Genomic DNA, 57,671 nt, shown 5'->3' on the forward strand with positions numbered 1-57,671 from the left:
GGCAAGTATTGAATGAATGTATAGAAGGTGCTTTCACAGAATTTACTCATCAAGATATCATGTTTGAAATGTCTATTAAAGCCTATGTTTATAGAATTGTTTCTTCATTAATAAGGTACTATAAAAACGACATAATAGGTCATGAGCAATTTACTAAGCTTGCCCATGACTTTATGGCCTTAAAACCTGTGTTAGATTATATCGATTGTCATTTTAATGAGAAAATATATACAAAGGATCTATGTCAATTAGTTACTATGAGTCCATCTCATTTCACAAGGTATTTCAAGAAAGTAACAGAGGAAACACCTATGGCATACATTAATCGGATTAGAATCAATGCAGCCATTAAACTACTTAGAGATACTCAAAAATCAATTGCTGTTGTAGCTGAATTGACTGGATTCTGTAATATTAACTATTTTGATAAGATGTTCAAAACTAAGGTTGGCTCTACACCTCTTGAATACAGAAACAAAAGTCGGGATAATCGATAAGTAATTATCCCTTTACCGCTCCTGACGTCATACCTGATAAAACTTGCTTTTGCAAGAAAAAGTATAATAATACAACCGGTAAAGAAGTTAGTAGTACATCTGCAAAGACTAAATGCCAATCGGATGCCTTTTGACCAAAGAAGAAATAAGCAGTCATAACCATCGTATATTTTTTAGGATTATTTAAGAAAAATATAGATGCATTAAAATCATTCCAAACCGCCATAAACGTTATAATAAGTACAGTAATTGTAATGGGCTTCAATAAAGGAAAAATAATCTTAAAAAATAACTTCAATGGACTGCATCCATCCATCACTGCTGATTCATCTAACTCCATAGGTATACTTTTATAAAAGCCTACGTATAAGAATGTGGCTATGGCAAAGTTTAATGTACTTAATACGAGAATAATGCCCATAAACCCACTCGTCAGTTGCAATTTCTGAGCTAAAAAATATATATTCACCATTGATGGGGGTATGATTAATGCTAAACTGATGATTTTATAAATATTTTGTACTAAAGCAGTTTTCCTTCTCTGAACAATAAATGCAGCCATCCCTGAGGTAATGATAACAATAGTTACTGTGATAACAGATATGAAAACACTATTAGTAAATGTTTTTAATAAGTTGATTTCCTTAATTAATTCAGTGTAGTTAGCTACTATAAGCCACTCCTTTGGCAACGTTAACCTCATCTCTGCAGCAGAAGCTGCATCTTTAAAAGAATTGATGACTAACATGTAAACTGGTAATAAAACTGAGAAACTCAAAAGAATACATATAATTTCGGATATGAAGTATTTTTTCTTTCTTGCCATCATAATTCTATTTCCTTCTTTCTAAGATATGAATGTACGCTTAATGAGATGATTGCAATGATAATACTTTGAATGAGAGTGGCAGCGCAAGCTTCACCATACCTACCAGATGCAAAAGATCTATAGATTAATGTTGCAAAAACTTCTGTAGATCTTCCAGGTCCTCCACCTGTTGTAGCCTGTATAATACCAAATACTTTCAATCCACCAATTAGACTGACCACTATGGCATTATTTAATGCAGGCATAATAAGAGGTAACGTAATATGTTTAAATTTCATAAATTCACTAGCACCATCTATATCAGCCGCTTCATAGTATTGCTTATCAATTGTTTGTAAGCCAGCTAAAAGAATGACCATGTTGAATCCTGTCCATTGCCATATTTCTACAAAGGATACTGAATAAATGGCAATACTTGGATCGGTTAACCACTCTCTTACGAGAAAATCTAATCCAATGAACCTTAAAGATTCATTGAGTAAACCTGTTATAGGATGAAATATAGCAGAAAAAATGAGACCTACCGCTACTGTATTCAAAATTGCAGGCATAAAAAAAACAGTTCTTAAATAATTGCGCGTTCTTAGTTTTTGATTTAAAAAAATTGCTAAAACCAAGCCGTTGATTACTTTAAAAAATGTTGTAATAAATGCAAATGTAAATGTATTCTTAATTGAATAGATTAAGCCACCATCTACAAATAGATTCTTAAAATTTTCTACCCCTGCCCACCGTGTAGTAAATATATCCCAATAAGTAAATGAATATGCTAGCATTTGTATACTAGGTAATATAAAAAACACTGTTAACAATAATACTCCCGGTATTAGCATGTATAAAGGGTACCGTCTTTTACTTAAATAATCCACTCCTATTCAAATCCTTTCATATGATAATTAAGTCAGGGAAATAAATTGGTTAGTTATAAAACTAACCAATCTCTTTCGTCATCTATTTCCAGTTAGGATCTCCACTTGCTTTTGCTGTCTTACCATACTCGATATCTGCAGCTGTAAAAATTTCTTCTACTTCCCTACCACCAGCAAAGTAATCTTGGATATAAATATCAAATGGAGGAGATGGATACTTAAATTGATTGCCATACCATATATTAACCTTACCTTCGTCTTGCCATTTTTTCATATCTGCAACGGCAGGCAGTAAGTCTGATGTTACTCCTTTACAAGTCCATAATCCAGGTTGATTATCAGCAAATAGTTGTTGAGTATCTTTAGAACCTAAGTATTCAATGACATTCATTCCAGCATCTTTATCACAACCAGCGGTCATCATAAATGCGAATGGAGCAAATTGACTACTACGTCCTTCATCTTCAAATGGAATGGCAAAAGCACCGATATCAGTTGCTTGATCTGGGAATTTCTTATTGATTTCATCCATGACCCATGTTCCTTGGAAAATCATAGCTACATCGCCATTAGCTAAAGCCTTCTGTTCCTCATCATAGGTTCCAGATAAAAAAGCTGGTTGAACATATCCTTTATCGATAATGCTCTTATCTTTTACTAACGCATCTTTCAAAAGTTCTAATTCAGAGAAATGAAGCTGATTACTGTTAAGCTTTTCATAGAGTTCCTTTTCAGGCGTAACAGCATATTCTCTAATAAATCCTTCATTCAGTACCATGGTTAGAGCCCACGTATCTTTTCCTGGGTAATAAAATGGAACTTTCCCTGCTTGTTTGATTTCTTCGCAAACAGCCATTAACTCTTCCCAGCTAGTAGGTACTTCAACACCTACTTCTTCAAAAACTTTCTTATTATAAAAAGTTCCAACAAGAACAGCTGGGTCAATTGGCATCCCTACAATCGTATCATCATAGGAGTAGAACTGTGATCCTAAAAGTGCTGAATCAAAATTTTCAACCCAATCACCACTGATATCTTGTATTTGTTGACGGCCACCAAGTTTCATCTCTACATCATAAGCACTTTGATATTCAAAAAAATCTGGGTACTCTCCTGCTGCAAACCTGGTCTTCATAATTTGATCACCCTGTTGGCTACCGGCTATCTTTTCAATTTCTAACTTAAACCCTAAACTCTCTGCATTATCTTCTATTTCAGCTTCTACAGCTTCCCACCCTTTTTTATACCATTCAGTGAACATTAGAACAGAAAATGTTTCAATTTCTTCTGGACTTTCATCCTTTTTATCCTCTTTAACACTAGAGTTTCTTTTTACTTCCGTGGTTGATGCATTTCCCTCTTCAGCTACTGTATCTCTCTGATCACATGCAACAAATGTCAACATCATTATTGTAATAAGAAACATACTAATAGCTTTTTTAAAATTCCACTTCATATATAACCCTCCTAAATTTATTTGAGCCTTAACTCTAAATAAATTTTATAAAAAATAGAATACTCAAAAAATATAAATTTTCAACTTAACACTACAATTTTTTAATCAGTAGTCCTACCTTGCTGGATATATGCCGTCGGTGTAAAACCTGTTTTCTTCTTGAATAAGCTCAAAAAGTAGGTGTAATTTCTAAAACCACTCTCCATAGCTGCTTCTTTTATGTTCATCTTATTTAATAATAAGGTCTTAGCTTTATTGAGTCGATAATGTTGCAAATACTCTGAGAATCCCACACCAACTTCATTCTTAAACAAGCGACTTAAATATACCGAACTAATATTGGTGTCTTTAGCAGCAGTATCTAGTGATATATCCTGTTTAAAATTCTCCTTGATATACTTAATTGTCTTTTTTACATGTCCTGAATATGCTGACATACTATCACAAGCAATCTCATTAGCAATATAGATGTATAAATCTAATAATCTCTCTTGTAGCTTTTCAACTATCTCTAAAGTGTTGATTTTACTCAACTTATTTTTAACATACTCTCTTGTTTCCTTTGTGAGATAAGATTCATTTCTTTTACAAACTCTTAGTAAAACCCCTACTAACTCGTTCACTAGTATTGTATAATCCTCTCTTAATAGCGTATAAGTTTTTAATTCTGAGAAGATTTCATCCATACATGCCCTCAATTCCTCTTCCTTACCTGATTCAACAAACTCTATCAGCCGCGTCTCCTCTTTCAAGGAGATTCCATATAATCCATCATGATCAGTTGATTTTATAGGATTCATGACATACTTATCTTCAGTATAAATCTGCTTCTCTAACTGCATAACTAACATGTCGTATTCTTTATTGATACTCAACAAATTATGATGAATGGACGAATAAGAAAATTTTGCTCCAATATTTAAATATTTTTTCATACAAAAGGCTATTTTTTGCATAAGACTATTGATACTTTTATAAACACTATTTTCACTCCATACTTCCCTTAGTGATAAGAGTACAGCATATTTTTTTGGCTCTACCTGACTAATAAATCCATTTTTATTCTCATCTAAAATATCTGTAACGATATTAAGTATAGAAAACTCTATTAGTGATTGGTCTCGAACTCCTTCACTACCGATAGTTGAACCTTCTGTTATAGAAAAAACAATAATAACCACTCTATTTAGCTGCATATAAAGCCCAAGAGCTTCAATATCTTGCTTAGCTTCTTCCAAATGCTTGTAACTGCCTGTTAGGATCTTATTCATTAATCTACTCTTCAATATATTCAAATCTGTTGCAATACTGCTTCTTAACACAATAGAACTTCGCTTTTTCGCATAAACTTCTCTAGCCTTACTCAGTGCATTAATTAATGTTAACTCATTCAATTGATGCTTTAGTAAATAATCTAACGCACCTTTTTTTAAAGATTCTTTTACATATTCAAAATCATCATAGTTACTTAACATAATTAACTCGCCCTTAAATTCTGCTTCAGCTAATTTGTTTTGTAGGGTTATTCCATCCATTTGTGGCATTCTAATATCTGATATAATGATATCTGGAGCTAGTCGTTTTAAGAGCCTCAATGCCTCATACCCATTACTAGCTTCTCCAATTAAAATAAACTCTTCAGCTTTTTGATTAAGAAGGCTTTTAATATGTGCCCTAATAAGATAATCATCATCAACAATCATAACATTTAATAACTTAGTCATTTTCTTCTTCCCCCTCAATTAAAGGCAATGTTATTTCTGCAATTGTATGACTAAAAGGCTGGCTTTCATATTTGATCCCAAAATCTTCTCCATAGTTTAACTTGATTCTAGTCATTACATTATAAATACCAATACTTTTCGAATCATCCTTTTCTCTATATAATGTCATGAGCTGTTGTTCCGTCATCCCCCTACCGTTATCCTGTACACTGATTTTTAACGTATCATTTTCTCGATAAATCTTAGTAATAACGACACCCTTATATTCTAAACACTGTAAACCATGCACTAATGAATTCTCTACAAGAGGTTGAATGATTAACTTCAATATCTTGAAGTTTTGTATTTCATCCTCCATATGAATTTTAAAATTGAATTGATCATGATATTTATAACTCTGTATATCTAGGTAACTTTGTAAGTAGCCTATTTCTTCATGTATGCTGATCAGATGACGCTGGTCCAAGTACATGTGCATGAGTGAAGATAAACCATCACTTACTTGTGTTATATTCTTAGCTCCTTGCATAACGGATAAAAACTTGATGGTGTTCAACGTATTCATTAAGAAATGTGGATTAATCTGAGATTGCAAAGCTTTAATTTCTGACTTGGTTTTTAAGCGCTCACTAATCTTTATCTGATTAATTAATCGTTGTACTCTTGCAGTTAATAAATTAAATTGATTGGCTAACTCACCTACTTCATCCTTGGATTGAATAGTTACAACTACATCCAGATTATCTTTATCTATTTGTGTCATGGCTTTATTGAGCTTTGAGATATTTTTTGTGAGGATATAAGAGATGATATAGATAATACAAACTCCAACAACACTAATCATTATGGAAAAGAGACTAGCCAGTTCTTTTCCTTCATTAAACTTTTGAAGTAAAATATCTTTTGGAATCAGATATATGGATGTCCAATTCACAAAGTCGAATTTTTCATAAAGTATGAGGTATTCTTGATTTCCTAATTCTACTGAAAAGTTTCCTTGTTGCTCCACGAGATTACTCTTAATTTTATCTATATCCTGCTCTTCTAAGATTCTATTTTCAGTGGTTTCCAATACATACTCATTATTCTTTTCATCGATAATCAAATAGGATCCCAATGACTCTAAATTATTATTGATCTCATTAATAAGACTATCGCATTTTATATCTGCAATAACATAACCCAGTTTACCTTTATAATTCGTAATTGGTCTGGCAATTGTTATCACTTTATTCTTATAACTCTTTGTATCGTTAAGGTAAATATCATAATTATGGGGATTAATAATAATTTTATTTGTATCGCTAACTGCAATATCTATGTACCATTCTTGACTCTTCAATTCATCTAGGGGCATTATCGTTCCTGTTGTATAGTATTCACCTTCATGATTAAACACCATCATCCCATGAATATAGGGTTTAAAAGCACTTAGATAACTTAATAGATTTCTAACTTCTTTTGTTTGATTAATATAACTTACGCCATCCAAATCAGTTTCGGTGTCCATGGCATTAATGATGGTATCTTGGTCCAAAGCGATAATGGTAGTAACAGAATAGACATCCTTTAATATATCTTCCAGTGAATTATTGGATTTAACTAAGATATCATTTGCATAGACGATTGCAACCTCTTCTGCATAGTTAGACGTGATTCTAGACCACAATATGATCATAAAGATAGAAAAAGATATAAAAACGGCTAAGGTGGCACACACATATTTCATCTTAATGCTCATTTTAACCTTCATTATGCTCCCTCCCCCTAAACCACCCCACTCTATATGGGTTATAAGTTCTATTATAATATAATGTGAATCATCTTTCCATAAACCCTAGTTAACGTCATAATATTCCAGATTAGCACTGGTGACTACCTTCTATAAGATAGTAAAATGCACGGATAAAGGATTTATCCGCGCATTTTGCATCTCATGAAAGATTCATAAGTATTATTTTAGCATATAATTTATTGTTGGTAACTCAATTTTTTTAACATTCAACTATAAATATTCTACCTACTTTATATTTTATAGATACTTACTAAATCAGATAATTCGTTTATAACCTGATCTAAATTTTGAATAGAGTCAGCGATTTCTTCAAGGGTTGCAGTTTGTTCCTCAGCTGATGCACTGATTTGTTCAGATGCTGCAGCTGATTCCTCAGATACTGCTGAAATATTCTGGATAGCTACCAAAGTATGATCCTTACTTTTTATTATTTCGTCAACATCTTCCTTAATCATCTCCATTTGTTGGTGAGATTGATTAATGGATTTGGTTATTTCATTGGAAGTCTTTCTAGTTTCTAATATGGACTTATCAACTTCTTTAATAATAGCTCTATTATTATCCATATAATCATTTGTATTATTGATAATAATCGTAATTTCATCAAGGATCTGTTGTATGTTATGAGTGGCTGAACTAGAATCTTCCGCCAGTTTTCTCACTTCTTCTGCGACAACTGCAAAGCCTCTACCATGTTCACCTGCTCTAGCAGCTTCTATGGCTGCATTTAATGCCAATAGATTTATTTGTTCGGATATAGAATTGATTGTATCTATTATTGTTAAGATTGAATTAGATTTATCAGCTAAGTCATCGACACTTTTTGCTACGGTGATAGTTGATTCAGTATTTTCTTTAAATCGTTTTTCAAGTTCTTGTATGGATAGAATCCCTATTTTATTTCTATCTTTTATGTGATATGTATTTTCTACTGTAATCTTAAGTTTGTCAGTAATATCTTGTATCTTCTTCGCAAGACCATCTGTTATTTCTAAACTAATACTACTTTCTTCTGCTAACTTATTTGTCCCTAATGCTATCTCTTGAATCGTTTTAGAAACCTCTTCACTTGAAATAGTTACTTCTTCTGTTGACTCTGATATGAGTTCTGAAGAACTATTAATCTGATTAACTGTATCAATGATTTTCACAGTCATGTTCTTCATACTTTCAATCATCTTATTAAAGTTGCTACTAAGTGTACCTATTTCATCCTTACTTTTAACTTCAATATGTACATTTAAATCACCATCACCTACTTTATTCATATTGTTTATTAGAAAGTTGATGGGCTTAATAACTTGTCTATTGATTAACATGAAAACGATAATGTAAATTAAAACAACTGTGATAATTAGAATAATGGAGCTTTGCGATATAATTTTATAATAAACACCTATAAAGTCTGATTCTGGATAAACCACTACAATAATTTTATCTCCAATATTTCTATATGTTGCATATGTATTAGCACCATTATATGTGTACTCAAATTTGCCCTCTTCATCATTGAAGAGATTCTGGCTCCATTCAAACTCTGTAATGTCATCACCTATTTTATTAGGATCCTTATGAGCTATTGTTATACCATTGTGATCAACTGCATAAGCATAACCAGATTGGCCTACCTGCACTTCTTCTATAAGCTGTTGTATCTCAATTCCAGCTACTAGTTGCTCAACTGCCTCTGGACGAATACCTATCTGTACAATTCCTTTCTGATCTTGTCTTGCCACACCTATGTATTGGAATAAAGTTTTATCTGTTCCTCTTTCTGTTGGCTCTTGAGCTAAGACAAAATTCTTATCATCAAGAATTTCAAGAAAAGGCTTAGTTTGTTCTGTGGTTTTAAAGTCAAAACCATAAAACTCTTCGATATTACCAGATACTAAAACACCATCACTATCAGTTACATGTATTTCGTCAACCTGAAGTTCTTTTGCTAAAGCTTTCATTCTATACGCTGATAAATAATAATCAGGATTTTCTTTAATTAAATTAGAAACTGATTTAGCAATGGCAATGTTCTGGTCATCTAAAGCTTTTTGTATCGTTACTATGACTTGCTCATTAGATTCTATGGTATTATCAAGGGTATTTAATTCGCTGTTCAACTGTGAATCAATCATATGCCTGATCAAATTGTCCTTAACACCAACAAAAATAAATGAAGCAATGGTCGTTATTGAAAAAATAACAATTACAATAACTGGTATCAAAAGCTTGTTTTTTAGTTTCATAGTCATTCCCCCTAGTAAATAAAAATGTCCCATCTATTTAATATATCGAACTTTTCCCATGAAACTTGATATAATATTCGGTTTTTTATCAAATTTTTATAATATAAGACAAATATATCGTTCTAAAGTTGTAGGTGATATAACCAAACAGATCATAGCTAATGGTAGTCTAAATTTTCTAAGAGAGTGTATTGGTTTGTTGAAGACTAAATTTATGAAGTGTAAGAATGATACTATATGGGAATGGTTAATAAGTGAATTATACAAGCAGCATATTACTATAACTTTGTAATGAGCTACCTGTATAAGCTAATTAGTTGATATCACGAACAATGGCAGTTAACTCTATATTAGATACTGTGACTTTAACGAAAGAGGGATTAACTATAGGAGCTGGTGGTGGAGTAATTGCGATACCTATTGGACCATCACCTACGGGTACAGTCTGAATGACCATATTATCTGATAAACGGATTACAGATACATTATCAGAGCTAAAATTAGCAACGTATGCAAATTGTCCGCTTGGAGTTATTGCTATACCAAATGGGAAAGATCCGACAATTATGGTCTGGACGACCATATTATCTGATAATCGTATTACTGATACAGTGTTGTCAAAAGAATTAGTTACGTACGCAAATTGACCATTGGGAGTTATTGCAAATTCAGTCGGAGCATCACCAACAGGTACAGTCTGAATGACCATATTATCTGATAAACGTATTACTGACACAGTATCGTCCAATCGATTTCCAACATAAGCGAACTGTCCATTAGGAGTTATTGCTATACCAAATGGAACAGTTCCCACAGCTATAGTTTGAACGACCATATTATCTGATAAACGTATTACTGATACAGTATGAGTAAAAGCATTAGTGACATATGCAAACTGGCCATTAGGAGTTATTGCTACTTCTATAGGGAACGTTCCAACAGGTATAGTCGCTACCACCATATTAGTGGATACTTGGATTACTGATACAGTGTCATCTGATCTATTTGTAACATATACAAACTGCCCATTTGGTGTTATTGCTAATCCAGAAGGGCCATTTCCAACAGATATAGATTGAATGACCATATTATCCGATAACTGAATAACTGATACATTGTTACCGTTTTGATTTATAACATATGCAAACTGCCCATTAGGAGTTATTGATATTCTACCAGGAGCATTACCAACAGGTACAGTATTAATGACCATATTATCCGATAACCGTATAACTGATACATTGTTATCGTTTTGATTTGTAACATATACAAAGGATTGAAATGACATAATAAAACACCTTTCATACTAAGATTTGCTTGTTACTACATTATATTCAATAATTTGTACAAGCGTTATTTATATATGGGGATCAGCAAAAACACATTAATTATATACATATAAGAAATATGTTATGAATTAAACGTCAATAAAAGTTCTGTTTAGAGAAGGGAGAAAGGTATGGGTCAGACAAATAATTTTGATAATAAAAAGAGACTCTTCAAATACAAAGTCTCTCTCATATAAATATTATCTTACCTACTATTTTTTAGCCTACCTGATGGTTTCTGAACCCGTAATAAGCAAAGGGTAATAAAATCAGTGAGATTATAATAGCGAATATCGGTATAAAAATGTAGGGAAGGACTGATATTCCAGGTAACTCATATAATATTGGTGTAATAAGTGCCCAACTGCCCATCATGTTGGATGGTATTAGACTTAATAGATTATGTAAAAATATATTGTTATCAGGCTTTGTTATAAAAATTGGCATGATCGTTATGATACTAATAATGATCATAACCCCAAAGGGTGATTTAAATTTTGCTGATAAGAATAATGTAATGGCTGATGAGAAAATGTTAGCAAACAGAATACTAATGGAAAGTAATAATGCCACCTGCCTCATTGTCAATGGGTATGCACACATGGGTACCGATAACTGAAATGGAGCATCTCCCCCGTCAAATCCATATATTATCATGCACTCAAAATAAGTAATCATTGTTAAAATTAAGCAGATTCCACATGTGACAGTAATCCCTGAAAAGAGCTTTGCATAAATTAATTTTTTCTTACCATGCTTTGAAGCCAATAATAATTGATCTGTTCCACTGGTATATTCTCCAGCAAAAATAGGGGCTAGAAGAATGGCTGAAACAAAGCATACAAGCATACCAGTGGTATACATGATAACAAGAAACCTATGATAACCATCTATATAATCAAATGTAAAAGGTTTTTTCACTTCTTCATCTAAAGTCAGAATCTTTGCTTTGGATCTTTCATTTAAAGTCATGCTATTTATAGACTCTACTAACTTACTATACCTTAATTTATAAAAATCATCAGCTTGTTCTATTGTTAAATTTTGGAGGGCACTCATATCGAATTTATGTAGTCGCGTATTATAAACTGACATTATTATCATTCGTATAGCACTGTATGGACGAGCGTAAGTTTGATATGCTTCAGTAACACTATACCGATCTTGAAGTGGTACTTTTTTATATGCTTCGGCAGTTTCCAGCAGCAAATCTGTATCAATTTCTCTTCCTGCTAGGTTACGTGCATAAGCCCTTTCCTTCACCATCCCTTCATAATGACTTTCAAAAGGTTCTCCATCAACATAGTAATCACCAAATAAAATAGCTGCACAACTAAAAATTGTAACAATCAGAGATAAAGTTAATGTAACAGTAACACTTTTTCTTTTAAATATTTTTTTATACTCATATCCTACTAAATCCAAAAAACTATTCATATGTATTCACCTCACTAAAACGATAAAGGTATAAATCCTCTAACGTCGCACTCGTACTTGTTGCTGTTTCACAAGGTCTTTCTTCACTAACAAGGCGTATATGTACATGACTATTCTCCTGCCTAATGTTAATAACTGGATAGACCGAGGTCATTCTATCTGCACTTTGACTATCGACCTTACATTCCCAAATTTTATGTTCAATGTCTCTAATAATTTCTGCTAGTGATCCTTTATCGATAATCTGTCCATCTTTCATAATTAAAATCTTATTAGCAATACTTTCAACATCCGACACAATATGAGTGGATAAGAGTACAATTCTATCCTTACCAAGTTGAGAGATTAGATTACGAAATCGTATCCGCTCTTTTGGATCAAGTCCAGATGTTGGCTCATCTAAAATTAAGATTTTAGGATTATTAAGTAAAGCTTGTGCAATGCCAAGACGTTGTTTCATTCCTCCTGAGTAAGTTTTGATCTTTTTCTTTGATGCATCTGATAATGATACTAGTTCTAGAAGTTCTACTGCTGATTTCTTTGCTCTTTGCTTTGTTAAGCCTTTTAGACTTGCCATATAGCATAAAAATTCCATGGCTGTAAATCCAGGATAACACCCAAAATCTTGTGGTAGATAACCAAGAGCATCTCTGTAATCTTCATGACTTACATCAATATTGTTAAATTTCACTTCACCACTTGTAGGTTTTAGAACACCACAAAGCATACGCATGAGTGTTGTTTTTCCTGCTCCATTAGCCCCTAAAAGTCCATAAACACCTTTAGTTAAAGATAATGAAATTCTATCTACAGCAATTTTATTCTTATATTGCTTCGTTAATCGGTCAATGTAAAGTTCCATTGTAGTTCCCCTGCTTTCTCTATAAATTTGACTGTTTGTTTTGCTATAATAATAATCAATATTAAAATTAACATACTCCAAAGCTTTAAATATCTACCTACAATAACTTCAAAATACCGCATAGTAAATAAGCTATTGATTACACTAACAAAGGAAGCCATTCCAGCACAAACATAGATGGTATCCCTCGAATGTATATGATTGAGAATCAGAAGTGACAGGGAGCATGTTAACAAAAAAGGTGTAACTAAATACATACCGAGAGGAATCATACTGATATCGGTCTTGTATAAAAACAATAATAACAATAGCCCCAATACAACAAGGTTATAACCCCCAACTATGCATAAACGCACGAGTACAACATCTGCATAAGTGTGTTTACAACTCATTTCTAGTTCTTCCATCTGATAAGACATACTGCGTACTATCTCTGTAACTGCAACAAGGGCTACAAAAGGAAGTAGTGAGGATACTATCCATATGATATTCAGTGTACCGTCTCCCTTGTAGTCATATAAACCTACCAGTCCTGCTATAAGAAAAATACATGCTACTATCCATACTCTTTTTCGAATAAAGCCTACCTGGCGCAATATAAAATCCATGTGAGTTGCTTTAGGATAATTGATAGACATTAAGAATTCTTTTTTTCTTGTTGTTCCAGGTGCCTCAAAGGCATCTTTTATATATGATTTCAATTTTCTATTCACAAAAATCCTCCTCACTCAAAAACAGCCTCAGCTTACTTAAGGCATTTTTTATTTTTCGATATACTGCAAAACGTGATAATTCTGTTATTTTACTTATTTCAATAACAGATAACTCATTTACAAATCGTAGTAAAATGATCTCTTGTAAGTCTTGTGGAAGTCTACTAATGGCTTCTCTAATGATTAGCTTTTCTTCGTAAATTGCCATATCACTTTTTGCAATGATATCATCTTCTAAAGGTAGTGATTCTTGCTTTTTATAGACATCTATACACAAGTTTCTTGAAATAGTATAGAGATATGCAAGGGTTTTGCCTCTGTTTATGTAGGTGTTTTGACTGAAAAACTTGAGGAAAGTTTCCTGTGTTAAATCTTCCGCAAGCTGTGCATTTTTAACTTTGAAATAACAGTACCTGTATATTTTTTCATATTGATCTTCGAGCTCTAAAGACACAAGAAATCCTCCTTTCAGTATGTATAACGATTAAGATATGTGAAATGTGCGGGTGAATATAAAAATTGTACCACTTTTATTCAACTTAGGGTATTCTTGCTTTTTAGAATAATATTTTATTTTTTTTGGAAATAAAAAATAGTGATGGAATGACTGGTTTTATCCATTCCATCACTACAAACACTATAGATCTAGCTCTAATGTTACATCCCCTAGCCGAATAACCTCAAAATTATTAGCTTTAAACTCTTCGTAGTTGAAAGCCTCTAACTCATCATATGCTAGCTTATGGAACTCATAGAAGTTCTCCCAATACTCCCATCCGCTGCCTAGGTTATTCTCAAGAAATGCACGTGCACACTCAATGCCCATTTGAGGAGCTACATAGAAAGCACCCATGGCAAGTACATTCACATTATTTCCAGTAATAGCTCTCTTGGCAGCTGCCACACTTTCAACAACTGTTGCATGAACATGTGGACATTTACTAGCTGCGATATGTATTCCTGTACCTGTACCACAAAAGAGCAAAGCTCTTTCAAACTCCCTTTCAGAGATTTTAGCACCTACTTTTAGACCTATACGGTGAAACATCTCTGGATCTTCTTCATCTTCAGTTAAAACTCCTATGTCTTTAACTTTCCAACCTCTTTTTTTTAAGTCCGCTACAACTGCTTCTTTTAAAGGAAATCCAGCAAAATCAGCACCTACTAATACATATTTATCTTTAACAGTTTTCATAATTTCTCCCCATTTACAATTAATTTTTTTATCTTACCACGGAATACTTTAATAGAATTCTCAGTAAAGTAGTTAATAACCATTACAGTAATCAAGACGCCACCCCAAATTAAAGGGATGTAAAAACTACTAATCTGCGGAAAACGATTTAAACCTGATGACAACATTTGTAAGACACAAATAGCAAGTACAACACCTGTTACTTTCCCTTTTCCACCAGCTGGATTAACCCCACCCAGTACAACAATTAAAACACATTGTAACGTATATACTGTCCCGTAATCTGCTCTAGCGGAATTATAATTAGCAAGCATTATTAAGCCTGCAAGTGCAGCAGAAATACTGGAGATCATATAGGTTTTTATAAGTACGCTCTTAGTCCTAATACCAGAGAACTTAGCCGCTGTAATATTTGTTCCTGTAAGATATAGTTTTTTCCCATAGGCCGTATTATTTATAAGAAAAGCTATTAGTAAAACTACTACAAGAAAAATTAATAATTGATTAGGTAAAATGCCAAATAGCTTATGGGTAATAGCTTCAGAGAATTCAAAGGGTATACCACTAATGGCTTTACCTTTTGTTAGAATTATACCAATACCTCTAAACAGCTCTAGAGAACCTAGGGTAGCTAAGATCGGTGGAATACGTATAACAGAAACTAGGAAGCCGTTAAGTGCTCCTGCTAAAGCACCCAGTACAATACTTATTAAAAATACCAAGGGTATGGCTATAGTAAGTAACTCACCATTCACTGTAATAAACTGTTTCAGTATTATCCCTGAAACAATGGCTACTAAATTCGCCACGCCTACAACGGATAAATCTATGCCGCCTGTAATCATGCATAACATAACGCCAAGAGCCATTAACCCAAATTCAGGAAACTGAGCCGCCATAGTTTGAAAATTAATTAATGTATAGAACTTATCAAACTTAAATATAGCCATGAATATCATCCAAACAATCATAAGAAAGATTAATCTAGTGATATATATATCTTTTCTCAGAAATGACTTTGTATTGTTATAATTCAACTTCATTTGCTGCCCCCCTTGGTACTTTGAATTTTTGAGGTTTATTGGCTTGTCTTACTCTGTAAGCACTAACCCCTGTTCCCAAAATAATAAGCATACCTAAAAAGAACCCTTGCCAAAAAGTTGGAACACCAAGAAGAATTAACGAATTCTGAACCAATACGATTAAAATTGTACCTAGCATACAACCTATAAGAGTTCCTGCACCACCAGTTATAGCCACACCACCTAAAACAACCCCTGCAATAATCATCATTTCCATTCCAAGCATATTAGTTGGGTGCATCTGTGTCATCATGCTAACACGTATAAGACCTGCTAAACTTGATATTATACCTACTAGAATATACAATGTAAATTTAATTCTCTTTACATTAAAACCAGCGCGCTCAGCGCTTGTTTCATTTCCCCCTATGGCATATATTCCTCTTCCATACATGGTATGATTAAGGATAAAGTATGTCAGGATAAGAACTATAATTAGTACCAATACTGCCACAGGCATACGAGCTGCTAAGCCTGATTCCTGATTCTTTACAACAAAAAGTGAAGCTGTTCCAAATGAAGACATCCCTTTGGGTATTACCGAAATCTGTACACTTTTTAGTACACCTTGCATGAAACCTTTAAATATACTAGCTACACCTAGAGTTACAATCAGTGGTTGCAACTTAAACTTGGAAATTAATAAGCCATTAATTGCACCTAAAAAACCTCCAAAGATCATACATAATAGGATTGGTAACCAAATACCACCTTGAAAGTTGATGTCCACTAAAATTCTTGTAGTGGCATACACGCTCAATGACGCTAGTGCTGGGAAAGATACATCTATTCCTCCTGAGACTAGAACCATAAATGCGCCTATTGCAAATAAGCCAGGTACAATCATCGCCGATATAAGGTCAACAATATTGTTACTGGTATAAAACTGTCCTGATCGTAATTGAACGACTAAACTGATTAAAAGAATAACCAGGAATATATAAAACTCATTATGCCATAATAGCTTTTTTATTTTTCTCTGCATTCCCTTTCTCCTTTCACATCATTCTGGTCGTAAGTTCTTGCACATTAGTTTCTGATGTTTTTAAAGAAGCAGCGATTTCACCGTTTTTCATTATTAATACGTCAGAACATAGAGAAAGAACTTCAGGAATATCATCAGAAATTATTAAGATAGCTAAACCTTTGTTGGCCAATTCTCTTAAAATATTATGTATATCATACTTCGACCCAATATCTACTCCTACTGATGGTCCATTGAGAATAAGAATATCCAAGTCAAGGGTAAGCCATTTCGCTAAAACTATACGTTGTTGATTTCCCCCTGACAATGTGTTACATGGATTGGTAGGGTCTGGTGTTGCAATGGATAACTCTTCAACCCATTTATCTATTTCTTTTAGTACCTTTTTCTTGTCAAGCAGATAATATTTATTTTTGAGATAGTCAATCTCAGAGATAATAATATTGTCTCCAATGCTTCTTTTCAAAAATAGTCCTTCTGTTAATCGATCTTCCGGTACATAACCGATTTTATTTCTCATAGCTATCATTGGACTATCAATTTCAACTTCTTCACCACCTACTTTTATAGTACCTGAGTCAATATGATTGATACCAAATAGGGATAAGGCAAGCTCTGTTCTCCCCGATCCCAGCAATCCAGTTATTCCTAATATTTGACCTTTCCTCAAAGAAAATGAGATATTTTTAAAATACCCCCTCTGAGAAAGGTTCTTTACTTCTAGGATTGGTTGATCATCTATGTATTGACAACTAAATGAGGTTGATTCAAAGTTCCTCCCGGTCATATAATAAGAGAACTTATCTTGGTTTAACTCTTCTCTCTCTCCAGTAAAAATTAGCTGCCCATTTCGTAATATAGTAAATCGTTCTGCGATTTCAAATACTTCATCTAATTTATGACTAACAAATAATATGGCTATACCTTGCTTTTTTAGGTTCAAAATAATATTAAAAAGTGCATTAACTTCTTTTCTAGTTAAAGCTGTGGTAGGCTCGTCCATAATAATCAACTTGGCATTAAACATTAAAGCACGAGAAATGGCTATAAGTTGTTTACTTGCCACTGGTAAATCTCCTACCTTTGCTTCCAAATCTACTTGGAAATCAATTTTCGCAATAGCTTCTTCGGCAATTTGCCGCATTTTCTTCTTATTCACCAATTTCCGTTTATTTGCTAATTCAGTATTAAAGGCTAGATTCTCTATAACTGAAAGATTGGGAAATATTGAAAAATCTTGATAAATGACCTGAACTCCATGACGAATGGCATCAATAGGTGTGATTTTTCTATAAGATTGTCCACTAAATTCAATATGACCATCATCAGGTGTATAGACCCCTGCTATTACTTTAATTAAAGTAGATTTACCGCTCCCATTCTCTCCTGCTAAACAATGGATTTCACCAGGTTTAATCTCTAAGGTAACATCCTTTAGGGCTTGAACGCCTGTAAATGACTTATTAATATCTACAGCTTTTAGCACACGATCCATAGTATAGTTCCTTTCTTATATAAAGTTACCTTAAATTGTAGTACAAAATGGTCTTTGACCAGTTCTATTGGAGCTAGGAAAGTACAATTCTATGTGAGAAAATATGAACTATCCTAGATCATAATAAAGGGTCATGCCTGTTCTTAAGACCAGGCATGACATGTCTTTCTTAGAAACCAAAGCTGTCCACATTATCTTTATTAATTACAATCCATCCTTGACCTTCCATAACAGTTTTACTATCTTGCTTAAATGTCATTTTATTATATCCTTCCACACCTAAATCAAGATTATCTGTTATCTCTTCACCACGAAGAATCTTAACAGCTAGAGAACACATGGCTTTTCCTGCTAAAGCAGGGTCCCATAATGTCAATGCATTTACAGCTCCACTTTTTAGTATTTCAGCATTTGCAGCAGGTAATCCTGTTCCAGCAGTAAATACTTTACCTGTAAGACCTAACTCATCAATGGCTCTTGCAACACCTGGTGAGTCAAAGGAAGAGGTTCCCATAATTCCTTTTAAATCAGGATACTTCTTAAGTAACTCTTTAGCTGTTTGATAAGCAACATCACCGTTATCTTCAGATTCAACTCTTGGTTCTTCTTCTAATAATTTCATATTAGGATAAGCCTCTAGCTGATGTTTAACACCACCATCAGCCCATTCATTATGTGATGCATTTGTAACATGACCAACCATAGTAGTATATAGACCTTCTTCCCCCATTGCTGCAGCTAAGTTATCCATGATAAATGCGCCATATTTGTCATTTGAAAAAGCTTCAATATCATAATCAACATTTTGTAAAGAAGCACCTTCGTGAGCAACAACAACAATACCTGCTTCACGAGCCTGCTTCAATACAGGTTCAAGACTTGATGGATCTACTGGAACAACACAAATTGCATCCACACCTGAAGCAATTAAGTCTGCAATTAGCTGGGACTGAAGCGTAGCATCAATTTCAGGAGTTCCCTTTTGATACACATTTAGACCTGTCGCTTTTTGATATTCCTTAACACCTTCATCCATTCGAACAAACCATGGATTTGTTGCATCTTTTGGTACAACAACAATCTCCCATTCTGATTCATCAGCTTTGCCTGCAGTCTTCTTTGAAGAAGAACAAGCCACAGCTGAGAGAACTAAGATTACAACTAAAAATAATGTCAATAATCTCTTCATCATTTTACTTCCTCCCTATTATTTTATTTAGGCTTACACCTATATTAAGTCCTAGAACAAACTTTCCTATGAAAACACACCCAGCTTTAGATTTCGGTCAATAACATAGCTAATAATTAAGTTTCACCAGATAACTGAAGGAGTACATTTGAAAGTTTATTAAGTGAAAGATATAAGTAAATTTAATAGTATGAACTTGTGGAAAAGAAATATGATTAGGGGTAGTCATAACCATTGAGTTGGGTTAAATAACCAGAGTTATTAAAACCTTTTAATTATTATTTAGATGGAGTTTCTAATAATTAGCTCTTGTTTGAGTATAAGATGTGGTAGATAATTAATTTCTTTCTTTAGTGCCTGATACACTATATCCCATGTTGCATGACCTATTTTATCTGGGTCTTGTAATATTGTAGTAAGAGTAGGTTCAGAATATGCTGACATTGAAATATCATCAAATCCTACAATGCCAAAATCCCTTGGAACGTTATACCCCTCTGATTTCAAAGCACCAATCATGCCTATAGCAACCAAATCAGAGGTTGTAATAAATACTTCGGGTAAGCGATTGTTTTTCCTACTTGTTAGAATGTCCTTCATAAGATCATAACCATTTTTCATCTTGTTTAATTGCAGTTTTTCTTCAATAAACATATATTCTTCTCTAATTTCTAGACCATTGTGTTTCATGCCTTCTATGTACCCATCATATCGATCTTTAAGGTTTGTTAAATCCATTTTTTCTGTAACAAAACCTATCTGGGTATAGCCTTTTTCTTTCAATACTTTAATTACTACCTTGAGCATAGACCTGTTATCAAACTCGACTACAGGATATTGATTATTTATAGATTTCCTATCACCAAGAATAATGGGTATACCTATTTCTTTTACTTCTGCTAATAGCTTTTCATCCTTATCACTACCACCAATTACTACAATAGCATCTACACTCTTATCAACCAAAACGTCAAGTTCAAGTTGTTCTCTTGATAAATCATACTGGAAGCTACAAAGCATTACTGTATAGCCTTCTTTATATGCCAAATCTGTAAAGCTTCTTGCTATTCGAGAGTAATACTCATTTGTTATATCTGGTACAATTAGACCTATCATTTTAGATTCACTTCGCCTTAGACCTCTTGCCATAGAGTTAGGAATGTAGTGCAACTCTTTTATAGCTTTCTGTACTCTTTTTTTTGTTTTAATAGAGATGGAGGCTGTACCGTTAATCACATGTGAAACAGTACCTATTGTCACACCAGCTCTTTTAGCCACATCGGACATAGTTGCTTTCTTTAACTTTTTTTCTTTATTCATAAGTCACCATAATTAAATCGTTTTAATTAAATAATATATAATTTTCCAGTATTTGTCAATAGGGATATATTTTCTTTATAGCTAAAAAAAGAAGAGTACCTATCCTAATGTGCTTTATCTTTATAAATAGCTCGCCAATCAAAAGTTAAAGATTCAAACATCAGCAATAATTACGTTTAAAAATTTCTTAATCATATCAACACAAGCACTTGTCATGAATAAAACATCCCCCTCATAGACTTATTATAGGTTACTTATGAGGGGGACGTTATGAATTTTAGATTAATTAATGGATTGTTTACTATCCTCTTATGTGTATTATTAATTCGATTACTTGTCATTGATATGAATGGCTTAGTTGCAGTTGATTCTAAGAAAACAGAAAATCCTTATTATATACATGTTGACTTAGATTTAACCACTATGTATGTTTTTAAAGATGGGGAAGTACATAAGACCTATCCTGTATGTGGTGGTAAGTATTCCACACCTTCACCACTCGGTACTTGGACTATCATTTCTAAGGCTAATTGGGGGGAAGGTTTCGGTGGCTCATGGATGGGGTTTAACGTACCTTGGGGAAAATATGGCATACATGGTACTGATGAACCTTGGACCGTTGGTTCGAATGCTTCAAAGGGATGTATCAGGATGTACAATGACGATGCGAAAGAACTCCGCAGTTATATACCTCACGGAACAAAAGTCTCTATCGCCATGGGGGAAGGATACTTTGGATATGGCTATAAGACCCTAAAACCTGGCGCTAGAGGCTCTGATGTTTTCGCAGTTCAATTACAACTAAAAGAATTGGGATATTATCATGGCCATCCTGATGGCATTTATGGTGACGGATTAAAGGCTGCTGTGACTAAATTCAAGAAGAGTAATAACCTTGGATCAAATCCTTGGATTACCAGCGCTGTTTATGAAGCTATGGGATTTTTCCCTTTTGAGTAGGCATACAAATCTATCACCAAAGCTCCTTGAGTAGGCTGTTATACTACTCAATACAAATAATAAAGCCCACTACGAAATTTCGAAGTGGGCTTTTTAGATGAGAAGGGGTATCCAATTAAGCTTTTATAGCCCAACGCAATTTAGCACAGCGAGCGCGACTATTTATTTTACATTCTTCTAAGGATGGTCGAATAAAATTGGGAGCTATTTCTTTGTAAACCCCTTCACGATATAATCGTTTAAATGATTTTTTGACCAGACGATCTTCTCCTGAATGAAATGAAAGTATGGCAACACGCCCACCCTCTGCAAGGGTGTCAGGAAGCTTTTCTAAAAACTCATATAACACTTCAAATTCATTGTTGACATCAATTCGTAATGCTTGAAAGCATCGTTGGCAGGCTTTTTTGACCTCATCATCCCGCTTTTTTTCAGGTATAAATTTCAGAGCCTCTTTGACTATTTGACGAAGTTGAATTGTTGTTGATATGGTTGTTCCCTTCTTGATTTTGGATATGATAGCACGAGCAATCACCTCTGCATGAGGCTCGTCTGCGTTTTCTATCAACATACCCTGCAATTCGTCTTGTGAAATAGTTTTTAAACGTTCTGCAGCAGATATACCTTTATGGGGATTCAACCGTAAGTCAAGTGGTCCTTCAGTCTTAAATGAAAAACCTCTTTCTGGATTGTCTATTTGCATGGATGATACCCCTAGATCTGCCAATACAAAATTCAATGGTCCTGATTGGGAAATCACTTGATCTATATTGGAAAAGTTTAATTGCTTGATCGTCAAAATCTCAGGACCATAACCTAGTTTTCCTAACCGCTCCTTGGTACGCTGTAATTCTATAGGATCTACATCCAGTGAGTACAGGTGCCCCTTTGAATCTAAACATTTAAGCATCTCCAAAGTATGTCCACCATAACCTAGTGTTGCATCTAATCCGATTTGTCCAGGCCTAATCTGTAAGAATTCTAATATTTCCTTAACACAAATAGAAATATGCATACCGGCAGGTGTACTTCCTTTTTGAATTACTTTTGCTACAGTATCAGCATATTTCTCAGGTTGAAGCTCCTTATATTTTTCTTTAAAAGTTCTAGGATGAGTGCCTTTATATCGAACACGTCGTTGATGTTTTGGCTCTTGATTATTCATAGCATAACCTCGCAAAATTAATATTTATATAGAAATAATGAACATAGTAACTGTATTCTCATACTACTTTATAATATTTAGCAGCAATTTATATTATATACTAATCTTTCATGTATTTAAACTACTTATATGAATCTGGAGGAAAAGATTTGAAAATGCGTTGTGTGGGAGCGTAGTTATATTTAAAAATGTGTATATTCAATTATTCTTATTTCTTCACCAACTTTATTGACTATAGCTTCTTTCATTTTCTTAAAATAAGGACAGGGAAAACCAATGGGAGTTCCTTTTGAGATGCATGAAGCAAAAACAATAGTATCAACACCCCTTTTAATCATTTCAACTGCTCTTGGGACAGCTTTTTTTCCTGGACAACCACCGCAGTTATTTACACCCAAAACTTTGATTTCTTCATCATATTTATCAAATTCAAACATTTTATAGTCGAATACTGTGAAACAGGTCGATCCTGGACACATATCTTCAGTGTTCTTACATCTTAATAATCCTACTTTCATAATAAACGCTCTCTTTCTAAGTATATTCTGATTGCTTATTTATAAAATCTCAAACCTTCATATATCTCTTGTAAATGATTTCATAATATCTTATTATACAATAAAAGAAAGATTGCTAATTCTCGAATTTTTTAATATAGTATCTTAATTTCTTATATCTATACTTCTTGTATAAATATAATTATATATTATCAGAACGACTAATTATAAACACTGTTATTTATTCTGCTACTTCAATCATACATAAATGGACAATAGATTTGTGCATCACAATACTCTAATAATAGAATAAGGAAGATTACATCATAACAATATAACCTTCCTTTTAATCAACTATCTACCTAATATTAAACTATTATATCTCTATACCTATTTGTTTCATCAAATAGACTGCATTAAATGTATCTGAAACCCCTTTATATAATTTATAGTCAAAGTAGATTTTATTATCCTTATAATACTCTTGAAAATGAAAATTTTTAATTCTTGAATGAGGCTCAAATGCTAAATCTGCTAATTCTAAATCATGTGTTGAAACTAATCCTAATGTTTGTTCATTGGATAGTTTTTTGATCAATGTCTTAGCACCTATATGTCTATCTCTGGAATTCGTTCCTTTAAATATCTCATCTAACAAATAAAAAACTTTTTCTCCTTTATCAATTGCTTTAATTATATTTTTTATCCTTAATAACTCTGCGTAGAATGAGGATACTTTATTATCAATGTCATCTTTCACCCTCATAGATGTATAAATATTCAATATTGGGCAGCTAAAAGACGTAGCACAAACTGGTCCTCCTGCATAAGCAAGAACTAGATTAATACCTATCGTTCGAAGAAATGTACTCTTTCCTGACATATTAGAGCCTGTTATTAATAGAGAGGTAGAGCTCTCTCCAAAAGTGATATGATTGCATACTCTATCCTTCTCATTAATCAGAGGATGTCCTATTTCCTCTGCCTTAATTTCATGATTTTTTGTAATGGTTGGCATTACCCAATTAGATTGTTCATAGGCAATGGTTCCTAAGCTAATTAATGCCTCAAATTCACCTAAGGAATCTAGCCATTTTTCAAGATGTTTCCCGTATTTGTTTTTCCAATTTTCTAGTGCAATAACGCAATGATAATCCCATATAGTTATGATATTAAATAGGACATAAAACTGCATTTGCCTTAGACTTAGCATATCCATAATGCCATCCAGCTTTTTTATTTGCATTGAAGCAAGTTCTTTTTCCTGATAAATCATCTGATTCTGTAATGATTTCAGTAACAGGGATTGAAATTGTTGTTTTTCTATACTTTTGATCATTTGCTCATAAACTTTTATTTGCTGACGATATTGACTCATCGAAGCTACTATTTCATGCCTTGTTCTAAAATTAATAATAGTTATAATAACTTGAATAGCTATTAAAATAACCCCATAACTATAGGAAATGGGTGTGAAGTAAGCGAATGTTAGCATACTCAATGAAATGATTGGCAACAATCTCACAAGAAATTTTAGTACCGCTGTTGAATAAAGGGAATTGACTTCTTTACACCATCTTAGAAGTTTTTTATAATCTTGTTTTAGATTTTTATTAATTATTCCTGTAGCTCTAAACTCATGTACCCACTCCATAATTGAAATAAGCTCTATTACAGCCTTTTGACGTTTACTTATGACGTCAATACTTTTAACTGGATTAATTAAAGCATCTCTCAATTTTTCTTTTCCCATCAGAGTATTGGTATGATTGATCCATTGAAACAATGAGTGCTTACCAAAAATATCTAAATCCCAAGAATAACTATGGCTATCGTCTATATATTCTTCTCCATTCTCCTCTGATTGACTCCATTGTCCATCAATATGTTTAACACCACAATCATTTAATTGATATAATGCTGATGTTTTAGTTTCTAGTGTATGAATACGATGATGTATAGCAACTAGTCCAAGAAAGACCACTAATGTAATAATTAATGTGTTAAATAGGTATAAATAGGAATGTTGGCTATAGAACCAAATAGAAAGTATAATACCTATTACTATGATTAATAATCTTAAATTACTATAGAAATTTAATTGATTATTCAGTTGTTCTAATTGTTTTTTATATCTGTCTCTATCTTTAATATATTGTTCTTTTGGGTTCATAGTTTCATCCAACCTTTATGTTTTATTCTAGTAACATTATATCTTTTATAATTTAAAATAACAATCCCCATATTGGTAAATATTAGATACATCATTAACCTTACTAGGACTAGTTATTGGTAGAGACATCATTCAAGATCCTGTAAAATCATATAAATATAATGAGGCATGATTCCCATTAATTGAAATCATGCCTTATATTTCGTTTTTCACTATTGTGTTATAAAAATTTTATATTCCTAATTGTCTCATACTAAAAATAATATTTTTTTCCTGTTTGATGAGAGGTATAAGCACCTACCATTAATCTAGTTAATACGATAGCATCCTGGATATTGAATACAATCTCCTCTTCTCCTTTTATGGCACCAAGCCACGTAGGAATAGCTTGTTTTAAAGAGGCTGGTAATTGGGATACATCTATCCACCCAGGACATTCAGCATTTAATTGAGGGGATTTAATAGTTACTTTATCATTTTTTATGATTATACTTCCCTTTGTACCGTATACCTCTATAGAAAATGGTGAATAGGGTGTAACAAAGCCTGTTTCATTGATAGCCATTGCCCCATGATCAAATTCAATAACTGAAACAGCATTATCTTCTACAGGGACATCCGTCACATTCGTAAACATAGATACAATACTACGAGGTTGACCGAGTAACCATGTTGAAAGATACATACCATGTGCCCCTAAGTCAATCATTGCCCCTCCACCACATTGCTCTTTATTATAAAAATGTTGAGGCAACCAATTATCTATACTTCCATTATGTGCATTCCTGATTCTAACCATAGTTGGCTGTCCGATATAGCCTTCTTCAATAGCTTTTTTGGCGAACAAATTGTGTGACTTTGTACGATGAGGATAAGAAATTGAAAATAAAATATTATGTTCATTAACTACTTTTTCAATTTCTTCACACTCTTCCATTGTTAGAGCCATGACTTTCTCAGTAAAAATATGTTTCTTTGCATTTGCTGCAGCAACAAATATGTCCGCATGCATGTTGGTAGGCGTACAAACAACAACGCCATCTATTGAATCATCACTCCAGATGGCTTCTAGATCATTGACAAATGTTGCGTTGATTTCATTAGCCCAATCTTGACCACGCTCTTCAACCTCATCCCATATGGTGGTTACTCTTCCTATCCCTGAATTATTAACTTCGTCTGCATAGCCTTTAGCGTGAACATGCCAGCCGCTTAACATAGCAATATTTAACATCCTAATACCCTCCTTCAAATTATAATATAAATTTCTGATAACTGACTCAGAACTTATCTAGATTAATCATTAAAATATACTGGCTGCCCTGTTTCAGAAGACTCGTAAATCGCTTCAAGAATTCTAGTTACAACTAGAGCCTCTTCTGGTTTGACTCTTAGTTCTGTTCCTTTTAATATAGCGTCATAAAAATTTCGATTCTCAATGTCCGAAGGAGAACCATTACAATCGCCATCATAGAAAGCAACCCCGCCGCTTTCGAGATTTGGTTTTTCTATGTATTGTTTATTATATTTCACTCCGTTAACTCGAACACCATCTTCCATATCAGCTCCTGCCTTTGTACCACAAAGTGTACATTTAGCTTCTTTGACATCAAGTGTATTTAATGCCCAGCTTGCCTCTAGAGTAACTGTCGCTCCATTTTCCATGACAATAAATCCAAAAGCTGAATCTTCTACTGTAAATTCATTAGGATTCCAGTCCCCCCATGCATTAGCTGTATGTCTCTGACCAGCAAGCTTTTTATAACTGGTACCTACAACCATTTTAGGCTGATAATTATTCATCATCCACAAAGTTAAATCTAGTGCATGTGTTCCTATATCGATAAGTGGACCACCACCTTGCTCATCTTCATTTAAAAATACACCCCAAGTTGGTACTGCTCGACGTCTAACAGCATGTGCCTTTGCAAAATAAATATCGCCTAAATCATCATTGAGGCAGGCTTCCTTTAAATAAAGCGAATCTGGTCTACATCGATTGTTATACCCAACTGAAAGAATCTTACCTGTTTCTTCTGCAGCCTTAACCATGGCTTTAGCTTCTTTGTACGTTTTAGCCATTGGTTTTTCGCACATAACATGTTTACCTGCATGAAGGGCATCAATAGTAATGAAACTATGTTCCTTATTAGGAGTTAAAACATGAACGACATCAATGGATTTATCTGCAAGTAATTCTTTGTAGTCTTCATATACCTCAGAACCTTCTACCCCAAATTCCTTAGCTGCTTTTTCTGCTCTTGTTACAATAATATCACAAAAGGCAACCATTTCTATATCCTTATTTCTGGATAAAGCTGGCATGTGTTTACCATTAGCTATCCCGCCACAACCAATAATTCCAACTCTTAATTGTTTCAATTTAATCTCCCCTTAAAATAATTTAAATTTTATTTAAGTAGCTCCTTTAAAATACCAAAATCATATTTTATAGCTTGAATCTGTTCATTCATTTCGTCACTAGATTCTGATTCAACGACAGCCCATTTATAATGATGTTTTTTGATAATTGAACAAACACCTTCCAAATTAACTTCTCCTTTACCTAGTAATGTTGCTGTGTTGCCTATACCATCTTTTATGTGAACAATATCTGTTTTCCCTTGATATTTATTCAAATAATCCACAGGACATTCACCACCTGCATAAACCCAAAAGATATCAAACTCAGGACTTAAAAGCTCCACTTGATCAAATAACACATCAATCAGATAATCCTCACCCTCTTTTGTGAATTCAAAAGCATGATTATGATAATAAAGTCTCATACCAGCTTGATGATATTTTGGGATAACAGCTGCTAACCTTTTAGCAAAATCCAAAACACCTTCTTTTGTTTTCATACCTTCGAAACCCGGACATATAATACGCTTATTACCTATCCTTTTATGAAACTCAATTGTCTCATCAGGTTGATCAAGTATCATTTCAGTAGAAACATGTGCACCAAGAACTTCAAGGTTATATTTTTTTAACCATGAAAGAATCTCATCAGCTTTATAATCATAGAATCCTGCAAATTCTATACCTTCATAACCTATTTCCGCTACTCGCTGAAGTGCTCTCTCCATGTCTTGTGATGTTACATTTCTTATACTATACATTTGAACACCTATCTTCATGATTACCTCCTCTGTTTTTATTTAAATCTATCATATTTGAAATAAATGTTATATAATTAATTTACAAAAAAATAATACAATTTTGACTTTCTGATTTGAGGAGTTTTAATATGAAAGAAGCCTATTTTGAAGAGTTAATCATTGAAAAAGATAAGATAAACTATCCCTTTTCTAGCTTTATTACTGAATCAACTGAAATGAGTGAAGTATTAGTAAGACCTCACTGGCATAATTACATAGAGTTACTATATTTTAAATCTGGTCATTCAAGCATCTTTTTAAGCGGCAAAGAATATCAGGTATCACCTGGTGACTTGATTATTATCAACTCAAATGAAGTTCATTCCATATTCGCAACGGAGCAGGAAGAGTCAAAATACATCGTAATAAAATTTGACCCTGAACTCCTTCATACTTCAAAGAAAACAATATTTGAAATGAAATACATCTTACCCTTTACTATTAATAATTTTTCTCACCAGAAGCTTTTTAAGCTCTATGAACTTAACTCATCACCTATCCAACAACTGGTTGAAGAAATTTATGATGAATTTATTAATAAGCCTTATGGATTTGAGCTGGCCATAAGAATTAACATTAGCAGAATATTTTTATGGATATTAAGAAATTGGAATTATAAAGGGATCACCATGGATAATATTGATTTTACAAATGAACGTGAAGTGCAAAAGCTTCAATACATTTTTGATTATGTTGATCATCATTATTTTGAAGACATATCAACTAAAAAAATAGCCCAATTGTCAGGAATGAGTTGTAGTTATTTCTGCAGACATTTTAAAAAAATTACCCATACTACATTTACCGATTACTTAAATTATGTGAGAATTAGCGAAGCAGAGAAATTGTTATCGACTACAGATATGAACGTAACTGAAGTAGCCATTACCTGCGGTTTTTCCAATTCAAGTTATTTTATTAAACAGTTTAAAAAATATAAAGGTATAACACCCAAAAAATTTAAGCTTAAATTACCGTATCAATAATGACTATATTATATCCATCAGGCCATTGTGCTTCAGTCATATTATTTGTAAAATAGTAAAAGCTAGCGAAATTCGCTAGCTTTAATACTCTAAAACTACCATTTGATGGCAGTTAACTTCTCCCACAGTATATGTAATCTTATCCTCATCTTGTGCAAAAGGTAGGTCTATCAATTGCGGTGCTAAATACACCTTTTTAATCTTCTGATCTAATTTAATTGTTGCCTTGATATTCATTACTGGCACTAGGTCCTCGATGACTTCTACACCATTACCTCTTTTTACAGGAGTGGCATATAAAAGGTGATTCACATAGCGCTTATTGTTATATTGATGCTGAAGCGTTGTTACCCCTTGTGCTCCTAGTGTTGTTTCAACGGTTTTTTCCACTCCTAATAATCGGTCAAGAGCAAACTTTACCATATCCTTCAAAATCAAACTTCCTTTGGTGGCATAATCTTCAAAGACTTTCCAAGCGATATAGATTCCTGCATCGCCTTCCACCATTCCTGCTGAACGCTTTCCAGGTTGATTTGGCGTATGAAAATGAGATGAGAAATGAAGCATATCCCGATTAAAATAAGGTTCTTCTCTTTCACCAAGAACTTTACCTCCATCTACTGCGATATTAATCCCTTCACCAAACATAACAAAAGCACTGCTTCCAAGACCATGATAATCGAATGATGGGATAAAATAATCAGGATGATAAGAACTTTCTCCTTTAAATTTTACGCCTAATTCTATTAGAAATTGATCTTCAGCCTGATTCAAACCAGATTTACCTGTTGCCAGGATTTTCCCACCATTTGTAATATAATCAATTACCTTTTTTTCAAGATTCTTATCCAGTTTAATACTATCAGGTAAGATGATGACTTTGTACTGGTTAAAATTTGACTCATAATCCATGACATCAAATAGATAATTACCTTCTAGAAGCATACGAACCGCACCTGTATCTCCTTTAGTTGAAGCTCCATGCTGGTTGGCGGTAGCAACAAAGTCCTTTAAACATTCCTGACTTAATAAACCTATGTCAGCAACATTGACAACATCATCGCACCATGCTTCTTTCTTTTCAACTTCTTTGTAAGCTTCCCCGACAAGTTTATAGGTGACTTCATCCATTTTACCTACTGGGTGAAGTTGATCCCCTATACACATTTTTGCTCCATTAGCCAAATTTAAGGCTGCCTCATAGCGAAGTGCATTAGGATGCTTAAAGCCTCCAAATTCTCCCCATGTGGTATGGAATTTTCCTGTCATGCCCAAGAATTCTTTTCTAAGCCCTTGAACATATCGTGCTGAAAGAGGGAAGTGATCGTAGCCCCAGCCCCCTGTAGGTAAAGATTCTAGTTCCAGATGGGTATAGTACTCAAGTATATCTCTTCTCCCTCTTGTTACGTGACCACTATTCTGGAAAATCTTCATCTCAGGTTTGATACTATGTATGAGCTCTTGAACTTGTTTTAGATAATTCTTGTAAACTCTTTCTGCTAACTCTATAATTGCTTTTTCATCTCTAGGATCATTACCTTCTTCAATAATCTGATTAACACAAGTTTGACAATAACAAGGGCGTATACCTACTATGTCAAGCCAAATACCTGTTGTATCAAATCTTCTAGTCACTTCTTCTATTTGACTAAGTAAATGCCCTAAGTAGGGCGTATTCATACAAAGCTCATGATAACCTGCTTGCATAAAATCCGTTGCCCAAGTGGTTTTTTGATCTTGACGTCTAAATAACCACTCTGGATGTTTTCTCGCTGTAATCTCATCCAACCCAGCAGAGATATACAATTGTGTTTCTACACCTATTTCTTCACAGGCACTTAACATTTCTTCCACTAAATCAAATTCTAGGGATGGGTGTGATGGTGTTACACCATTCTTATAATAAAGCCATCCGTGATGACATTTAGCAAATATATTGATTGAATTAACATGCCCTACCTGCAAAGCATTTTGAAATTGTTCCTTACTAAATTCACTACCCACTCCTGGTATCTTATCTCCTGTGTGAAAATCCAAATGTATTTGTCTGAAAGGCATATTCCCCATAATCTATTCCTCACTTTCCTATACTAATTACTTCATATACTATCACGAATTCTACTCATACACTTGTAAATAACTAGCTTAAATTTGTACAATATTAACTTTTTACAATGAGCGATTATTATCCTTTCTCAGCACCAGCTGCCATCCCTGATACATGTTAATCTCTAAATAAGAAGAACACCGTTATTGATAGTTTTGAAATCAGTAATGGTGTTCAATCTTTTTTTATTTATATCCTTTTGGAGAAGTACCAAAGTAATTCTTGAATTGCTTTGAGAAAACGTAAGGATCGGAATAACCTATCTGTCCAGCGATTTCTTTTACGGAATAACAGGTTTCGGTTAATAAATATTTAGCATAACTCATTTTGATTTGAAGCTGAAAACCTTTTGGTGATAAACCGTATTGATCATGAAAGAGTTTTCTAAAATGACGTTCAGATAATCCAACTTCTTTTGCCACCTCACTTATGGCTATATTCATGAATTTATTTTCTTCAATATAGATTTTCCCTCGTTCTACTCTCGAATCTCTTGCCTTCTCCTCACTATCCTCTGATAGCTGTTTCAGCATCGCTAAGAGTACCTCAGAAATGAATGTATTTGCTAAAAAATCTCGATATTCTTTTTGCCCTTCTAAATGTGTGGCGTGATAAAACCCTTGAAATTTCTGTATATACTTATGGATGTCTACTGGTATAAAGCTAAGAAAAAAAGGATCAGTAGGCACTGAAACCTCTTTCATACTCTTATTATTGTAAATCCCAAAACGTAGTGGTAATAGTCTTAATGGATTTTTTACATTTTGTACAGCACGATGCAAGCAGTTGTTACTGACAAAGACAATAGTACCTTTCTTAAGGAGGATCTTCTCCTTACCAAAATAATAGGCTCCTTCTCCCCCCAAAACTAACAGCATATGCTGATCACTGTTGTTCTGTATGTGAGTTTTCCATAGAGGTGGAGCAATAACGTTATAAGAACCATGAAGTCTAAAATGATTGTTAATGGGTATAGTCGTAAGCAGCTTTTTTAAACATAATACATTATTCACATTATTCATCTCCGTTTTCATCATCTTTTACACCCTTTTAACTATTGTTTCATGTATCTTTTTTCTATTAAAATTATAATAACATATATTTACCATAGTTAGGAGTCTTTTATATGAAAGCTATTATGCTAATGTTTGATTCATTAAACCGGAGAATGCTTCCTCCTTATGGCAGTGACTGGGTGCATGCTCCGAATTTCTCGCGATTAGCCGAAAAAACCGTTACTTTTGATAATTGTTATGTTGGAAGTATGCCTTGCATGCCTGCACGTCGTGAGTTACATACTGGAAGATATAATTTCTTACACAGGAGCTGGGGGCCTATTGAACCTTTTGATGATAGCATGCCTGAAATTCTTAAGAATCAAGGTGTGTATACCCACCTTGTAACGGATCATTATCATTATTGGGAAGATGGTGGAGCTACTTATCATTCTCGTTATAACAGCTATGAGTTTTCAAGAGGTCAAGAGGCTGATCCTTGGAAAGCTGATGTTAAAGGTCCTCATATTCCAGAAACTGTTAACGACACCGGCATCGCTCATCCTTACAACTGGGTTAATAGGAAGTATATTAAGAATGAGGAGGACCATTATCAAGCAATTACTTTTCATAACGGGCTGGAATTCTTAGAAAATAACTATGAAGAGGATAATTGGTTTCTCCATATTGAAACTTTCGATCCCCATGAACCCTATTTTGCACCTCAGAAATATAGAGATCTCTATCCTCATGACTATCATGGTAAACACTTTGATTGGCCACCCTATCGTCATGTAGAAGAAAGTGATGAGGAAGTTCTACACTGTAGGTACGAAAGTGCTGCACTTCATAGTATGTGTGATCATTATTTAGGTAAAATTCTTGACTTTATGGATGAACATCAAATGTGGGATGATACCATGTTAATCATCAATACAGATCATGGTTTTTTACTTGGTGAGCATGGCTGTTGGGCAAAATGTTGGGCTCCTTTCTATGATGAAGTTGCTCATACACCACTTTTTATCTGGGACCCACGATGCCAAAAGAAGAATCAACGATGTAATCAGTTAGTTCAAACCATCGATCTAGCACCCACCTTACTAGACTTTTTCAATATGAATCTACCTAAGGATATGCAAGGAAAATCATTAAGAGACACCATTGCATCAAATACACCCGTTAGAGAGTATGCATTATTTGGTATGCATGGGGGTCATGTCAATTGTACTGATGGAAGGTATGTTTATATGCGAGGTCCTCTTAATGCAGCTAATAGTCCTCTGTACGAATATACTTTAATGCCTACATGCCATGGTGCTGGTCGCGCCTTTATCAGACATGAGGAACTGGAAACCTTAGAATTAGCTAAACCCTTTTCATTTACTAAAGGTTTACAAACAATGAAAATGGATGCACTTACAGGCAATGAAAATTATCGATACAGCAATCAACTTCAGTTCGGTAACAGACTCTTATATGATTTAGCAAGTGATCCTCAACAGCAAAATCCACTTGATAATTTAGTTATAGAAAATGAAATCATACAACAAATGATTCAATTAATGAAAGAAAACGATGCTCCAAAAGAACAGTTCCAAAGATTAGGATTAGATTAATGTTAAGCCAGTCCCTTTTTATGGAGACTGGCTTTTTAAAGACTAGGTAATATTCTTCATCTCTTTTATATACTCTGATGGTGTTAATGAAGTAACTTTCTTGAATACTTTAGTAAAATAGTTAAGATTACTGAACCCAACCATAAGAGCTATATCTGTAATAGAGCTGTTTTCTCTTTCAAGATATAATTTAGCTTCTTCCACCCGCTTTTTATTTATATAATCTGTAATTGTCATCATTGTTTCCTTCTTGAATTGACGTGAAAGATGAGAGGGATTGGTGTGTATCTTTTCAGCTATATACTTTAAACTAATTTTGTGTTCTAAGTGCAGATTAATATAGTTAACAGCCATCTTAACGATTGAGCTATAGTTTCTCGTTGAAAACATTTTTACAGCATCACAATAATCATCTATCATAGTATTATTCAATTTTTTTAGATAAGGCACTGTTGTTCCTCGTTCGATGGTTATAGCAAATCTTTCTGAAATGTTATGCATATAGACAGGATGAACCCCACCCTTTTCAGCTGCTATTCTTAATATCGTGTTGAGTGTAATGGACAAGTTCTTGACTGATCTTAATGGACTCTCAGGAATACGGTCAGGAAAGGTAAATATTGTTCCATTCTCATGCATCAAGCGATGAACCTCTTCTTTGTTACCTAAAGAAACTGCCCTTCTAATTTTTTTCTCAAGTCTATACCGCAACTCTATGATGCTTTTAGATTCACTAATCGTCCTATTCATGTCCTCTTTTTTGATAACTGGCTCCATTACTTCTGTGGTCTGCATTTGAGCTTCAATAAAAGGATTGCCACATAAGTTAACCAATAAATGACCTAGATGATCAGGATAATTACTATCTATAACCATGAGCGATTGGTAAAATTCTTTTAATTGAACACGTTCACTGATAGGTAGCTTATGTTTTGCAATGATATCGCTCATCCATCCTTGACTAGGAACTCTTGATAAAAATGGACCAATTATGACAAACCCCTTAAAAGAATTATCCATCCTAAAAGCAGATGCAATGTATTCCAGACCAAAGGTATTGGTGTTATAGTAATAACGGTCGAGTGGGCTATTACTTAGTTCCTCCTTCCATTCTTCATGATCTAATGGTTTTAGAGCCGCTGGTAGAGGATGGTCCACTTGTTCTACTAGTTGATTCCCCTGATGATTAAACGCACAGATATCCAAATGAGTAAGAGATTTTATTAAATTGCAAATCTTATATAAATGATTAAAATTATGATTGTTATTCTCTTTCATTTTATCACCTTTTAATATTTATCATTACTATCTTAACATTTTACTTTATAATATGCAAAAATAATACGAATAAACTCAAAATTGTATGAGCACCTTTTTCTTAATAAAGCTATAATACCCTTATATCATAAAAGGAGGTATGAAGGTGAAGCAAATTTCGTTCAAAAATAAATTTGGGTATATGATGGGGGATGTAGCCAACGGCTTAACTTTCGGCATGTCAGCAGGATTTTTATTAGCTTTCTATACAGATGCACTTGGCATAACAGCCGCTGCTGCCGGGACGTTATTCTTGATTGCACGACTATGGGATGCCATTAACGATCCCATGATGGGTGTACTTACTGATAAGATGTTTAGGAAAAGAGCATTGAAACATAAGAATCAAAAAGTAGATAAGTTTAAAATCTACTTATTAAAAGGTAGTTGGCCTGTTATTGTAGCAGCAATCTTAATGTTTTTTGCACCAGATGGATTAAACGGTACACAGAAATTAATTTGGGCTTATGCGACTTATATTGTCTGGGGGATGACTTATACATTTGTCAACATACCCTATGGCTCATTAGCAGCAGTTATGACGCAAGATCCAGTAGAGCGTTCTTCGTTAGCAGTTGCGAGAGGTATTGGTGGACTTATTGGTAATATTCTTCCTAGGCTGATTGTTCCTCTAGTTTTAGTGCAATTCACGGATGAATTATCTAAAGGTTATTTGATAGCTATGATCCTCTTTGGAGTTATAGGATTGGTTTCTTATATCATATCTTATTATACTGTTGAAGAAAACATCGTACATCAAGTAAGTGATGTTGAAAGTACAGATAAAGATGGCTTTGTCAAGTCCATAGGCGTACTTGTAAAGAATAGACCATTTGTTGCTGTATCCATTGCATCAATAGCCATGCTTTTAGGTATGATGGTAAACAGTGCCATGGCAGTTTACTACTTTAAGGATAATTTGAATGCTTTACAACTGATGTCCATTACTGGATTAACAGGTTTATTGCCTATGCTTATTCTTGCACCAATTATGTCTAAAGTCGTTAAGAAATTTGGTGTTAAGCGAACTGTAGCCACGAGTAGCTTAATATCTTCCATTATATATGGCGCTCTATTTCTATTACCAAGCAATGCCATTCTATATATAAGTGTTTCTTTTATGGCTGCTATATTCATGACAATCCCTCATATGCTGGTTTGGGGAATGGTTTCAGATTGTATTGATTACAATCAGTATTTATGTGGTAAACGACAAGAAGGCGTTATTTATGGCTGCTATAGCTTTGTTAGAAAAATGGGGCAAGCTTTTGCAGGCTTTTTCGCAGGTGTCGGTTTATCCCTAATAGGCTATGTTCCTAATGCTATTCAAACTAGTCAGGTATTATGGGGTATAAAATTCTTAACCATAGGATTACCTGCCTTTGGAATGTTTATTGCTTTTATAGCTTACCAATTTATATGGAATCTGACACCTGAAAAACAAAAAGAAGTTGTCAAATCAATCAATATGTAATGTAATTCTACAAAACTTTATTCACTATTTTTAAGTAAAGAAAGAGGAGGAACAAGGTTGGAAAACTCATTTTTATATCCAGTAAATAGCTCTACAAGACGTGTCATAGACATTTCTGGGATCTGGAAATTCAAAATTGATGCAAATAACGAAGGTAGAGATCATGGTTGGAAAGATGGTCTTTGTGATAACACTTTAATGGCCGTCCCATCAAGCTACAATGATATTTTTACAGATAAGAGTATAAGGGAACATGTAGGAGATGTCTGGTATGAAACAGAAATTTTTGTACCACATGAGTGGGAATCCTTTCATGTAGATCTACGCTTTGGTAGTGCCACACACAGAGCAGTGGTTTGGGTCAATGGTCATGAAGTTGCTAAACATGAAGGTGGATACATGCCATTTAGCGGTCGTATAAACAAAGTTATCCGCTTCGGTGAGAAAAACAAAGTTGTAGTCGTCGTCAATAATGAACTGGATTATACGACGATTCCATGTGGTACTGTAAAAACTCAAGCTGATGGTAAGAAACTTCTTTTTCCATTCTTTGATTTCTTTAATTATTCAGGGTTACATCGTCATGTAAAACTTGTAGCCTTACCAAAAGAGAGTGTTTATGATATTACTGTTAAAACAGATATTATAGGTACTGATGGGCAAATCAATTATGAAGTTATAACGACTGGTTCTAAAGATGTTGTTGTAGAAATCATAGATGAGGATAAAGTAATTGTTGCTTCTGGAAAAGGTAAGAAGAATTTATTGACTATTAATGACGTCAACCTTTGGCAACCAGGCAATGCCTATTTATATACCTTAAATGCTAAAATAGTAGATGGTGATATGGTCATCGATGAATACCCCCTTCCTATTGGTATAAGAACAGTAGAAGTTAAAGATAATCGTGTGTTAATTAATAATAAACCTTTCTATTTTAAAGGTTTTGGTAAACATGAGGATTGTGAATACCATGGTAGAGGCTATAATCCAGTTGTAAATCTCCGTGATTTTGAATTACTAGAATGGATTGGAGCTAACTCCATTCGTACTTCCCACTACCCTTATTCAGAAGAATTTATGCAATTAGCAGATCAAAAAGGATTAGTTGTTATTGATGAAACACCAGCTGTTGGTTTGTTTGATATGTTAAATAATTTCTTAGCAGCTGGATTAGGCAAAGCTGATCAAACGAATTTCTTTGATCGTGACGAAGTTAAAACCAAGACACTAGCCAACCATAAGGATGCTATTCGTGAACTCTTCTTAAGAGATAAAAATCATCCTTCCGTTGTCATGTGGTGCTTAGCCAATGAACCTGATACATCTCAAGAAGGTTCTGAGCCTTATTTCAAAGAGATTTTCGAATATGCAAAATCATTAGATATTCAGTATCGTCCTATGTCCTTTACAAACTTCATGATGGCCCCATTTGGTAAATGTAGAGCTCATCAATTTGCTGATGTAATTTTATTAAATCGCTATTATGGATGGTATATGATGGGTGGTCCAGAGCTTCCTAATGCAAAAGAAATGTTTAAACAAGAGTTACAAGGATGGTCAACAACAGGAAAACCTATTATCATGGCTGAATATGGTGCAGATACAATGAATGGTGTTCACAAATTACCAAGTGTCATGTGGTCTGAAGAATATCAAGTGGAATATTTAAAAGCTCAGCACGACGCTTTTGACTCCTGCGATAATCTTGTTGGTGAGCAAATGTGGAATTTTGCAGATTTTCAAACAACAGAAGGTATTATGCGAGTAGATGGGAATAAGAAAGGTGCCTTTACAAGAACACGCCAACCTAAAAGTGCTGCCTATTTATTACAGAAAAGATGGACTAATATTCCCGATTATGGCTATAAGAAATAAACACTGCAGTTTATTCCAAGCTCAAGAACTGATGTTCTTGGGCTTTTTCATGTTTAATAAATATAAAAAAAGCATATATTACATATATAATAAAATATTTCTCTTGCTTTTTCTTGCAAAACATAGTATAATTGATAAATTGTGTGCACATGTTGCTAATAAACAACTTATTAGCATTAAAGGGCTTACGACCATATCCATATCTAGTATAGGTCGTATTTTAGATAAATAAAAAAAAATTAGGATGGTATTAAATGAATTTTAATGAATTAAATATATCAAATGAGATTATGACCGCAATAGAGGAAATGGGGTTTGAAAAGGCTACGCCTATACAATCAAAAACAATTCCTTTATTATTAGAAGGTAAAGATATTATTGGACAATCACAAACAGGTACGGGTAAAACAGCTGCTTTCGCTATACCTATACTTGAAAAAGTTGACCCTAAGCTTAGAAAGCCGCAGGTGCTCATCTTATGTCCTACAAGAGAATTAGCTGTGCAGGTTTGTGCTGAAATTAGACGAATTTCTAAGTATATGCATGGCATTAAAGCTTTCCCAGTCTATGGTGGAGAGCCTATACATCATCAGATAACAGGTTTGAGAAAAGGTGTTCAAATTATCGTTGGTACACCTGGTCGTATTATGGACCATATGAAGAGAAGAACGCTCCGCTTTGATGAATTAAATACATTAATTCTCGATGAAGCAGATGAAATGTTAAAAATGGGTTTTAGAGAAGATATTGAAGAAATCTTAGAACATGTCCAAGATGACCGTCAGACGATACTTTTCTCTGCTACAATGCCTAAGAGTATTTTGGAAATTGTAGATAAATATCAAAACCAGCCAAAACTCATTAAAGTAGTTAATAAAGAACTTACAACTAAAAATGTTGCTCAACATTACTATCAAATAAAAGATAGTTATAAAACCGATGCATTGTGCCGTTTATTAGATACTTATCAGCCAAAATTGTCTTTAGTATTCTGTAATACGAAAAGTAAAGTTGACCAGGTAACAAAGGAGTTATTAGCTCTTGGTTATAGTGCTGATAAAATTCATGGCGATATTGATCAAAGATTCCGTTTAGAAGTATTAGATAAATTTAATCATGGTATCATCAATGTTCTAATTGCGACAGATGTAGCTGCAAGAGGACTAGATATTCGTAACGTTGAAGCGGTATTCAACTATGATGTACCTGAAAAAGAAGATTATTACGTTCACCGTATCGGTCGTACAGGTCGTGCTGGACGTTCAGGTAGTTCTCATACATTAGTAAGCAGACGTGAACTTCAAAGACTATTTAATATTAACCACTATATTGGAACTCAGATTCCAAAGGGAGCTGTTCCAAGCCTACGTCAAGTCAATGATGTAAAAGCTAAGTCTTATACTGATGAATTGAAGCATATCATCGATACACATGAGTTATCAACTTATCATGGTCTTGTTGATGAAATGGAATTAAGTGGCTATAATTATAGAGATATTGCTGCTGCACTTCTTTCCCAAAATGTTCAATTTGATGAAGGTAAAGATCATGATTTATCTTATAGAGTGAATAGTAGAGAATCAAGAAGAACTAAAGATGACCAACGTAAAGGTAGAGGACGAGACCGTGGTGGACGTCAAGGTAATAAGAGAGATGATAAGAATTCTGTTCGCCTCTTTATTAATGTAGGTAAGAAAGATAGGATCAAAGTAGGTGATCTTGTCGGTGCTATTGCAGGTGAATCTAATATTCCTGGACGCTTAGTAGGCGATATTGATATCTATGATAAATATTCTTTTGTTAACGTACCGAAAGATGTCAGCCAAGTTGTTATCGATAGCATGAATCAAGCTCGTATTCGCGGACGTAAAGTTAATATTGAAATTGCCAATAAGAAGTAAATTCATTATTTCTTTAACTAAAAAAAATAGGAGGCAGGTTATCAGACCTACCTCCTATTTTTATACTCTTTTTTCTATGCTTTTTTAGCTTTTTCTTTCTTCGTCCAACTTGCAATCTTATCGACTACAATAGCGATAGCACCATCACCAGTAACATTGGTAGCTGTACCAAAACTATCTTGTGCAAAGTGTAAAGCAATCATTAATGCTTGTTGCTCTGGACCAAAGAAAAGCATTTTTTCCATGAGCCCCAATGCTGCTACAACTCCACCACCTGGTATTCCTGGTGCAGCAACCATGGTTATACCAAGCATGAAAATATATGGTATCATTTGTTGTAAAGTAGGCATTTCTCCACCTATCATCATGACTCCCATAGCAGCCAATACTAACGTAATAGTGTCACCGGCTAAATGAATTGTTGCCCCTAATGGAATAACAAAATCAACAATATCTTCTGATACTTCATTTTTAGATGCACACTGAATGGTAACAGGAATAGTTGCAGCAGAAGATTGTGTTCCTAATGCTGTAAAATAGGCTGGCAACATATTTTTAATAGACTTCACAGGATTCTTTTTAGTAACCAGAAAAGATATTAAATATTGAATAATAATATAACTTAGTTGAAGCCCTAAAATAAGTACAAAAACAATAGCAAATGAACTCATTGTTGAAAAAATCTCGCCTGTAGCTGTTAATTTTGCGAAAATCGTTGCTATATAAAAAGGTATGAAAGGAATCAATATAACCCTAACAACACCAGCAACTATTTTTTGAAAGTCATTGATAACGTCATTTAAGGCTTCAGCTTTATTTCTAGCAATACCAATTCCTAAAATAAAAGCTAAAACTAAAGCTGTCATAACACCCATCACTGGTGCCATGCCAATTTCAAAATATGGTGATAAATCAATTTCTCCCCCCTGAGCTATAGCTCCGGCTGAAATAAAAGATGGTAATATAGCAATTCCTAATGCATAAGCTATGAATCCTGCCGTTATGGCTGATACATAGGCTATCCCAGCTGTGATACCTAGAAGTTTTCCAGCTGAGTCTCCTAAGTGAGCTATTCCAGGTATAACGAAACCTAGAATAACTATAGGTACCATAAACTTTAAGAAATTACCGAATGTCGCTGCAAAAGTATTCATCACTTTTATTAAAACGTAATTATCTAATTGGGAACATACCAACCCAATAATTATACCTACAATGATACCTATGATCAGTTTAGGTAATAAACCTATTTTCTTTTTCATAAAAACACCCTCCTATATTGTCCTTGTGTGAAAAACATATGTCTTTTGTTTTAGGTGTTTTCAATATTATCATAAAAAAATACATAATGCAAGTTTTTTATTATCTCTTGCAAAAAATTACCTGCTCTACTACGTCTTCTTCATGAAGTTTGCTTCATGAAAAAAGCCCTCCAGTATTATGGAGAGCTTTTTATTGCTTCATCGATTATTTGATTGTAGTACTTTGCTATAGTTGCATAATCTTTCAGTTCTTTCTTGCCTGTTTCTGATAGCTGATAGACTCCTCTGCCGACTTTCTCAAACCAACTATAATGATTATTATAAAGAATTCTGGTGGTTTTAGCTTGATCCGTTCCCAACTCCCTTAATTCTTTAGTCGTTAATGTCTCAAACCTGTTTAAACAACAAGCAATATGTATGGCTTTTTCTTTATAGGCTGTTACTAACTTAACGCCTGTCGTGCCACCAATATTAAAATCTTCATGACGCTCTTTTACTTCATTTATAAGCCTTGCTCTTCTTTTTTTATTCATAACCTGGCTTCTCTTTCGATTAAACACTTTAGGTTCAATAACAACTTCTACATGTTTTTCCTCACCCTTAAAAGATACAAACAATAAACCTAATTCAAGGCGTCGAATGAGATGCACTGTATCATTCCAACTTCGACTATACCTAAATCCCTTAGGCTTTGGAATAGCCATATAAACTTGATCACCTATCTTCTGACGTTTAACAGCTTGAGTTAGCAGTTTTACTGTTAAGTTTTTTTTGAGCTCAACAACTGTAATGACTTCATCTTTTACAGCTATCACATCACAATCTTCTACCTCACCTCTAACTAGATATCCATTTTTGATAAAGTAGTCCTTTATAGGCTGATACAGGTCCTTTTCTAACAATGTGATCAACTACTTTCATATTTTAAATAATAATCTCTTTTTATGCTAGCAAAATATTTGTAATTTCATGCCGTTTTACTACATTGAGACACTTCAAAGAATCATATTTTTCTACAGCTTGTTGCAATATGCGATTACACTGAATCCATGCTGTCATATGTTGCTCAGGTAATAATACATATTTCTGGCTAAACCCACTTTCTGCTAGCAGCACTAAAGAATGCTCCATCTCTGGGAAAATGTCTTGATTTTCTGATTTAAGCCCTATAGGATCCATGATGACCATATATCCTTTACCACAAAATCTTCGATTATACTCCTCAAACTCATCAAAGAATTGATAAGCATCTTCTTTGAACCAAAAACCAAATGTTTGAATATGTACTATTTTCTTTAAGTCGCTTACAAAAAACTTGTATTTTGTAATTTCCACGATGTAATTCCACTCCTCTTTAATACTTTTATCTATCTATTTGTTATTATATCGAAGGGAAAAGCTTTTGTAAATAAAATAGGGCTTATTAAGGATCGAAATGTAATAAATATTACATTCAGATCTAATTTTTTTGGTATTAGATCCTTAGCTCGAGAATATATTATATAAGGATGGCTAAAAAAGCCCTTCTGTGACAAGCACTTTTAATAGCGCACACGTGTAATATAGAGGTAAGAATGAGTTTACTCATTCCTATAAATTTACCTGAATCTATTAATATATAAACAAAGTAGGTTTAGGTATGTAACATTTATTACATCTTAGTTACACTATTCTATTTTCCTAGCATTTAAAAAAAATTTAAGAAGGGGGATTTAAAATGAAAAGGAAAATGCTAGCTTTAATAAGTGTATTGCTTGTATTATCATTATTTACTGGATGTTTCTCAGATACGACGTCTGGCGGAAACAAAGTACTACGGATTGTATCAGGTGGTGAACCAGGTTCTTTACACCCCAGTTTAGCTCAAGGAACACATGAATCTATTATTCTAGACCATATCTTTGAAGGTCTCATGCGAAGAGATGAAAATGGTAATCTGGTAGAAGGTGTTGCAGAATCCTATGCGGTAAGTGAAGATAAGCTGACTTACACCTTCACGATTCGTAAAGATGCTAAATGGTCAAATGGAGATTCTGTAACAGCAGAAGACTTTGAATATGCTTGGAAGCATGCACTTAACCCATTAACAGCTTCTGACTATTCCTATCAACTCTATTACATGGTAGGTGCTACCGAATTTAACACTTATGATCTAGAAAAAGGTTCTGAAGAAGAGCTTAAAAAACTTGAAGATGCTGTTGGTGTTAGAGCTCTAGATGAAAGAACCTTAGAAGTTAACCTTGCTCAACCAACACCATTCTTCCTTGAATTGTGTGGATTCTATACCTATTACCCTATACCTAAATCAGTTCAAGAAGAAAATCCAGATTGGGCTAATGATGGCAGTACCCACATTTCCAATGGTCCTTTTGAAATTGTTGAATGGAACCATGACGAAAGCGTAGTTACTTCAAAAAATAAGAAATACTATAATAAGGACAAAATTAAGTTAGATGGTATTGAATTTACTATTCTAGAAGATCAAAATACTGAGTGGCAGATGTATCAAAGTGGTGAACTTGACATTAACAATAATCTTCCACCAGATGTGTTAGGAACCCTTAGAGCTGAAAACAATCCAGAACTCATCATAGCAGGGGATCTCGCTACCTACTTCTATCGCTTCAATACAACACTCCAGCCATTTAATAATATGAAAGTTCGCAAAGCTTTATCAATGGCAATTGACCGTGAAATTATCGTAGAAGAGGTTGCTCAAGGAGGGCAAATCCCAGCCTTTGGTATTGTTCCATTTGAGATCCCAGACGGGAACGGGGATTTTCGTGAAATTGGTGGGGATTATTTCAGCGAGGATCTGGAAGAAGCTAAAAAACTCTTAGCTGAAGGTTTAGCTGAAGAGGGCATGGATAGTCTTAACTTTACTCTACTCTACAACACACAAGAATCCCATCAAAAAATTGCAGAGGCAATTCAAGAGATGTGGCGACAATTAGGTGTTGAAATAACCCTTGAAAACACCGAATTCAGGGTAAAAATAGAAAGAGAACATGCTTTGGACTATGAAGTAGCCCGTGCTGGTTGGATTGGCGACTATGTTGATCCCAACACTTTCCTTGATATGTTTACTTCATGGAGTACGCAAAATGATACTGGTTGGACAAATGACGAGTTCGATAAGTTTATTGAGATGGCTGGTAATGAATTCGATGCTAATAAACGTATGGAATACTTACATGAAGCTGAGGCAATTTTGATGGAGGAGCTCCCCATCATGCCAATTTATTACTATACAAGACCTCGTTGCGAAAAACCATACGTTAAAGATACCTTTAAGGTCATAAATAGAGAGGTTTGTTTGATTTATGCAGATATTGAGGATGTAGAAGAATAGACTAATATGCCCCATTTAATGGGGCATATCTCTTAGAAAAGGAGGATGATCAATGTGCTAAGATATATCCTTAAGCGTTTAGGACTAGCCTTTCTTACTTTATGGGTCGTTATAACTATTACCTTTTTGATAATGCATGCTATACCTGGAGATCCCTTTGCTAAAGAAGGGAAAACCCCTCCTGCAATTCTTGAAAATCTAAGACGACATTATAATTTAGATAAGCCATTGCATGAGCAGTACTTTATTTATCTTAAAAATCTAGCAAAATTAGACTTAGGTCCATCTATGAAACATAAATCCCGAACCGTTAATGATTATATTCGCGATAATTTTCCAACCTCTGCTCATCTTGGTTTACAAGCTTTGATTATGTCATCTATTCTGGGGATTATTCTAGGTATAATTGCCGCTACAAGGAGAAATCGATTACCGGACTATTTATGCATGATCATAGCCATCATTGGTATATCGGTACCTGGCTTCATATTAGCTACAGTACTCATCGATGTCTTTGCTGTTCGATTAGATTTGCTACCTCCTTCTGGGTGGAAATCAGTTAAACATACTATCCTTCCAACTGTTGCACTAGGTATGTTTACATTAGCCTATGTTGCACGAATGATGCGGTCTAGTATGTTAGAGGTCCTTGGTCAAGATTATATCAAGACTGCCAAAGCAAAAGGATTATCTCCAGTTAAAGTCCTTTTTAAGCACGCCTTCAGAAATGCGATTCTGCCAGTTGTAACAGTTCTAGGCATTTCTGCAGCTAATCTTATAGTAGGTAGCTTTATTATCGAGAGAATCTTTGGAATCCCTGGTATGGGAAAATATTTTGTTCAGTCTATACAAAATAGAGACTACTCTGTTATTTTAGGAACAACTATCTTCTATAGCATTATCTTAATATCAATGAACTTTATTGTAGATATGCTATACATTTTAATAGATCCACGCATCAAGATAAAAAGTGGTACAAAGAAAAAAACAGCTTACTCTGAAGCACTTATTACACAAAACCATGTATGTCAGAACATGGGAGGTGCAAAAAATGAAAGCTGATATTAAAGTTACTCCTGACATGTTTGAATCCGTCAGTGATAATTACACGGATGCAGAAAAAATAACCAGACCAAGCGTTACGTACTGGAAAGATGTTTGGAGAAGGTTAAAGGAAAATAAATTGGCTATGTTTGGATTAATCATCATATCCATTTTAATCTTTTTGGCTTTTCTTGGTCCTTATATGAATCGCTTTTCTTACTATGAACAGGACTTCAATATAAGAAATCAATGGCCTGACAGTGTTCATTGGTTTGGAACGGATACTCTCGGAAGAGATCTATGGACGAGAGCGTGGTATGGAGCAAGAATTTCCTTGTTCATTGGTTTTATGGCTACAATCATCGATTTCATTATTGGTGCTATCTACGGAGGCATATCTGGTCTAAAAGGTGGTAAAGTGGATGAAATCATGATGCGTTTTGCTGAAGTACTCTATAGCATTCCTCATCTACTAATGGTTATTTTACTCATGGTCATCATGGACCCTGGTTTATTCCCAATCATTTTAGCTATGACCATTACTGGGTGGCTGAGAATGGCTCGTTTAGTCCGCGGGCAAGTCTTGCAGCTTAAAGAACAAGAATTTGTTCATGCTGCCGAAGCAGTCGGCGCTGATACAAAATGGATTCTAAGGAAACACCTTATTCCTAATACAATGGGACCAATACTGGTTAATGTAACATTGACTATACCTACTGCCATCTTTGCTGAAGCAACACTGAGTTTCTTAGGTTTAGGTGTGCAGGCACCAATGGCAAGTTGGGGGTCTATGGCAAATGATGCTCTACAAAGTTTGTTTACAGGTACTACCTACCAACTTTTTATACCTGCATTCTTAATCTCTTTAACCATGTTCGGCTTCAATGTTTTAGGTGATGGGCTTCGAGATGCCCTTGACCCCAAATTACGAAAATAGAAAGGAGGCCGGCTATCTCTATGGAAAAACTACTAGAAGTAAAAGATTTACATGTTTCCTTTGATACTTATGCTGGTGAAGTTCAAGCAGTTCGTGGCGTAAACTTTGAAGTGTACAAAGGCGAGACTTTAGGAATTGTTGGTGAATCTGGATGCGGAAAGAGTGTGACAGCCCAATCCATTATGCAACTCCTGGAGGTTCCTCCTGCTAGATATAAACAAGGCTCCATTCTATTCAATGGAAAAGATTTATTAGCCCTTAAAGATAAGAAAATGCAAGATGTTCGTGGTAACGATATCAGTATGGTCTTCCAAGATCCTATGACCTCATTAAATCCGACACAAAAGATTGGTGCACAAATTACTGAGGTACTTATGGAACACCAGCACATCAGCAAAAAAGATGCCTACTTACGGGCAGAAAAAATGCTAGAAATGGTTGCTGTATCAGAACCCCAGAAACGGGTCAAACAATATCCTCATGAGTTCTCTGGTGGTATGAGGCAGCGTGCAATGATCGCCTTAGCTCTAGCATGTCGTCCAAAGTTACTTATAGCTGATGAACCGACGACAGCATTAGATGTAACCATTCAAGCACAGATTCTTGAGCTATTAATGGATTTGCAAAAACAAACTGATACTTCCATTATTCTAATAACCCATGACCTTGGTGTCATCGCTAAGATGTGTACCCGTGTTATCGTCATGTACGCAGGGCAAGTTGTTGAACAAGGTAATGCTAAAGATATTTTTCAGCATCCCCAGCATCCCTATACAAAAGGTTTACTTAAGTCAGTCCCTCGTATGGATATGGATAGAAATGAAAGTTTACAACCGATTATTGGATCTCCACCAGATCTATTCAATCCCCCAAAGGGATGTGCTTTCTATCCACGTTGTGATTCTGCCATGAAAATATGTAAAGATCATCAACCTCTAAAGGAACCAACTAAAAACAGCCTATGCTCAACATGTTGGCTCAATCATCCTATGGCCGAAACAGCTGCTTGTCGCCTAAGGAGGTGCCCACTAAATGAGTGATCAGAAAGCTTTATTACAGGTTAATAATCTAAAAAAGTATTTCTTAATTAATCATCAACAGCTCAAAGCAGTAGATGGCTTAACCTTCGATATCTATGAAGGTGAAACCTTAGGTCTCGTTGGTGAAAGCGGCTGTGGTAAATCAACAGCTGGTAGAACCATTTTAAAACTCTATGAAGCAACAGATGGATCTGTCATATTTAATAATATGGATATCTACAACCTACCTAAAAGTAAAATGAAAGATATCAGACGACAAATGCAGATTATATTTCAAGACCCTTATGCATCTCTCAATCCTCGTATGACTGTTGAAGATATCATCGGCGAACCCATCGATGTTCATAAATTGGCATCAGGCAAAGAGAGGCAAAGTAGAATTCAAGAATTATTGGAGCTTGTAGGACTAAATGCTGAACACATGGGACGCTTCCCCCATGAATTCAGTGGTGGTCAAAGGCAAAGAATAGGAATTGCACGTGCTCTGGCAGTTGAACCAAGGTTCATTGTTTGTGACGAACCTATATCTGCCTTAGATGTATCTATCCAAGCCCAAGTTGTGAATCTTATGAAAGAACTGCAAGAAAAAATGGGATTAACCTATTTATTCATCGCTCATGACTTATCAATGGTCCGCTATATATCTGATCGTATTTTAGTCATGTACTTAGGTAATATGGTTGAACTTGCAGATAGTGATACATTGCATAGGGAGCCGCTTCATCCCTATACACAAGCACTACTATCAGCCGTCCCCATCCCAGATCCAACTGTTGAACCAACAAGAAAGCGAATTGAAGTTGAAGGTGAGGTCCCCAGTCCTATTGATCCTCCACCAATTTGTCCTTTCTGTAGTCGTTGCAAAAAAGCAAAGGATATTTGTTATCAAGCTAAGCCACAGTGGAAAGAAATTAAAGAGAACCACTATGTAGCTTGTCATCTCTTTAATTAACTAATAAGACTCCCGCTTCTAAGTGGGAGTCTTGATTTTTTTTATCATCCTTCTAACCATTACTATTAGGCTGCTTCTAATTTCTTTTAAGGTATAAGGTTTTTCATGTACAATAGCATTATACATAATGCCACCAATAAGCTCTAATATCAAATAGAGTTCTTTTTCTGCATCATCTCTTTTTTTTCCTAAAGCCACGATATTATCAATAAACTTATCCTGAATAGGTTTTAGCCTATCATAATTTTTATCGTCATATTCCCTAGTTCGAGAAAAGACACCCCAAGACAAATCTTTATAAATAATTTTTAGCATTTTTTTATTTTGATCTAGATAATCCATAATGTAATCACCCATATGAACTACTTGATCGATAGCATTTTCAAATTGCTTTTCATTAGCAGACTTCATAGCATCAATTAATAACTCATCTGTCTTTTCTTGTACGATAATATCTAATAATTGATACTTGTCCTTAAAATAAAGATAGAAGGTTCCCTTAGCTATACCTGCATGAGTAACAATATCACTTATGGATGTATCATTAACACCTTTAGAAGAAAATAAGTCGAAAGCTGCAGTCAATAATCGTTTTTCCTTCAATTGTTTTTTCTGTTCTACTTTTGACATGTTCATTTTTTCAATCATCCTCTCCCCCCTTTATATACCTATTAAGTTTTCCTCGTCTATACCCCTCTCCTTCTATTATAGCACATAATAATCTTAAGCCTAACATGGTTTTTTATGAGCAATTAAACTCAATTATCGTGATTATATGCAGTTTATGAAATCGAAAACTGATAGGCATCCTAGAGAGTCGTAAGTTTTTGTTCACAATTAATTCACTTGTCTTTCTACTCAAAGTCCTATAAAATTAAAATAGAGTTTATAAATATCATTTTAAAGGTTGATGTATATGAAAAAATTTATTAAAGTTATTTTCATATTTTTATATATGCTTAGTTTCGTTAATATGCATGTCCTATTAGAATGGAACGTCATTTTTCATCAAATTATAGGTTTTATATCTGAAGCCAATCAAGAAACTGGCTTAGTAGATGCTGGTGAAGATTATATGATCCAAGATAAACCTATTTATCAAGAAGGAGAAGATTGGGTAGGTTCATATGGTGATATTAATATAATCTATGAAGCCGTCACACCAATAGTTGGTTTCTATGTAGGTGGTCATGCTGCTGTTATTGAGGATGAGAATCAGTCCATTGAAACCACTGGACTTGATCCCCCTGGGCAGAATTTTGTGAAATATCGTGTAAACAATTGGGCTAAAAGGCATGACTTCGTTATTGGTCTTCGCGTTGTTGGAGCAGACGAAGAAGATTATCATGAAGCCGTTGCTGGTGCCAAAACCACATTAGGGAAACCATATGATTATATCTTTTATTTAATCAATCAAAGCTTTTATTGTACTGAAGTTATTACAGCTGGTTGGGATCCTCTTGGTTATCATCTCAACTATGACGGGGGTGCAGTAACTGTGCAAGACCTCATGGTAAGTCCCTTAACTTATGTCTCCTATATTCACTATACCGATAAAGATGGTAATAAGGTGGTATTCCATCTAAAAGAATAGAAAAAGCACTTGATCATGAGCTAATCAGTTTTGACTATACTCATGATTAAGTGCTTTATTACTTAACTAAACCCTTTTCTTGTAACCAATCTAAAACGTCCTTTATCTTTGCATCCCAGTATGTCCAATTATGATCTGCCCCTTCTTCTTCTGTATAAGTGATGTCATAACCTTCTTTTACCGCTATGTTCCTAAATACTACATTCATTGGATAAAGGAAATCGGCAGTACCACAACATTGATAAATAAATGGTTTTTCATCACTCCCTGCTACTTTTTTAAGTAAATGTATGGTATCATTTTCAGTCCCTGTTAACTTCTCTCCAAAAACCCATTTAAATTCTTTGGCAATTTGCAAATCTATATCAAATTGAACACTTTCTTCTTCTAATAAAGCTAAATGTAAAGCTCCTGATAGGGTGGCAAAAGCTGCGTATTTATCCGGACAACGTAGCCCCAGCTTAGCTGCACCATATCCTCCCATGGATAATCCAGCAACAAAATTATTCTCTCTGCGTTCTGATAACGGAAAGAACTGTCGCATCTTTTGAGGTAATTCATCACTTATAAAACGCCAGTAATGATAGTCATATTGCGTATCTGTGTAATAACTTCTATGAACATTTGGCATGACTACTGCAAGATTTAAGTTTTCCACATAGCGTTCAATACTTGTTTGTCGCTGCCAACGGGTATGATCATCAGAATATCCGTGTAATAAATATAATGTCTTAAGAGGCTCCTTACTAAATTTTTCTGGTAAAATCACCATGACTTCATTTTGAAAGCCTAATGCATCTGAAAAAAATCTACATGAAATTAACGCCATAACTTATCTCCTTCCTGGTATCTTATTCTTCCCAAGATTTCGCACGACCTACAGCTTTTTTCCATCCATTATAGAGCTTTCCTCGGAGATCATTATTCATACTTGAATTGAAATCTCTTCCTAAATTCCATCCATTCTTTACATCTTGTTTGTCTTTCCAAAAACCGATGGCTAGACCTGCTAAATATGCAGCCCCTAAGGCTGTAGTTTCAATGACATCTGGTCTTTCAACAGGCACATTTAAGATATCACTTTGAAATTGCATAAGGAAGTCATTTGCACTAGCACCTCCATCAACTTTCAATGTGGTTAAGTTAATACCTGAATCATCCTCCATAGCTGTGATGACATCTTTTGTTTGATAGGCTATTGCCTCTAAAGCTGCCCGAACTATATGCTTCTTGTTAGCGCCCCTTGTTAATCCTACAATCGTTCCTCTAGCATACATATCCCAATAAGGGGCTCCTAGACCTGCAAAGGCTGGCACGACATAAACGCCATTTGCAGAATCCACTTCTAGAGCTAAAGCTTCTGAATCTTTGGCATCCTCTATGAGTTCTAGTTCATCACGTAACCACTGAACAACTGCACCTCCAATAAAAATACTTCCCTCTAGAGCATATTCAACTTTACCATCAAATCCCCAAGCAATAGTGGTTAAGAGCCCATTTTTAGATGGTACAAGTTTTTCACCTGTATTCATCAACATAAAGCAACCTGTTCCATAGGTATTTTTCACCATCCCTGGTTCAAAGCATGCTTGCCCGAATAAGGCTGCTTGTTGATCCCCTGCTGCTCCAGAAATAGGTATGCTCACCCCTAATACATCTGTATAACCATAAACTTGGCTGGAAGCCTTAACTTCTGGTAATAAAGATTTTGGTATGTCTAGTATCTCCAATAACTTATCGTCCCATTGCAGGGTATGTATATTAAAGAGCATGGTTCGAGAGGCATTAGAATACTCCGTCACATGGACCTGCCCATTTGTCAGATTCCATATTAGCCAAGTATCCATTGTTCCAAATAATAATTCTCCCCTCTCAGCTCTTTCTCTCGCACCCTCAACACCGTCCAATAACCATTTAACCTTTGTTCCCGAAAAATAAGCATCCACAACAAGACCAGTTGTTTCATGAATATATTCTTCATGCCCATCTTCTTTAAGTTTCTCACATATCTCAGCTGTTTGACGTGATTGCCATACGATGGCGTGATAGATGGGTTCTCCTGTATGCTTATCCCAAATCATAGCTGTTTCACGTTGATTGGTTATCCCTATTGCTCCAATGTCCACTGGATCAATATGATTTTCTGTTATTACTTGCAACATCACTTTCTTCTGTACTTGCAAAATCTCATTTGCATCATGCTCTACCCAGCCAGCTTTCGGATATATTTGCGTGAATTCTTCTTGTGATGTAGCAACAATTTCTCCAGTTTTGCTAAATAAAATCGCTCTACAGCTTGTTGTACCTTGGTCTAAAGCTAGAATATACTTTTTTTCCATTAGATAACCTCCTCACTAAAATGTCCCATATTCTATATTTTACCACCAATTGATACAAATGAGCAATTAACTTATCATAAATTCTTACTGATTGCGCACTATAATAATAGTTCTTTAGTGTATATTCGAGAAAGGAAGCATAGTCCATGAAAACCAATCAACTTATATGTCCTGTATGCAATGGTCTTGAGAAAAAGTTACTTTACTGTAATAATTGTAATCAGCCTATGAGGGATGGTGGAAAATTATCTGATTATTATGATAGCTACAGCCCAAGCCTTCCCCCTTCAGTCACTGCTGACTCTACTGAAACGGATAGAATTTGTACTCATCTCTATTACTGCCCCATATGTAATAATGATTTTCGTTATATTGTTATGAAAAAAGAGTATTGACCCAATTTTACATGATACTTTTTGTTACGCAAATACATGATTGTTTCCTACACCAAAAGGAATGCAGATGCATAAGATATAAAAGAGCAAGTGGAAAACTTGTTATCCTACAAAAGCACCATGGAAGATTAAAGCGCCCCCTTATAATCTTCTATGGTGCTTTTCAATGATCATCAGCTTACTTTCGAACAGAGTGTTTCACAAATATAGCGTAAATTTCTTATAATATCATTGATATCTATCGTAATTCTATCGTGACCATCTAAATCATAAATCATTTTATAAGCTTCAGGATTAGCCGTATCCTTATTAAAATATCTATATAGATATTTAAGCTGCGTAGTGATTTCTTCCATATGATTTTTTTGCTCCATGGTCAAATCATCACCCTTCATAACCATAATAATATCATAAGTCAAGTGATTGATTTCTCTTAAATACATGGCTATCTTTTGAAGTAACTCTAGATCACCATGACGATCTATACCAATAGCTTTTAATAACTTATCATCTAATTTCATGTCTTCAAGTAAGGCATGTAACCAATCAATATCATTAAATGTCTGAGCCATGTCTGACTTTTCTTCTACCATAGTCTCTTCATCACGACAATAGGCTTTTATTATATCAATATGCATTGCAGTCCTACTAATCACATAAGATATCCGCTTGTTTTTCATTCTCTTATAGGAAATCATAGCGAATAAAAAGTTATAAATAATCGCTACACCTACCCCAAGTCCTAAAGCTAAAACTCGTAGTCTGAAAGTTAACATCATACTGGGGTCTCCTAATTCATTTAGTTGAACATACTGAGTCATATAAATAGATGTAAAAATAGCCACAGGTGATACAGCTTTCCAGTTGATCCTCAGACAAACAAATAACGTAAAGGATACAGATACAGCTATGGTTAAGACATTGATTCCAAAAATACTAACGATAATAGCTGTCACAATTGCACCAATTAAGGTGGCATAAACCTGCTCGATACCATTCCGAATCCCTGTTAAAGTAACAGGCTCCAGTGTTAACATTAAACCAAATAAAACAGAAATCATATCTTTACTTACCAACGGTAATTGCTTAGCCAAAAGATAGGCTGTTGCAATTGCAAAGAATGTTTTAGCAATATAAGCATTGGCATCAAAAAGATTAGCTTCAGCCTTTAACTTAAACATGTGAATAGTTTTACTCATTAGTCCACCTCATTTTTCTTTGGTTCATCTCTCATGTATCCATAAAATTTTAGTAATTTAAAATATAGTATTGCTTATTTAGGCTTAGACTGTTAAAATATAGACGAATAGCTTTAGTTTTAATTCTTTAGTTATTCCCATTTTCTAAATTTTAACACCTAACAGTTAAGATTATTCTTTAGGCATGTTTTCTTTTGCCTTGCTGAAAGGAAGTTATACATATTTTGTGCAAGCCAGGGTTTCACTATGCAACTTTGGCTAGACGACGTATGGCTTTCTTTTGATAGAAAGCTTTTTTTCATCTTATAGGAAAGCCCCTATAATACTATCAATTAACCAAGTACCCTTAATTGATGTCAAAGATGCTTTCCTAACGATACAAACTTCCAATGGAAGACGTAGCAAAGCTACTTTTTTTCATATCTATAGTTTGGAGTGATATTAATGAGGAATTTAATTGATAAGCTATATGAAAACAATTCTTTAAGTAGAGATGAATTACTTTATCTCTTAGACAATTTAACAGAAGATGATCAATCCTATCTGCACATGAAAGCAAACGATGCTCGTCAACAGCATTATAGTAATAAAGTATATATGCGTGGTTTAATCGAATTTACCAACTACTGTAAAAATGACTGCACATATTGCGGTATTCGTAGCAAGAACAAGAACGTTCAGCGTTACCGCTTAGATAAGGAGCAGATTTTACAGTGTTGTCAAGTAGGTTATCAACTAGGCTATCGTACTTATGTGCTGCAAGGTGGAGAGGATCCTTACTATACTGATGATCGAATGGTGGATATCATCAAAACCATTAAAGAAAGATATCCTGAATGCGCTGTCACTATTTCTGTTGGTGAAAAGAGTCGTGAAAGCTATCAACGATTCTATGAAGCAGGTGCTGACCGTTATTTGTTAAGACATGAGACCAATACCCGTTCTTTGTATGAAAGCCTTCACCCTCGAATGGATTATGATAACCGTATTAACTGCTTAAATACTTTAAAAGACATTGGTTACCAAGTAGGGGCTGGCTTCATGGTAGGTTTGCCAGGTCAAGTCAATGAAGACTTCGTCAATGATTTAATGTTTTTAAAGGAATTGAAGCCACATATGATTGGTATTGGACCTTTTATTCCTCAAAAGGATACGCCTTTAGCTAACGAGGAGAGTGGTACTTTAGAAATGACTTGTATCCTTTTATCCATCATCCGTTTATTATTACCTGATGTATTATTACCTGCTACGACTGCTCTAGGCTCCATTGATCCTAAAGGACGTGAAAAGGGACTTAAAGCTGGCGGAAACGTGGTTATGCCTAATTTATCTCCTACCGATGTACGCGAATTATATGCTTTATATGATGGTAAAATCTGTACAGGTGATGAGGCAGCTCACTGTAGAAAGTGTATTGAAAGACGAATCAATTCTGCTGGATTTGAGGTTGACATGGCTAGAGGAGATCATGTTACTTACCAGTAACTATCCTTGAACAAATATGAAGGTGGTGTTGTACAGCTTTATAGCTGTACAACACCACCTTCACTTCATTTATCTTCTTCTATTGCATTGACTCTAACTCTTCTTTTAGTTCAAATACACGTTTATTAAGTAATGGATGTAATGCATAGGGTGCAATTTCATTTAAAGGTTCTAAAACAAACAACCGTTGATGCATACGAGGATGGGGGATAATAATATGGCTATCGTTAGAAACCATCTCATCATACAAAAGAATATCTAGATCAAGAGTTCTAGGTCCCCACTTAATAACTCGCTCCCTCTTCAATTTATGTTCAATCTCAAGTAAGAACGTCATAAGTTCCCCAGGCTGAAGTAAGGTCTCTACTTCCCATACACCATTTAAGAAATGATCTTGATTAGTGTAACCCCAAGGTTCTGTTTCGATGAGGGTTGAAGTCTTGATAATTTTAGTTATTTGAGATTCTTCAATCAACCTTTTGGCCTCATTAATATTTTCTTCACGATTACCCATATTAGAGCCAAAGGCTATATAAGCCTTATGCCATTTGCGTTCCATTTCAACTGCCACATAGTCAACTGGTTTCCCAATAGGTGCCCATGGTTTTTTTATTTTAACTCTTACTGCTTTAGCCACTTCGTAATTCAATAATATATAGTCTGCAAGTTTTAATGTTATGGACTCAATCAGATTAATCTTTTCTTCCAAGAATACATGCTCTAATTCATGGCATAAAGCACCATAATTGATAGTTGCATCCAAGTCATCGTGGGTCGCCGCCGTTCTAAGATCTGTCTCAATTTCAACAGAGATCAGAAA

Annotated in this window: 49 protein-coding genes (2 of these 49 running past the window's edge); 15 read left to right on the forward strand and 34 right to left on the reverse strand. The window is 34.5% G+C overall.

Annotated elements, in window-relative coordinates; translation table 11 throughout:
• Window positions 1-497 carry the 3' portion of a helix-turn-helix domain-containing protein gene (locus C1Y58_RS08860; RefSeq protein ID WP_105615654.1) on the forward strand. Its footprint begins 364 nt before the window's first position, so only the last 497 of its 861 coding nucleotides appear in the window; the start codon falls outside the window, past its left edge; it ends in the stop codon at window positions 495-497.
• Between the two features lie 4 nt (window positions 498-501).
• Here C1Y58_RS08860 and C1Y58_RS08865 read toward each other — a convergent pair whose 3' ends face one another.
• The 17 genes from C1Y58_RS08865 to C1Y58_RS08945 form a co-directional block, all read right to left on the reverse strand.
• Window positions 502-1,326 carry a carbohydrate ABC transporter permease gene (locus tag C1Y58_RS08865; RefSeq protein ID WP_105615655.1) on the reverse strand — a complete coding sequence of 275 codons (825 nt, stop codon included), beginning with the start codon at window positions 1,324-1,326 and terminating at the stop codon, window positions 502-504.
• Complete coding sequence (locus C1Y58_RS08870; protein WP_242985373.1) at window positions 1,323-2,129, reverse strand: carbohydrate ABC transporter permease; 807 nt, start codon at window positions 2,127-2,129, stop codon at window positions 1,323-1,325. The genes C1Y58_RS08865 and C1Y58_RS08870 overlap by 4 nt, the downstream gene beginning before the upstream one ends.
• Window positions 2,130-2,277: 148 nt before the next feature.
• The gene (locus C1Y58_RS08875) at window positions 2,278-3,651 is read right to left on the reverse strand and encodes an ABC transporter substrate-binding protein (RefSeq protein WP_105615657.1); all 1,374 of its coding nucleotides are present in this window, start codon (window positions 3,649-3,651) and stop codon (window positions 2,278-2,280) included.
• Between the two features lie 101 nt (window positions 3,652-3,752).
• A complete protein-coding gene (locus C1Y58_RS08880) occupies window positions 3,753-5,375 on the reverse strand; it encodes a response regulator transcription factor (protein WP_105615658.1) in 1,623 nt (540 codons plus the stop codon).
• Window positions 5,368-7,128 (reverse strand): sensor histidine kinase, encoded by a 1,761-nt coding sequence (locus tag C1Y58_RS08885; RefSeq protein ID WP_105615659.1) that lies wholly within the window; start codon window positions 7,126-7,128, stop codon window positions 5,368-5,370. The genes C1Y58_RS08880 and C1Y58_RS08885 overlap by 8 nt, the downstream gene beginning before the upstream one ends.
• Before the next feature lie 272 nt (window positions 7,129-7,400).
• Entirely contained in the window at window positions 7,401-9,410 is a 2,010-nt protein-coding gene (locus tag C1Y58_RS08890) for a methyl-accepting chemotaxis protein (RefSeq protein ID WP_170311557.1), read from the reverse strand.
• Between the two features lie 313 nt (window positions 9,411-9,723).
• A complete protein-coding gene (locus C1Y58_RS08895; protein ID WP_105615661.1) occupies window positions 9,724-10,698 on the reverse strand; it encodes a beta-propeller fold lactonase family protein in 975 nt (324 codons plus the stop codon).
• A gap of 259 nt (window positions 10,699-10,957) precedes the next feature.
• On the reverse strand, window positions 10,958-12,175 hold the full coding sequence (locus tag C1Y58_RS08900) for an ABC transporter permease (protein ID WP_105615662.1): 1,218 nt from the start codon (window positions 12,173-12,175) through the stop codon (window positions 10,958-10,960).
• Window positions 12,168-13,037 carry an ABC transporter ATP-binding protein gene (locus C1Y58_RS08905; protein WP_105615663.1) on the reverse strand — a complete coding sequence of 290 codons (870 nt, stop codon included), beginning with the start codon at window positions 13,035-13,037 and terminating at the stop codon, window positions 12,168-12,170. Before C1Y58_RS08905 ends, C1Y58_RS08900 begins: the two co-directional genes overlap by 8 nt.
• The gene (locus tag C1Y58_RS08910) at window positions 13,013-13,750 is read right to left on the reverse strand and encodes a hypothetical protein (RefSeq protein ID WP_105615664.1); all 738 of its coding nucleotides are present in this window, start codon (window positions 13,748-13,750) and stop codon (window positions 13,013-13,015) included. The genes C1Y58_RS08905 and C1Y58_RS08910 overlap by 25 nt, the downstream gene beginning before the upstream one ends.
• Window positions 13,743-14,204 carry an RNA polymerase sigma factor gene (locus C1Y58_RS08915; protein WP_105615665.1) on the reverse strand — a complete coding sequence of 154 codons (462 nt, stop codon included), beginning with the start codon at window positions 14,202-14,204 and terminating at the stop codon, window positions 13,743-13,745. The genes C1Y58_RS08910 and C1Y58_RS08915 overlap by 8 nt, the downstream gene beginning before the upstream one ends.
• Window positions 14,205-14,387: 183 nt before the next feature.
• On the reverse strand, window positions 14,388-14,945 hold the full coding sequence (locus tag C1Y58_RS08920; protein WP_105615666.1) for an RpiB/LacA/LacB family sugar-phosphate isomerase: 558 nt from the start codon (window positions 14,943-14,945) through the stop codon (window positions 14,388-14,390).
• Entirely contained in the window at window positions 14,942-15,988 is a 1,047-nt protein-coding gene (locus C1Y58_RS08925) for an ABC transporter permease (protein ID WP_105615667.1), read from the reverse strand. Before C1Y58_RS08925 ends, C1Y58_RS08920 begins: the two co-directional genes overlap by 4 nt.
• Window positions 15,972-17,012 (reverse strand): ABC transporter permease, encoded by a 1,041-nt coding sequence (locus tag C1Y58_RS08930; RefSeq protein ID WP_105615668.1) that lies wholly within the window; start codon window positions 17,010-17,012, stop codon window positions 15,972-15,974. The genes C1Y58_RS08925 and C1Y58_RS08930 overlap by 17 nt, the downstream gene beginning before the upstream one ends.
• Window positions 17,013-17,025: 13 nt before the next feature.
• Window positions 17,026-18,507 (reverse strand): sugar ABC transporter ATP-binding protein, encoded by a 1,482-nt coding sequence (locus C1Y58_RS08935; protein ID WP_105615669.1) that lies wholly within the window; start codon window positions 18,505-18,507, stop codon window positions 17,026-17,028.
• Window positions 18,508-18,676: 169 nt separating this feature from the next.
• Window positions 18,677-19,699 carry an autoinducer 2 ABC transporter substrate-binding protein gene (locus C1Y58_RS08940; protein WP_242985363.1) on the reverse strand — a complete coding sequence of 341 codons (1,023 nt, stop codon included), beginning with the start codon at window positions 19,697-19,699 and terminating at the stop codon, window positions 18,677-18,679.
• Between the two features lie 279 nt (window positions 19,700-19,978).
• Entirely contained in the window at window positions 19,979-21,016 is a 1,038-nt protein-coding gene (locus C1Y58_RS08945) for a LacI family DNA-binding transcriptional regulator (protein WP_105615670.1), read from the reverse strand.
• A gap of 270 nt (window positions 21,017-21,286) precedes the next feature.
• On the opposite strand from C1Y58_RS08945, the gene C1Y58_RS08950 reads away from it, so the two are divergent.
• Entirely contained in the window at window positions 21,287-21,976 is a 690-nt protein-coding gene (locus C1Y58_RS08950) for a L,D-transpeptidase family protein (RefSeq protein ID WP_105615671.1), read from the forward strand.
• Window positions 21,977-22,091: 115 nt separating this feature from the next.
• Here the strand turns inward: C1Y58_RS08950 and rsmH are convergent, their stop codons facing one another.
• The 6 genes from rsmH to C1Y58_RS08980 all read right to left on the reverse strand — a co-directional run bounded on the left by rsmH (window position 22,092) and on the right by C1Y58_RS08980 (window position 28,954).
• Entirely contained in the window at window positions 22,092-23,141 is a 1,050-nt protein-coding gene (rsmH, locus tag C1Y58_RS08955; RefSeq protein ID WP_105615672.1) for a 16S rRNA (cytosine(1402)-N(4))-methyltransferase RsmH, read from the reverse strand.
• Between the two features lie 182 nt (window positions 23,142-23,323).
• The gene (locus C1Y58_RS08960; RefSeq protein WP_105615673.1) at window positions 23,324-23,659 is read right to left on the reverse strand and encodes a CGGC domain-containing protein; all 336 of its coding nucleotides are present in this window, start codon (window positions 23,657-23,659) and stop codon (window positions 23,324-23,326) included.
• A 355-nt stretch (window positions 23,660-24,014) separates the two neighbouring features.
• On the reverse strand, window positions 24,015-25,811 hold the full coding sequence (locus C1Y58_RS08965) for a MutS-related protein (RefSeq protein ID WP_105615674.1): 1,797 nt from the start codon (window positions 25,809-25,811) through the stop codon (window positions 24,015-24,017).
• A gap of 253 nt (window positions 25,812-26,064) precedes the next feature.
• Entirely contained in the window at window positions 26,065-27,045 is a 981-nt protein-coding gene (locus tag C1Y58_RS08970) for a Gfo/Idh/MocA family protein (protein WP_105615675.1), read from the reverse strand.
• A 62-nt stretch (window positions 27,046-27,107) separates the two neighbouring features.
• Window positions 27,108-28,193, reverse strand: coding sequence for a Gfo/Idh/MocA family protein (locus C1Y58_RS08975; protein ID WP_207655728.1), 1,086 nt, complete (start codon window positions 28,191-28,193; stop codon window positions 27,108-27,110).
• 29 nt (window positions 28,194-28,222) lie between these two features.
• Window positions 28,223-28,954, reverse strand: coding sequence for a sugar phosphate isomerase/epimerase family protein (locus C1Y58_RS08980; protein WP_105615677.1), 732 nt, complete (start codon window positions 28,952-28,954; stop codon window positions 28,223-28,225).
• A 110-nt stretch (window positions 28,955-29,064) separates the two neighbouring features.
• On the opposite strand from C1Y58_RS08980, the gene C1Y58_RS08985 reads away from it, so the two are divergent.
• Complete coding sequence (locus tag C1Y58_RS08985; RefSeq protein ID WP_105615678.1) at window positions 29,065-29,961, forward strand: AraC family transcriptional regulator; 897 nt, start codon at window positions 29,065-29,067, stop codon at window positions 29,959-29,961.
• Between the two features lie 81 nt (window positions 29,962-30,042).
• On the opposite strand, the gene C1Y58_RS08990 is transcribed toward C1Y58_RS08985, so the two are convergent.
• Window positions 30,043-32,028: an alpha-amylase family protein gene (locus C1Y58_RS08990; RefSeq protein WP_207655729.1), complete on the reverse strand. Its 1,986-nt coding sequence runs from the start codon at window positions 32,026-32,028 to the stop codon at window positions 30,043-30,045.
• Window positions 32,029-32,253: 225 nt separating this feature from the next.
• Complete coding sequence (locus C1Y58_RS08995) at window positions 32,254-33,105, reverse strand: AraC family transcriptional regulator (RefSeq protein ID WP_105615679.1); 852 nt, start codon at window positions 33,103-33,105, stop codon at window positions 32,254-32,256.
• 89 nt (window positions 33,106-33,194) lie between these two features.
• On the opposite strand from C1Y58_RS08995, the gene C1Y58_RS09000 reads away from it, so the two are divergent.
• Window positions 33,195-34,682, forward strand: a complete 1,488-nt coding sequence (locus C1Y58_RS09000) for a sulfatase (RefSeq protein WP_105615680.1) — start codon at window positions 33,195-33,197, stop codon at window positions 34,680-34,682.
• Between the two features lie 42 nt (window positions 34,683-34,724).
• Here C1Y58_RS09000 and C1Y58_RS09005 read toward each other — a convergent pair whose 3' ends face one another.
• Entirely contained in the window at window positions 34,725-35,960 is a 1,236-nt protein-coding gene (locus tag C1Y58_RS09005; protein ID WP_105615681.1) for a helix-turn-helix domain-containing protein, read from the reverse strand.
• 145 nt (window positions 35,961-36,105) lie between these two features.
• On the opposite strand from C1Y58_RS09005, the gene C1Y58_RS09010 reads away from it, so the two are divergent.
• The 3 genes from C1Y58_RS09010 (at window position 36,106) to C1Y58_RS09025 (ending at window position 41,252) form a co-directional block, all read left to right on the forward strand.
• Window positions 36,106-37,473: a glycoside-pentoside-hexuronide (GPH):cation symporter gene (locus tag C1Y58_RS09010; protein ID WP_157950029.1), complete on the forward strand. Its 1,368-nt coding sequence runs from the start codon at window positions 36,106-36,108 to the stop codon at window positions 37,471-37,473.
• Between the two features lie 57 nt (window positions 37,474-37,530).
• On the forward strand, window positions 37,531-39,351 hold the full coding sequence (gene uidA / locus C1Y58_RS09015; protein ID WP_105615683.1) for a beta-glucuronidase: 1,821 nt from the start codon (window positions 37,531-37,533) through the stop codon (window positions 39,349-39,351).
• A gap of 254 nt (window positions 39,352-39,605) precedes the next feature.
• Entirely contained in the window at window positions 39,606-41,252 is a 1,647-nt protein-coding gene (locus C1Y58_RS09025) for a DEAD/DEAH box helicase (RefSeq protein ID WP_105615685.1), read from the forward strand.
• Window positions 41,253-41,326: 74 nt separating this feature from the next.
• Here C1Y58_RS09025 and C1Y58_RS09030 read toward each other — a convergent pair whose 3' ends face one another.
• The 3 genes from C1Y58_RS09030 to C1Y58_RS09040 all read right to left on the reverse strand — a co-directional run bounded on the left by C1Y58_RS09030 (window position 41,327) and on the right by C1Y58_RS09040 (window position 43,849).
• A complete protein-coding gene (locus tag C1Y58_RS09030; protein WP_105615686.1) occupies window positions 41,327-42,514 on the reverse strand; it encodes a dicarboxylate/amino acid:cation symporter in 1,188 nt (395 codons plus the stop codon).
• 176 nt (window positions 42,515-42,690) lie between these two features.
• Window positions 42,691-43,416, reverse strand: coding sequence for a DUF2161 family putative PD-(D/E)XK-type phosphodiesterase (locus C1Y58_RS09035; protein ID WP_242985364.1), 726 nt, complete (start codon window positions 43,414-43,416; stop codon window positions 42,691-42,693).
• 40 nt (window positions 43,417-43,456) lie between these two features.
• On the reverse strand, window positions 43,457-43,849 hold the full coding sequence (locus C1Y58_RS09040) for a hypothetical protein (protein WP_105615688.1): 393 nt from the start codon (window positions 43,847-43,849) through the stop codon (window positions 43,457-43,459).
• A gap of 382 nt (window positions 43,850-44,231) precedes the next feature.
• Between C1Y58_RS09040 and C1Y58_RS09045 the strand changes: the two genes are divergently transcribed.
• Genes C1Y58_RS09045 through C1Y58_RS09065 form a run of 5 tightly spaced genes read left to right on the forward strand, consistent with a single transcriptional unit; the run spans window position 44,232 to window position 49,839 of the window.
• Window positions 44,232-45,866, forward strand: a complete 1,635-nt coding sequence (locus C1Y58_RS09045; RefSeq protein WP_105615689.1) for a peptide ABC transporter substrate-binding protein — start codon at window positions 44,232-44,234, stop codon at window positions 45,864-45,866.
• A gap of 54 nt (window positions 45,867-45,920) precedes the next feature.
• A complete protein-coding gene (locus C1Y58_RS09050; protein ID WP_105615690.1) occupies window positions 45,921-46,928 on the forward strand; it encodes an ABC transporter permease in 1,008 nt (335 codons plus the stop codon).
• Entirely contained in the window at window positions 46,918-47,847 is a 930-nt protein-coding gene (locus C1Y58_RS09055; RefSeq protein WP_105615691.1) for an ABC transporter permease, read from the forward strand. Before C1Y58_RS09050 ends, C1Y58_RS09055 begins: the two co-directional genes overlap by 11 nt.
• A 20-nt stretch (window positions 47,848-47,867) precedes the next feature.
• Window positions 47,868-48,887 (forward strand): ABC transporter ATP-binding protein, encoded by a 1,020-nt coding sequence (locus C1Y58_RS09060; protein WP_105615692.1) that lies wholly within the window; start codon window positions 47,868-47,870, stop codon window positions 48,885-48,887.
• Complete coding sequence (locus C1Y58_RS09065; RefSeq protein WP_105615693.1) at window positions 48,880-49,839, forward strand: ABC transporter ATP-binding protein; 960 nt, start codon at window positions 48,880-48,882, stop codon at window positions 49,837-49,839. Before C1Y58_RS09060 ends, C1Y58_RS09065 begins: the two co-directional genes overlap by 8 nt.
• 18 nt (window positions 49,840-49,857) lie before the next feature.
• Here the strand turns inward: C1Y58_RS09065 and C1Y58_RS09070 are convergent, their stop codons facing one another.
• Window positions 49,858-50,487, reverse strand: coding sequence for a TetR/AcrR family transcriptional regulator (locus tag C1Y58_RS09070; RefSeq protein WP_105615694.1), 630 nt, complete (start codon window positions 50,485-50,487; stop codon window positions 49,858-49,860).
• A 268-nt stretch (window positions 50,488-50,755) separates the two neighbouring features.
• Between C1Y58_RS09070 and C1Y58_RS09075 the strand changes: the two genes are divergently transcribed.
• Entirely contained in the window at window positions 50,756-51,433 is a 678-nt protein-coding gene (locus tag C1Y58_RS09075; protein WP_105615695.1) for a hypothetical protein, read from the forward strand.
• Window positions 51,434-51,491: 58 nt separating this feature from the next.
• Here the strand turns inward: C1Y58_RS09075 and C1Y58_RS09080 are convergent, their stop codons facing one another.
• Both C1Y58_RS09080 and glpK read right to left on the reverse strand, forming a co-directional pair.
• Window positions 51,492-52,262, reverse strand: coding sequence for an alpha/beta hydrolase (locus C1Y58_RS09080; protein WP_105615696.1), 771 nt, complete (start codon window positions 52,260-52,262; stop codon window positions 51,492-51,494).
• A 22-nt stretch (window positions 52,263-52,284) separates the two neighbouring features.
• A complete protein-coding gene (gene glpK / locus C1Y58_RS09085; protein WP_105615697.1) occupies window positions 52,285-53,772 on the reverse strand; it encodes a glycerol kinase GlpK in 1,488 nt (495 codons plus the stop codon).
• Window positions 53,773-53,918: 146 nt separating this feature from the next.
• Here glpK and C1Y58_RS09090 point away from each other — a divergent pair, with 146 nt between their 5' ends.
• Entirely contained in the window at window positions 53,919-54,167 is a 249-nt protein-coding gene (locus C1Y58_RS09090) for a hypothetical protein (protein ID WP_105615698.1), read from the forward strand.
• 173 nt (window positions 54,168-54,340) lie between these two features.
• On the opposite strand, the gene C1Y58_RS09095 is transcribed toward C1Y58_RS09090, so the two are convergent.
• Window positions 54,341-55,366: an FUSC family protein gene (locus tag C1Y58_RS09095; protein WP_105615699.1), complete on the reverse strand. Its 1,026-nt coding sequence runs from the start codon at window positions 55,364-55,366 to the stop codon at window positions 54,341-54,343.
• A gap of 444 nt (window positions 55,367-55,810) precedes the next feature.
• Here C1Y58_RS09095 and hydE point away from each other — a divergent pair, with 444 nt between their 5' ends.
• Entirely contained in the window at window positions 55,811-56,851 is a 1,041-nt protein-coding gene (gene hydE, locus C1Y58_RS09100) for a [FeFe] hydrogenase H-cluster radical SAM maturase HydE (RefSeq protein WP_105615700.1), read from the forward strand.
• Window positions 56,852-56,930: 79 nt separating this feature from the next.
• On the opposite strand, the gene folK is transcribed toward hydE, so the two are convergent.
• Window positions 56,931-57,671, reverse strand: the 3' portion of a protein-coding gene (gene folK / locus C1Y58_RS09105) for a 2-amino-4-hydroxy-6-hydroxymethyldihydropteridine diphosphokinase (RefSeq protein WP_105615701.1). 81 nt of this gene lie beyond the right edge of the window; 741 of the gene's 822 nt are visible here — the last part of the coding sequence; the start codon falls outside the window, past its right edge; the stop codon is at window positions 56,931-56,933.

This window comes from Vallitalea okinawensis (assembly GCF_002964605.1).
Classification (GTDB): Bacteria; Bacillota; Clostridia; order Lachnospirales; family PQDH01; genus Vallitalea_A; species Vallitalea_A okinawensis.

Bases quoted from the DNA above. Each gene is read 5' to 3' on its own strand.
- C1Y58_RS08865 (WP_105615655.1), bottom strand. From the start codon at position 1,326: ATGATGGCAAGAAAGAAAAAATACTTCATATCCGAAATTATATGTATT.
- C1Y58_RS08875 (WP_105615657.1), bottom strand. From the start codon at position 3,651: ATGAAGTGGAATTTTAAAAAAGCTATTAGTATGTTTCTTATTACAATA.
- C1Y58_RS08880 (WP_105615658.1), bottom strand. From the start codon at position 5,375: ATGACTAAGTTATTAAATGTTATGATTGTTGATGATGATTATCTTATT.
- C1Y58_RS08885 (WP_105615659.1), bottom strand. From the start codon at position 7,128: ATGAAGGTTAAAATGAGCATTAAGATGAAATATGTGTGTGCCACCTTA.
- C1Y58_RS08890 (WP_170311557.1), bottom strand. From the start codon at position 9,410: ATGAAACTAAAAAACAAGCTTTTGATACCAGTTATTGTAATTGTTATT.
- C1Y58_RS08895 (WP_105615661.1), bottom strand. From the start codon at position 10,698: ATGTCATTTCAATCCTTTGTATATGTTACAAATCAAAACGATAACAAT.
- C1Y58_RS08900 (WP_105615662.1), bottom strand. From the start codon at position 12,175: ATGAATAGTTTTTTGGATTTAGTAGGATATGAGTATAAAAAAATATTT.
- C1Y58_RS08905 (WP_105615663.1), bottom strand. From the start codon at position 13,037: ATGGAACTTTACATTGACCGATTAACGAAGCAATATAAGAATAAAATT.
- C1Y58_RS08920 (WP_105615666.1), bottom strand. From the start codon at position 14,945: ATGAAAACTGTTAAAGATAAATATGTATTAGTAGGTGCTGATTTTGCT.
- C1Y58_RS08925 (WP_105615667.1), bottom strand. From the start codon at position 15,988: ATGAAGTTGAATTATAACAATACAAAGTCATTTCTGAGAAAAGATATA.
- C1Y58_RS08930 (WP_105615668.1), bottom strand. From the start codon at position 17,012: ATGCAGAGAAAAATAAAAAAGCTATTATGGCATAATGAGTTTTATATA.
- C1Y58_RS08935 (WP_105615669.1), bottom strand. From the start codon at position 18,507: ATGGATCGTGTGCTAAAAGCTGTAGATATTAATAAGTCATTTACAGGC.
- C1Y58_RS08940 (WP_242985363.1), bottom strand. From the start codon at position 19,699: ATGATGAAGAGATTATTGACATTATTTTTAGTTGTAATCTTAGTTCTC.
- C1Y58_RS08945 (WP_105615670.1), bottom strand. From the start codon at position 21,016: ATGAATAAAGAAAAAAAGTTAAAGAAAGCAACTATGTCCGATGTGGCT.
- C1Y58_RS08950 (WP_105615671.1), top strand. From the start codon at position 21,287: ATGAATTTTAGATTAATTAATGGATTGTTTACTATCCTCTTATGTGTA.
- rsmH (WP_105615672.1), bottom strand. From the start codon at position 23,141: ATGAATAATCAAGAGCCAAAACATCAACGACGTGTTCGATATAAAGGC.
- C1Y58_RS08960 (WP_105615673.1), bottom strand. From the start codon at position 23,659: ATGAAAGTAGGATTATTAAGATGTAAGAACACTGAAGATATGTGTCCA.
- C1Y58_RS08965 (WP_105615674.1), bottom strand. From the start codon at position 25,811: ATGAACCCAAAAGAACAATATATTAAAGATAGAGACAGATATAAAAAA.
- C1Y58_RS08970 (WP_105615675.1), bottom strand. From the start codon at position 27,045: ATGTTAAATATTGCTATGTTAAGCGGCTGGCATGTTCACGCTAAAGGC.
- C1Y58_RS08980 (WP_105615677.1), bottom strand. From the start codon at position 28,954: ATGAAGATAGGTGTTCAAATGTATAGTATAAGAAATGTAACATCACAA.
- C1Y58_RS08985 (WP_105615678.1), top strand. From the start codon at position 29,065: ATGAAAGAAGCCTATTTTGAAGAGTTAATCATTGAAAAAGATAAGATA.
- C1Y58_RS08990 (WP_207655729.1), bottom strand. From the start codon at position 32,028: ATGGGGAATATGCCTTTCAGACAAATACATTTGGATTTTCACACAGGA.
- C1Y58_RS08995 (WP_105615679.1), bottom strand. From the start codon at position 33,105: ATGATGAAAACGGAGATGAATAATGTGAATAATGTATTATGTTTAAAA.
- C1Y58_RS09000 (WP_105615680.1), top strand. From the start codon at position 33,195: ATGAAAGCTATTATGCTAATGTTTGATTCATTAAACCGGAGAATGCTT.
- C1Y58_RS09005 (WP_105615681.1), bottom strand. From the start codon at position 35,960: ATGAAAGAGAATAACAATCATAATTTTAATCATTTATATAAGATTTGC.
- C1Y58_RS09025 (WP_105615685.1), top strand. From the start codon at position 39,606: ATGAATTTTAATGAATTAAATATATCAAATGAGATTATGACCGCAATA.
- C1Y58_RS09030 (WP_105615686.1), bottom strand. From the start codon at position 42,514: ATGAAAAAGAAAATAGGTTTATTACCTAAACTGATCATAGGTATCATT.
- C1Y58_RS09045 (WP_105615689.1), top strand. From the start codon at position 44,232: ATGAAAAGGAAAATGCTAGCTTTAATAAGTGTATTGCTTGTATTATCA.
- C1Y58_RS09055 (WP_105615691.1), top strand. From the start codon at position 46,918: ATGAAAGCTGATATTAAAGTTACTCCTGACATGTTTGAATCCGTCAGT.
- C1Y58_RS09060 (WP_105615692.1), top strand. From the start codon at position 47,868: ATGGAAAAACTACTAGAAGTAAAAGATTTACATGTTTCCTTTGATACT.
- C1Y58_RS09065 (WP_105615693.1), top strand. From the start codon at position 48,880: ATGAGTGATCAGAAAGCTTTATTACAGGTTAATAATCTAAAAAAGTAT.
- C1Y58_RS09070 (WP_105615694.1), bottom strand. From the start codon at position 50,487: ATGATTGAAAAAATGAACATGTCAAAAGTAGAACAGAAAAAACAATTG.
- C1Y58_RS09075 (WP_105615695.1), top strand. From the start codon at position 50,756: ATGAAAAAATTTATTAAAGTTATTTTCATATTTTTATATATGCTTAGT.
- C1Y58_RS09080 (WP_105615696.1), bottom strand. From the start codon at position 52,262: ATGGCGTTAATTTCATGTAGATTTTTTTCAGATGCATTAGGCTTTCAA.
- glpK (WP_105615697.1), bottom strand. From the start codon at position 53,772: ATGGAAAAAAAGTATATTCTAGCTTTAGACCAAGGTACAACAAGCTGT.
- C1Y58_RS09090 (WP_105615698.1), top strand. From the start codon at position 53,919: ATGAAAACCAATCAACTTATATGTCCTGTATGCAATGGTCTTGAGAAA.
- C1Y58_RS09095 (WP_105615699.1), bottom strand. From the start codon at position 55,366: ATGAGTAAAACTATTCACATGTTTAAGTTAAAGGCTGAAGCTAATCTT.
- hydE (WP_105615700.1), top strand. From the start codon at position 55,811: ATGAGGAATTTAATTGATAAGCTATATGAAAACAATTCTTTAAGTAGA.